This is a genomic window from Epibacterium ulvae, assembly GCF_018678075.1.
In the GTDB taxonomy this organism is placed as follows: Bacteria; Pseudomonadota; Alphaproteobacteria; order Rhodobacterales; family Rhodobacteraceae; genus Epibacterium; species Epibacterium ulvae_A.
Window position 1 is genome coordinate 57,672 of record NZ_JAHHIR010000005.1, and the last position, 57,457, is coordinate 115,128.

At 58.0% G+C, this 57,457-nt stretch carries 53 protein-coding genes and 1 pseudogene (2 of these 54 only partly in view); 28 read left to right on the forward strand and 26 right to left on the reverse strand.

The features are described from left to right. The 4 genes from gpt to trpE all read left to right on the forward strand — a co-directional run. On the forward strand, positions 1-206 hold the final stretch of the coding sequence (gpt, locus tag KMP13_RS00720) for a xanthine phosphoribosyltransferase (protein ID WP_215263523.1). It extends 298 nt beyond the left edge of the window; 206 of the gene's 504 nt are visible here — the last part of the coding sequence; the start codon falls outside the window, past its left edge; the stop codon is at positions 204-206. A gap of 97 nt (positions 207-303) precedes the next feature. Further along, a complete protein-coding gene (locus KMP13_RS00725; RefSeq protein ID WP_215263524.1) occupies positions 304-1,488 on the forward strand; it encodes an aminotransferase in 1,185 nt (394 codons plus the stop codon). A gap of 169 nt (positions 1,489-1,657) precedes the next feature. Then, positions 1,658-3,487, forward strand: a complete 1,830-nt coding sequence (locus KMP13_RS00730; protein WP_215263525.1) for a peptidylprolyl isomerase — start codon at positions 1,658-1,660, stop codon at positions 3,485-3,487. 17 nt (positions 3,488-3,504) lie between these two features. Further along, positions 3,505-5,016 carry an anthranilate synthase component I gene (gene trpE, locus KMP13_RS00735; RefSeq protein ID WP_215263526.1) on the forward strand — a complete coding sequence of 504 codons (1,512 nt, stop codon included), beginning with the start codon at positions 3,505-3,507 and terminating at the stop codon, positions 5,014-5,016. Positions 5,017-5,108: 92 nt separating this feature from the next. Here the strand turns inward: trpE and yghX are convergent, their stop codons facing one another. From yghX to KMP13_RS00750, 3 genes are all read right to left on the reverse strand, one after another. After that, on the reverse strand, positions 5,109-6,011 hold the full coding sequence (gene yghX / locus KMP13_RS00740) for a YghX family hydrolase (protein ID WP_215263527.1): 903 nt from the start codon (positions 6,009-6,011) through the stop codon (positions 5,109-5,111). 156 nt (positions 6,012-6,167) lie between these two features. Next, positions 6,168-8,045 (reverse strand): PhoX family protein, encoded by a 1,878-nt coding sequence (locus tag KMP13_RS00745; RefSeq protein WP_215263528.1) that lies wholly within the window; start codon positions 8,043-8,045, stop codon positions 6,168-6,170. A 178-nt stretch (positions 8,046-8,223) separates the two neighbouring features. After that, positions 8,224-9,840, reverse strand: coding sequence for a divergent polysaccharide deacetylase family protein (locus KMP13_RS00750; protein WP_215263529.1), 1,617 nt, complete (start codon positions 9,838-9,840; stop codon positions 8,224-8,226). Positions 9,841-10,034: 194 nt separating this feature from the next. Here KMP13_RS00750 and KMP13_RS00755 point away from each other — a divergent pair, with 194 nt between their 5' ends. The 7 genes from KMP13_RS00755 to lexA all read left to right on the forward strand — a co-directional run bounded on the left by KMP13_RS00755 (position 10,035) and on the right by lexA (position 15,644). Further along, positions 10,035-10,616, forward strand: a complete 582-nt coding sequence (locus KMP13_RS00755) for an anthranilate synthase component II (protein ID WP_215263530.1) — start codon at positions 10,035-10,037, stop codon at positions 10,614-10,616. Next, a complete protein-coding gene (gene trpD, locus KMP13_RS00760) occupies positions 10,613-11,626 on the forward strand; it encodes an anthranilate phosphoribosyltransferase (protein WP_215263531.1) in 1,014 nt (337 codons plus the stop codon). Before KMP13_RS00755 ends, trpD begins: the two co-directional genes overlap by 4 nt. Before the next feature lie 62 nt (positions 11,627-11,688). Further along, entirely contained in the window at positions 11,689-12,339 is a 651-nt protein-coding gene (locus tag KMP13_RS00765) for a uracil-DNA glycosylase (RefSeq protein WP_215263532.1), read from the forward strand. Positions 12,340-12,354: 15 nt separating this feature from the next. After that, positions 12,355-13,164, forward strand: a complete 810-nt coding sequence (gene trpC / locus KMP13_RS00770) for an indole-3-glycerol phosphate synthase TrpC (protein ID WP_215263533.1) — start codon at positions 12,355-12,357, stop codon at positions 13,162-13,164. A 4-nt stretch (positions 13,165-13,168) separates the two neighbouring features. Then, positions 13,169-13,639 (forward strand): cyclic pyranopterin monophosphate synthase MoaC, encoded by a 471-nt coding sequence (gene moaC / locus KMP13_RS00775; protein WP_215263534.1) that lies wholly within the window; start codon positions 13,169-13,171, stop codon positions 13,637-13,639. Beyond that, positions 13,640-14,806 carry a molybdopterin molybdotransferase MoeA gene (locus tag KMP13_RS00780; protein WP_215263535.1) on the forward strand — a complete coding sequence of 389 codons (1,167 nt, stop codon included), beginning with the start codon at positions 13,640-13,642 and terminating at the stop codon, positions 14,804-14,806. It begins immediately after the preceding gene. Positions 14,807-14,948: 142 nt separating this feature from the next. Further along, positions 14,949-15,644 carry a transcriptional repressor LexA gene (gene lexA, locus KMP13_RS00785; RefSeq protein ID WP_215263536.1) on the forward strand — a complete coding sequence of 232 codons (696 nt, stop codon included), beginning with the start codon at positions 14,949-14,951 and terminating at the stop codon, positions 15,642-15,644. Positions 15,645-15,666: 22 nt separating this feature from the next. On the opposite strand, the gene KMP13_RS00790 is transcribed toward lexA, so the two are convergent. After that, on the reverse strand, positions 15,667-17,733 hold the full coding sequence (locus tag KMP13_RS00790) for a ComEC/Rec2 family competence protein (protein ID WP_215263537.1): 2,067 nt from the start codon (positions 17,731-17,733) through the stop codon (positions 15,667-15,669). Between the two features lie 91 nt (positions 17,734-17,824). On the opposite strand from KMP13_RS00790, the gene gltX reads away from it, so the two are divergent. Together gltX and gltA are read left to right on the forward strand one after the other, a co-directional pair. Further along, positions 17,825-19,225, forward strand: a complete 1,401-nt coding sequence (gene gltX, locus KMP13_RS00795; RefSeq protein WP_215263538.1) for a glutamate--tRNA ligase — start codon at positions 17,825-17,827, stop codon at positions 19,223-19,225. 131 nt (positions 19,226-19,356) lie between these two features. Further along, entirely contained in the window at positions 19,357-20,652 is a 1,296-nt protein-coding gene (gene gltA / locus KMP13_RS00800; protein WP_215263539.1) for a citrate synthase, read from the forward strand. A 115-nt stretch (positions 20,653-20,767) separates the two neighbouring features. Here gltA and KMP13_RS00805 read toward each other — a convergent pair whose 3' ends face one another. The 12 genes from KMP13_RS00805 to KMP13_RS00860 all read right to left on the reverse strand — a co-directional run bounded on the left by KMP13_RS00805 (position 20,768) and on the right by KMP13_RS00860 (position 34,653). Then, positions 20,768-21,940 (reverse strand): DegT/DnrJ/EryC1/StrS family aminotransferase, encoded by a 1,173-nt coding sequence (locus KMP13_RS00805; RefSeq protein WP_215263540.1) that lies wholly within the window; start codon positions 21,938-21,940, stop codon positions 20,768-20,770. A 142-nt stretch (positions 21,941-22,082) separates the two neighbouring features. Then, positions 22,083-22,859 carry an enoyl-CoA hydratase-related protein gene (locus tag KMP13_RS00810; RefSeq protein ID WP_215263541.1) on the reverse strand — a complete coding sequence of 259 codons (777 nt, stop codon included), beginning with the start codon at positions 22,857-22,859 and terminating at the stop codon, positions 22,083-22,085. 82 nt (positions 22,860-22,941) lie between these two features. Then, positions 22,942-23,499 (reverse strand): DUF2087 domain-containing protein, encoded by a 558-nt coding sequence (locus KMP13_RS00815; RefSeq protein WP_215263542.1) that lies wholly within the window; start codon positions 23,497-23,499, stop codon positions 22,942-22,944. Between the two features lie 191 nt (positions 23,500-23,690). Beyond that, on the reverse strand, positions 23,691-24,170 hold the full coding sequence (locus KMP13_RS00820; protein ID WP_215263543.1) for a cytochrome c-type biogenesis protein: 480 nt from the start codon (positions 24,168-24,170) through the stop codon (positions 23,691-23,693). Then, complete coding sequence (locus tag KMP13_RS00825) at positions 24,167-26,140, reverse strand: heme lyase CcmF/NrfE family subunit (RefSeq protein WP_215263544.1); 1,974 nt, start codon at positions 26,138-26,140, stop codon at positions 24,167-24,169. Before KMP13_RS00825 ends, KMP13_RS00820 begins: the two co-directional genes overlap by 4 nt. A 110-nt stretch (positions 26,141-26,250) precedes the next feature. Beyond that, positions 26,251-26,802, reverse strand: a complete 552-nt coding sequence (locus KMP13_RS00830; protein WP_215263545.1) for a holin family protein — start codon at positions 26,800-26,802, stop codon at positions 26,251-26,253. Next, on the reverse strand, positions 26,793-27,404 hold the full coding sequence (locus tag KMP13_RS00835; RefSeq protein WP_215263546.1) for a holin-associated N-acetylmuramidase: 612 nt from the start codon (positions 27,402-27,404) through the stop codon (positions 26,793-26,795). The genes KMP13_RS00830 and KMP13_RS00835 overlap by 10 nt, the downstream gene beginning before the upstream one ends. A gap of 317 nt (positions 27,405-27,721) precedes the next feature. Beyond that, positions 27,722-28,165, reverse strand: coding sequence for a cytochrome c maturation protein CcmE (ccmE, locus tag KMP13_RS00840; RefSeq protein ID WP_215263547.1), 444 nt, complete (start codon positions 28,163-28,165; stop codon positions 27,722-27,724). A gap of 56 nt (positions 28,166-28,221) precedes the next feature. Continuing rightward, positions 28,222-29,250, reverse strand: coding sequence for an N-acetyl-gamma-glutamyl-phosphate reductase (gene argC / locus KMP13_RS00845; RefSeq protein ID WP_215263548.1), 1,029 nt, complete (start codon positions 29,248-29,250; stop codon positions 28,222-28,224). 75 nt (positions 29,251-29,325) lie between these two features. Continuing rightward, entirely contained in the window at positions 29,326-30,135 is an 810-nt protein-coding gene (gene murI / locus KMP13_RS00850; protein WP_215263549.1) for a glutamate racemase, read from the reverse strand. A gap of 53 nt (positions 30,136-30,188) precedes the next feature. Continuing rightward, the gene (locus KMP13_RS00855; protein WP_215263691.1) at positions 30,189-31,073 is read right to left on the reverse strand and encodes a lysophospholipid acyltransferase family protein; all 885 of its coding nucleotides are present in this window, start codon (positions 31,071-31,073) and stop codon (positions 30,189-30,191) included. 142 nt (positions 31,074-31,215) lie between these two features. Then, a complete protein-coding gene (locus KMP13_RS00860; RefSeq protein WP_215263550.1) occupies positions 31,216-34,653 on the reverse strand; it encodes an indolepyruvate ferredoxin oxidoreductase family protein in 3,438 nt (1,145 codons plus the stop codon). A 171-nt stretch (positions 34,654-34,824) separates the two neighbouring features. On the opposite strand from KMP13_RS00860, the gene KMP13_RS00865 reads away from it, so the two are divergent. From KMP13_RS00865 to grxD, 6 genes are all read left to right on the forward strand, one after another. Further along, on the forward strand, positions 34,825-35,730 hold the full coding sequence (locus KMP13_RS00865) for a LysR family transcriptional regulator (protein WP_215263551.1): 906 nt from the start codon (positions 34,825-34,827) through the stop codon (positions 35,728-35,730). A 499-nt stretch (positions 35,731-36,229) separates the two neighbouring features. Further along, on the forward strand, positions 36,230-38,389 hold the full coding sequence (gene purL, locus KMP13_RS00870) for a phosphoribosylformylglycinamidine synthase subunit PurL (RefSeq protein WP_215263552.1): 2,160 nt from the start codon (positions 36,230-36,232) through the stop codon (positions 38,387-38,389). A 10-nt stretch (positions 38,390-38,399) separates the two neighbouring features. Then, positions 38,400-38,927, forward strand: a complete 528-nt coding sequence (locus tag KMP13_RS00875; protein WP_251363616.1) for a hypothetical protein — start codon at positions 38,400-38,402, stop codon at positions 38,925-38,927. Positions 38,928-38,995: 68 nt separating this feature from the next. Further along, positions 38,996-39,232, forward strand: coding sequence for a BolA/IbaG family iron-sulfur metabolism protein (locus KMP13_RS00880; protein ID WP_215263553.1), 237 nt, complete (start codon positions 38,996-38,998; stop codon positions 39,230-39,232). A 9-nt stretch (positions 39,233-39,241) separates the two neighbouring features. Continuing rightward, positions 39,242-39,526 (forward strand): hypothetical protein, encoded by a 285-nt coding sequence (locus tag KMP13_RS00885; RefSeq protein WP_215263554.1) that lies wholly within the window; start codon positions 39,242-39,244, stop codon positions 39,524-39,526. A gap of 221 nt (positions 39,527-39,747) precedes the next feature. Beyond that, a complete protein-coding gene (gene grxD, locus KMP13_RS00890) occupies positions 39,748-40,116 on the forward strand; it encodes a Grx4 family monothiol glutaredoxin (RefSeq protein ID WP_215263555.1) in 369 nt (122 codons plus the stop codon). Positions 40,117-40,200: 84 nt separating this feature from the next. Here grxD and KMP13_RS00895 read toward each other — a convergent pair whose 3' ends face one another. The 3 genes from KMP13_RS00895 to KMP13_RS00905 form a co-directional block, all read right to left on the reverse strand. Then, on the reverse strand, positions 40,201-41,118 hold the full coding sequence (locus KMP13_RS00895; protein ID WP_215263556.1) for a calcium-binding protein: 918 nt from the start codon (positions 41,116-41,118) through the stop codon (positions 40,201-40,203). Between the two features lie 350 nt (positions 41,119-41,468). Continuing rightward, entirely contained in the window at positions 41,469-41,885 is a 417-nt protein-coding gene (locus KMP13_RS00900) for a cell division protein ZapA (protein ID WP_215263557.1), read from the reverse strand. Beyond that, positions 41,885-42,874, reverse strand: a complete 990-nt coding sequence (locus tag KMP13_RS00905; RefSeq protein WP_215263558.1) for a colicin transporter — start codon at positions 42,872-42,874, stop codon at positions 41,885-41,887. Before KMP13_RS00905 ends, KMP13_RS00900 begins: the two co-directional genes overlap by 1 nt. Positions 42,875-43,181: 307 nt before the next feature. Between KMP13_RS00905 and tkt the strand changes: the two genes are divergently transcribed. The 3 genes from tkt to KMP13_RS00920 all read left to right on the forward strand — a co-directional run bounded on the left by tkt (position 43,182) and on the right by KMP13_RS00920 (position 46,175). Further along, positions 43,182-45,203 (forward strand): transketolase, encoded by a 2,022-nt coding sequence (gene tkt / locus KMP13_RS00910; RefSeq protein WP_215263559.1) that lies wholly within the window; start codon positions 43,182-43,184, stop codon positions 45,201-45,203. A gap of 125 nt (positions 45,204-45,328) precedes the next feature. Next, complete coding sequence (locus KMP13_RS00915; protein ID WP_215263560.1) at positions 45,329-45,952, forward strand: hypothetical protein; 624 nt, start codon at positions 45,329-45,331, stop codon at positions 45,950-45,952. A gap of 73 nt (positions 45,953-46,025) precedes the next feature. Then, complete coding sequence (locus KMP13_RS00920; RefSeq protein WP_215263561.1) at positions 46,026-46,175, forward strand: hypothetical protein; 150 nt, start codon at positions 46,026-46,028, stop codon at positions 46,173-46,175. A 109-nt stretch (positions 46,176-46,284) separates the two neighbouring features. Here the strand turns inward: KMP13_RS00920 and KMP13_RS00925 are convergent, their stop codons facing one another. Further along, positions 46,285-47,667, reverse strand: coding sequence for a DUF3179 domain-containing (seleno)protein (locus KMP13_RS00925; RefSeq protein WP_215263562.1), 1,383 nt, complete (start codon positions 47,665-47,667; stop codon positions 46,285-46,287). Positions 47,668-47,934: 267 nt separating this feature from the next. Between KMP13_RS00925 and KMP13_RS21040 the strand changes: the two genes are divergently transcribed. Both KMP13_RS21040 and bfr read left to right on the forward strand, forming a co-directional pair. After that, entirely contained in the window at positions 47,935-48,063 is a 129-nt protein-coding gene (locus KMP13_RS21040; RefSeq protein ID WP_435370322.1) for a hypothetical protein, read from the forward strand. A gap of 87 nt (positions 48,064-48,150) precedes the next feature. Beyond that, positions 48,151-48,644, forward strand: a pseudogene (gene bfr / locus KMP13_RS00935) (bacterioferritin). Between the two features lie 239 nt (positions 48,645-48,883). Here bfr and KMP13_RS00940 read toward each other — a convergent pair. Next, on the reverse strand, positions 48,884-49,840 hold the full coding sequence (locus KMP13_RS00940) for a DUF808 domain-containing protein (RefSeq protein ID WP_215263563.1): 957 nt from the start codon (positions 49,838-49,840) through the stop codon (positions 48,884-48,886). 249 nt (positions 49,841-50,089) lie between these two features. Between KMP13_RS00940 and gap the strand changes: the two genes are divergently transcribed. Both gap and KMP13_RS00950 read left to right on the forward strand, forming a co-directional pair. Beyond that, complete coding sequence (gene gap, locus KMP13_RS00945; RefSeq protein ID WP_215263564.1) at positions 50,090-51,091, forward strand: type I glyceraldehyde-3-phosphate dehydrogenase; 1,002 nt, start codon at positions 50,090-50,092, stop codon at positions 51,089-51,091. Between the two features lie 88 nt (positions 51,092-51,179). After that, the gene (locus KMP13_RS00950) at positions 51,180-51,323 is read left to right on the forward strand and encodes a hypothetical protein (protein ID WP_215263565.1); all 144 of its coding nucleotides are present in this window, start codon (positions 51,180-51,182) and stop codon (positions 51,321-51,323) included. Positions 51,324-51,393: 70 nt separating this feature from the next. Here KMP13_RS00950 and coaD read toward each other — a convergent pair whose 3' ends face one another. The 3 genes from coaD to KMP13_RS00965 form a co-directional block, all read right to left on the reverse strand. Further along, positions 51,394-51,888: a pantetheine-phosphate adenylyltransferase gene (gene coaD, locus KMP13_RS00955; RefSeq protein WP_215263566.1), complete on the reverse strand. Its 495-nt coding sequence runs from the start codon at positions 51,886-51,888 to the stop codon at positions 51,394-51,396. 176 nt (positions 51,889-52,064) lie between these two features. Beyond that, on the reverse strand, positions 52,065-52,499 hold the full coding sequence (locus tag KMP13_RS00960) for a CBS domain-containing protein (protein WP_215263567.1): 435 nt from the start codon (positions 52,497-52,499) through the stop codon (positions 52,065-52,067). Between the two features lie 56 nt (positions 52,500-52,555). Further along, a complete protein-coding gene (locus KMP13_RS00965; RefSeq protein WP_215263568.1) occupies positions 52,556-53,452 on the reverse strand; it encodes a LysR family transcriptional regulator in 897 nt (298 codons plus the stop codon). 184 nt (positions 53,453-53,636) lie between these two features. On the opposite strand from KMP13_RS00965, the gene KMP13_RS00970 reads away from it, so the two are divergent. Next, the gene (locus KMP13_RS00970) at positions 53,637-55,136 is read left to right on the forward strand and encodes a CoA-acylating methylmalonate-semialdehyde dehydrogenase (protein WP_215263569.1); all 1,500 of its coding nucleotides are present in this window, start codon (positions 53,637-53,639) and stop codon (positions 55,134-55,136) included. A gap of 74 nt (positions 55,137-55,210) precedes the next feature. Here KMP13_RS00970 and KMP13_RS00975 read toward each other — a convergent pair whose 3' ends face one another. Further along, positions 55,211-56,110 (reverse strand): hypothetical protein, encoded by a 900-nt coding sequence (locus KMP13_RS00975; RefSeq protein ID WP_215263570.1) that lies wholly within the window; start codon positions 56,108-56,110, stop codon positions 55,211-55,213. Between the two features lie 190 nt (positions 56,111-56,300). On the opposite strand from KMP13_RS00975, the gene KMP13_RS00980 reads away from it, so the two are divergent. Further along, positions 56,301-56,903: a L,D-transpeptidase gene (locus KMP13_RS00980; RefSeq protein ID WP_215263571.1), complete on the forward strand. Its 603-nt coding sequence runs from the start codon at positions 56,301-56,303 to the stop codon at positions 56,901-56,903. A gap of 89 nt (positions 56,904-56,992) precedes the next feature. On the opposite strand, the gene KMP13_RS00985 is transcribed toward KMP13_RS00980, so the two are convergent. Further along, on the reverse strand, positions 56,993-57,457 hold the final stretch of the coding sequence (locus KMP13_RS00985) for a UDP-N-acetylglucosamine-peptide N-acetylglucosaminyltransferase (RefSeq protein WP_215263572.1). The gene runs 834 nt beyond the window's last position; the window shows 465 of its 1,299 coding nt (coding positions 835-1,299); its start codon lies off the right edge, out of view; the stop codon is at positions 56,993-56,995.

The following is a 57,457-nucleotide window of genomic DNA, read 5'->3' on the forward strand; positions in this document are numbered from 1 at the left end:
TCATCGACGATCTGGTCGACAGCGGCAAAACGCTGGAACTGGTGCGCGAGATGTATCCAAAAGCGCATTTCGCAACCGTCTACGCCAAACCCAAAGGCCGCCCACAGGTGGATACGTTCATCACCGAGGTGAGCCAGGACACATGGATCTTCTTCCCCTGGGACATGGCGCTGCAATATGTGGAGCCCTATCGCGGCACAGATTGAGACCCGGTCTGAAATCGCAAGGCGCTCCTGTTTGGGGGCGCTTTTTTTATTTGCGTGACTTTTGAAACGCGCCATCTTTTTGACGGAGACCTCTGACATGGCAACGCCGCGCACCCAACGCACTTTTTCTTCACCCATTGTCGAATCGCGTCGCTGGCTCGAAGGCGTCACTTTCTCGGCAGAGCGGCCTTTGCTGAACCTCAGCCAGGCCGCACCAGCCGATATCCCACCCGAAGCGCTGCGTCAGGTCATGGCGGAGGCCGCGTTACATGACACCAGCGCACATTTGTATGGGGCGGTTTTGGGCCGCGATGCGCTGCGCGTGGCTCTCGCAACCCAAATCAGCAACCGTTACGACGGGTCGGTTTTACCGGCTCACGTGGGCATCACGTCAGGTGCCAATCAAGCCTTCGCTGCCACCATCGCCAGCCTCTGCGATGAAGGGGACGAAGTCATTCTGCCGACGCCCTGGTACTTCAACCACAAGATGGCGCTCGATTTAGCCGGTGTCAGCGCCGTGCCGCTGCCAGTGGGCGCGGGCATGTTGCCAGACGTAGTTGATGCCGAACAGCGGATCACATCGAAAACCCGCGCCATGGTTTTGATCACGCCCAACAACCCCTGCGGTGTGGAGTATCCCGAGGGGTTGGTAGAGACCTTCTTTGATCTGGCCAAGCGACACAACTTGGCGCTGATCCTGGATGAGACCTACCGCGACTTTGATCTACGTGAAGGCGCGCCCCATAAATTGTTTCAAAAAACTGAATGGGACCAAAATCTTATCCACCTCTATTCCTTTTCCAAAGCCTATCGTCTGACAGGCCACCGGGTTGGCGCGATTGTAACTGGGGCGCTTAAATTGTTCGAAATCGAAAAGTTCCTGGACACTCATACGATCTGCCCCAGTCAAATCGGTCAGATCGCCGCGACCTGGGGGATCGAGAACCTGTCAGACTGGCTGGCGGGCGAACGGGCCGAAATCCTGTCGCGCCGCGCCGCCATAGAAAACGGTTTTTCGGTCCTGGCAGAGCGCGGATGGAAACTGTTGGGCAGTGGCGCCTATTTTGCTTATGTGGAACATCCTTTCCCGCAAACGGCGGATGATTTGGCGAAACAGCTGATCCATGACTGCGGTGTCTTGATGCTGCCGGGCACAATGTTCACGCCATCGGATGATCCAAGCGGCGCGCGCCAGTTCCGGATTGCATTTGCCAATGTCGACGCGTCAGGAATTGCGGAGCTGTTTGATCGCCTCGCCGCTTGGACGCCCGAGGGGCCGTAATTTCGGTGATCTGACTTAACAGTTTCCATCGCGAAGCCTCGCGCGACCTTGCTCCCTCGACTGTGGCAGCGTATTCAGGTCCGCGAACGATAGATGTGCGATCAAACCCCGCGTGATGCGCCGGGGCAAAATCGCACAAAACAGGACTTTGGCCATCAGGGCGGCAGGCATGAAAAAACTCTCAAAAACTTTTGTTTGGATCCTAATGGGGATGCTGATCCTGGGCCTTATGGGCTTTGGCGCGGTCAGCTTCACCGGATCTGGCACCGCAGTGGCAACCGTTGGCGACGAAGAAGTCACGGTCAACCAATACGCGCGCGCCCTTCAACAGGAACAACGCGCCCTGCAGGCTCAGACCGGTCAGTCTTTTACCGTGTCGCAGATGATCGAATTTGGCCTGGATCGTGCGGTTTTGAACCGTCTGGTCTCGGTCGCGGCGATCAACAATGAGGTCAAACGCATCGGCGTTTCTACCGGTGACGACAACCTGCTGCGCGAGATTTCAGAGATCGACGCCTTCCAAGGGATCGACGGTTCTTTTGACCGTGAGTCCTATGCCTTTGCGCTGCAAAACGCAGGTCTGAGCGAACGTGAGTTTGAGGCCGACATCCGTCTGGAAACCGCCCGCACCCTGGTTCAGGGTGCCGTGATCTCGGGTGTGAAAATGCCGCCTTTGATGCAGAAAACTCTGCTGGATTACGTAGGCTCTCGTCGCAGCTTCTCTTATGTTGTGCTGTCACCGGATGATGTGATCTTGCCCCAGGTCGCGCCATCAGACGCAGAGCTGCGCGAATTCTACGACGACAACATTGCCGACTTCACCCTGCCCGAGACCAAAGTGATTTCCTATGTGCAGCTCAGCCCCGAGATGGTGATCAACGATATCGAAATTGACGAAGCCACGATTGAAGCGCTCTTTAACGACCGCGCCGAGATCTATCAGCTGCCTGAACGTCGTCTGGTGGAGCGTCTGGTCTTTGTCGACCAATCCGCAGCTGAGACCGCCAAGGCACAGCTGGATCTGGGCGGCACCGTGTTTGAAGCTCTGGTTGCTGATCGCGGTCTGGCACTGGCCGATATCGATATGGGTGACGTCACACGCGAAGATCTGGGCGACGCCGCCGAGGGTGTTTTTGCGGCTGCTTCAGGCTCTGTTGTTGGGCCTTTGCCCTCAAACCTGGGTCCGGCGCTTTATCGGATCAACGGTGTTTTGGACGCGCGCACCACAGCATTGGATGATGTCCGCGACGAGCTGCGCCGCGAATTGGCAGGCGACCGCGCCCGCCGTCTGATCGAGACCCGCAGCGAAGACATCGAAGACCTGCTGGCCGGTGGTGTCACATTGGAAGAGCTGTCCGCCAGCGATGGTCTGGCGCTTGGTCAGATCGATTGGACCCCGCAAAGCGACGCAGACATCGCCGCCTATGATGGGTTCCGCGCCCGCGCCGCAGCGGTGACATTGGAAGATTTCCCAACCGTGGACTTCCTCGCCGATGGCAGCCTTTATGCGTTGCGCCTGGATGAGGTTCTTGAACCCCGCCCGCAGCCATTTGACGAAGCGCAGGACGCAATCCTGGCCGCTTGGAATGCGGACCGAATTGCCACGGCTGTTGCCGCCCAGGCCGAGGATCTGAAATCCAAAACTGAAGCAGCCGGTTCCTTCCCCGAATCCGCAACCGTCGCGGTCGAAGAAGGCCTGACCCGCACCGCCTATCTTGATCTCACACCCGCGAACATGATGAATGAGATCTTTGAAATGGCCGTCGGTGATTTGCGCGTGGTCGATGGAGCCGAGAACACCGTGGTTGTGCGCTTGGACGAAACGCTTGCACCGGCACAAACCGATGATCTGACAACGCTTGCCAATGCGATCGCTCAGCAGCTGGATCAGTCGCTGGCGCAGGCAATGTTTGACGCCTATGCAACCGAGTTGCTGCAACAGGCTGATCCGCAAGTGAACCCGCAGACCTTGGCGGCCGTTCAGGCCAACTTCAATTAACTAAGGGCAAATTCCACATGGCTCTGACACCCGAATACAATGATTTCGCCGCAGCATATGAGCGCGGCGAAAATCAAGTGGTCTATACCCGGTTGGCTGCGGATCTGGACACGCCGGTCTCTTTGATGCTGAAACTGACAGGTGCGCAAAGAGACGCGTTTATGTTGGAATCGGTGACTGGCGGCGAAGTGCGCGGCCGGTATTCCATCATCGGCATGAAACCCGATCTGGTCTGGCGCTCCCGTGGCACCCATTCCGAGCTGAACCGCAATGCGCGGTTTGACGAAGACGCCTTTGTCGCGCAGGACGGTAACCCGCTGGACAATCTGCGCGCTCTGTTGGCTGAGATCAAAATCGACCTGCCAGATGATCTGCCCCAGGCGGCGGCGGGTCTGTTTGGCTATCTCGGCTATGACATGGTGCGCCATGTTGAGGTCCTGCCCAATGTGAACCCTGACCCATTGGGCCTGCCGGATGCGATAATGATGCGCCCCTCGGTGATTGCAGTTCTGGACGGCGTCAAAGGAGAGGTCACCGTGGTCTCACCTGTGTGGAGCAGTGGTGAGCAATCGGCCAAAGCCGCCTATGCGCAGGCCTCGGAACGGGTGATGGATGCGGTGCGCGATCTGGAACGCGCCATGCCCGAAGCCACGCGCGATCTGGGCGATAGCCGCGACGTAGGTGAGCCTGTGTCGAATTTCACCAAATCCGGCTATATAGAAGCGGTGGAAAAGGCCAAGGAATACATCCGCGCAGGCGACATCTTTCAAGTGGTTCCGGCACAGCGTTGGACACATGATTTCCCGCTGCCGCCCTTTGCGCTGTATCGCTCCCTGCGTCGCACGAACCCGTCGCCGTTTATGTTCTATTTCAACTTTGGTGGCTTCCAGGTTGTGGGCGCAAGCCCCGAGATCCTAGTGCGGGTTTTTGGCAATGAGGTCACCATTCGCCCCATTGCAGGCACCCGCCCCCGTGGCGCGACGCCGGAAGAAGACAAGGCGAACGAGTTGGATCTGCTCGCCGATAAGAAAGAGCTGGCAGAACACCTGATGCTGCTGGATCTGGGCCGCAATGACGTGGGTCGCGTGGCCAAAATCGGCACGGTTAAACCCACCGAAGAGTTTATCATCGAACGCTACAGCCATGTGATGCATATCGTGTCCAACGTGGTCGGAGAGCTGGACGCAGACAAAGACGCGCTGGATGCGTTCTTTGCCGGTATGCCCGCAGGCACTGTGTCCGGTGCACCCAAGGTGCGCGCGATGGAGATCATCGACGAGTTGGAGCCAGAAAAGCGCGGTGTCTATGGCGGTGGTGTGGGCTATTTCTCGGCCGGCGGTGATATGGATATGTGTATCGCCCTGCGTACCGCGATCGTGAAGGATCAAAAGCTCTATATTCAGGCCGGCGGCGGTGTTGTTAATGACAGCGATCCTGAGGCTGAATTTATGGAAACCGTGCATAAATCCAACGCCATCCGTCGTGCGGCGGCAGATGCGGCGCGGTTCATTCGCAACGGTAATTCATGAGGCTGAGGTCAGATGCCTCCGGCGGAAGTATTTTTGAAAAGATGAAGGGGTGCGGATCATCGCGCCCCTTTTTCTGTGTCTTTAACCGGTGATCAGGTCAGGTTTTCTTCGAAGAATTCCAAGGTGCGTTCCCAGGCCAACGTTGCGGCTTCCTCGTCGTAGCGCGGCGTGGTGTCATTGTGGAACCCGTGGTTCACATCCGGGTAGAAATGGACGGTGAAGGCTTTTTGATGTTCGCGCAGCGCGGCGGAATAGGCTTCCCAGCCTTCGTTCACACGTTGGTCGAGCCCTGCGTATTGGATCATCAATGGCGCTTGGATCGCGGGCACATCTTCTGCTGCCGGCTGGCGGCCGTAAAATGGGACGGATGCGGCGAGATCGGGATAGGCCACGGCCAGTGCGTTGCAGACACCACCGCCGTAGCAGAAGCCAACTGCGCCGACCTTGCCGGTGGAGCCTTCGTGATCGCGCAGATGTTCAAAGGCTGCAAAAAAGTCTTCCATCAGCTTGGCACGATCCATGCTGCGCTGCATGGTGCGGCCTTCGTCGTCGGTGCCGGGATAGCCACCCAAGGGGGACAGCCCATCGGGGCCAAGTGCGAGGTAACCTGCTTTGGCGGCGCGGCGTACGACGTCTTGGATATAGGGGTTCAGGCCACGGTTTTCATGCACAACCAGAACCGCGGGCAGTCTACCGGTGGCGCCAGCTGGTTTGGCCATCAGACCGCGAATGGTGCCGTGCCCTTCGGGGCTTTCATATTCGACCCATTCGGTTTCAATCGATGGATCGTCTTCGGCCACTTGTGCGGCCCAGGCATAGTTTGGCTGCAGCTGTTCGAACAGCATCGCGCCGGTGACACCTGCCGCCGCATAGCGCCCGGCTTGGGTCATAAATTCGCGTTTGTTGATCTTGCCGTGCACATAGCCATCAAAGATCTCAAGGATCCTTTGGTCAAAGTCACTGGCTTTTTTGCGTTTGTTGGTCTCGGTGTTCATGTCAAACCCTCCTGTCAATGAAGTCCATGATGACTCCAATTTTGATTTGAAAAAACCGTAGCATGCAATTGTAACTTGTGTTCACACTTCTTTGTGGCAACAAAAAACGGCACGCCGTTTGGGGCGTGCCGCTGGTTATTTAATGTTTTGAGCGGCTTAACCGATCAGAGCGCCGTCTTCACGCTTGACCACGATCACTGCGGAACGGGCCAGTTTGCCGTCGCCGTCCGGGAAAGGTGCAGCTGGGTGCTGAACGCCCACAAACAGCGAGCGGCGGTCGGATGACCAGCAGATGCCGGTAACTTCGGCGCCGTAAGGCACGGTCATGAAGCGTACGATTTCGCCGGTAACAGGGTCGCCAACCAGCATCTGGTTGTTGCCCTGGCCTTCGAAGTCGCCTTCGTTCTTGAAGTTACCATCGGTCTGGATCCACAAGAGGCCTGCTGTATCAAACGCCATACCGTCGGGCGAGTTGAACATGTTGCCCGGGTGGACGTTTGCGGAACCCGCATATTCGTCACCGTGCACGTTCGGGTTGCCTGCCATGACATAGAGGTCCCAATCAAACGTGTCGGCCGCGTGGTTTTCTTCCACAGGCGTCCAGCGTACGATCTGGCCATAGTTGTTGGCTTCGCGTGGGTTCACAGCGTTAACCGAGGTGTCATCGCCACCTGCGTTTGGCTTGACGCCACGGTTGCGGTTGTTGGTCAGCGCGCAATAGGCTTCGACCGCGATTGGGTTGGTTGCAACCCATTCCGGACGGTCCATGGTGGTGCCGCCAACGGCAGAGGCCGCCATACGAGTGTGGATGCAGATCTCAACCGCGTCCATGCCGGTGGTTTCTGGTGTCAGTGGCAACCAACGACCTTTGCTGTCACCGTGGAACTTGGCAACATAAAGCGTGCCTTCGTTCAGCAGGTGCTCGGTGTCGCCACCGGGTTGGTATACACCGTTGGACACGTAGCGATACAGGAACTCGCCACGTTCATCATCGCCAAGATACACAACGATACGGCCGTCTTTTGCGATCACAACAGCGGCGTTTTCGTGCTTGAAACGACCCAGAGCGGTGCGCTTAACAGGCTTGCTTTCGGGATCGGCTGGGTCGATCTCCACGATGTAGCCAAAACGGTTTGGCTCGTTCGGGGTTTTCGCGTGGTCGTAGCGCGGGTCGAACTTTTCGTAAGAATAGCGGCTCTCGGCCTTGATGCCATAACGCGAGAATGCGGCAGGCAGCTCGGCGGTTTCGTCGGTGGAACCGAAGTAGCCGTTAAAGTTCTCTTCGCAGGTCAGGTATGTGCCCCAAGGGGTTTTACCTGAACCACAGTTGTTCATGGTGCCCAGAACTTCGATACCGGCTGGATCTGCTTCGGTCTTCAGCAGGTCGTGACCTGCCGCAGGACCGGCAATGCGCATCGGGGTGTTCTGGTGGATGCGGCGGTTGTAGGGGCTGTCCTGGACAATTTTCCAACCGTCACCGGCCTCTTCAACTTCGATGACCGAAACGCCCTGCAGGTTCTGCAGCTTGCGTACTTCTTCGGCAGACGTCGGAACGCCGTCTTCGTTTTTTGGAAGGTTGATCTTGGGGTTTACGTATTCGTGGTTCACAGCGATCAGCTGCCTGTCGCCCACTTCATACAGTTCCATACCGTCGGTGTTTTCACCAAAGATACGGTCAGACGCGATATCACCACCGGTTTCGTGGTTGAATTCTGGCGCGTCGGAGAACAGCGGATCACCCCAGCGAGCCAGGATATCCCAGGTGTAACCTTCTGGAACATGTACGGTGGCGTCGGTTGCGATCTCAATCGGCTTGAACGCAAAGCGGCTTGAGGTTGCGGCTTCGGCAGTCGACGACAGCAGAGCACCGGTGCCCATAACAGCCGCACCTGAGCCAAAGGCCACCAGGCCGCCCAGGAAACCACGACGCGACAGCGCGTCTTCTACAACTTGGTCAAACTCGTTTTGGTCAGGACGCGGGTCGTTCAATTCGTCCCACTCGTCCCACGACAGATCTACACGTTTATCGGCCATTTCATTCCCCTGGCTAATGTGAACTGGGTGTGGCCCCTCTATCGTTCACATACGTAACTTTTATGACGAATTCGGCGTCAGAGTTTTAGGGGGTTTTCCTGCGCCATTGTCGGTTTTGGCGACGTAATCGCAGGTTAAGTTTATCTGTTAGTGGTTTGATTTTAATAATTAAAACGCACTAGCCTCCTTGGAGGCCCGTCCGTAGGCTGGCCGAGACTGGCGCCAATTGCACGCGGCTGGCCCGGTCTTGCAGCCCCCACAACAATAGTGCCGAAATCGTGTCCGGTTGTAAGCGACCCAACATAATCACTGCACCTTCTTGACCGGCACGGAACGCGGCCTGATCCAGGAACCTTCGGATGGCGCGTGGGTCCTGACCTGCACCGTCAAAGTCACGAAACACCAGACCCGAAGGGATGCCATCGCGCAGTGCCAGTTTTTGCACCGTGTTCAGACCCTTGGCCTGGGTTACCAGTCCCAATCCGCCCGATGCGGACAGCGCGGCCACTTGATCAGCGAGCGGGCGATTGCCCTGAAAACCGGTGTCGACCCCTTCCAAAATGCCCAAGGCCTGCGGCAGTTTTGGCGTCCAGACCTCCATCGCGGCCTCGGCTTCACGCGGACCTGCGTCACGGGGCAGATCGACCAGCATCAAAACCTCAAACCCGGCGGCGCGGCGCGCTTGTGCCTTGGCGGTGGCCTGCGGATCATCAGCACGGATGGCAAAGGTCAGCGGATAAGGGAACTCTTCCAACGCATCGGCACCAACGCTGCCAGCGTCATCAATCAGGACGATCGACATCAAGGGGCGATCGTCGAGAGCAATGAATTCCTCGGCGTTGCGCACAAAGGCCGGCAGATCCGATTGCGGTGCTTGCGCCGATCCGCCCTCTTCGGACCCTTGGGTGCCAAGCTGCACGCCCGGTGTTCCAACACCTGGCCGATTCTCATCCTCTGATGCTTCGGCTTGTGGGTCTTCCTGACCTTCGTCGCTGGGCAAATCACGCGGCACGACGGGTGCGGCAACCTGCGGCAAAGTTAGCCCCGGCAGGCCATCCCCCAGCTGCGGCGCCTCGATCTGGGGCACGTTCAACGCAATTTGCGGCGCTGCGGTTTTTTGTTCGCCTTCGGGCTCCGCGGGTGTTTCGACCTGAACCGTCTCTGTTTCAGTCGCAGCCGGTGCGGTGTCCGCAGCGATTTCGAGTGGGAGATCGGCTGGAAGATCGGCTGGAAGATCGGGTTGGGCCGGTTTCGGTGCCGCTGGTGCTACAACTATCGCCTCCTCAACAGCCACCTCAGCCGGCGTCTCTTCGACGACAATCACCTCGGGCTCATCGACCGGCAATGGCGCAGACGTCGTCTCGATCACGGGCGCACTATCCCCCGCCGGCGCATCGGGTGCCGGAAGCGACAGTGAAGGCACTCCATTCCCGGCGTCCGGGGTCTGGTTCACGTCCGGAACTGAACTCGCGGCAAAGTCGATGTCAGACAGCGTGCTGGTGGCATCTTCGACCACGGGTTTGGCGGCAGGGGTGCTGAGGCCGGGCGCGATTGAACTGATATCATCCAAAGCGACGGGGCTGTCTGGTACTGCAGGCGAGGCCTCAACCAGGTCAGCATCGGGCGCAATACTTTCAGCCGGCACAGGGGTTGCAACCTCTGGCGCGTCTGAAACCAGCGGATCCTCGCTGGACACTTCAATGGTCTGTGGCAACGGAACCGCCAATGAGGCCAGCGCCGCCCCAAGTCCCGAGACCAATGCGCCAATCGCGACGCCTCCCAAAAATCCCCGCATACCTGTCTCGCCTCTCGTCTCTGCGGCCAAGGTATGCGCGTATGATAACGCCGTTTTCCGGCATTTACACTGTCTATACGGCTTTGGCGGGCTCAACTGCCCTTGACGCTGCCGCGCATCCCTGAACATCTATGTTGCGACGACTATACTGCGGCGGGGCCCTGTCCCGCCAGCCAAAAACGAGGCCGCGAACCATGCTGCTGCTAATCGACAACTATGACTCCTTTACCTACAACCTTGTCCACTATTTGGGTGAGCTGGGCGCTGATGTTCAGGTGCACCGCAATGATGCGCTGAATGTTCAGGAAGCCATGGCGCTGAACCCTGCCGCGATCCTTTTGTCACCGGGGCCACGTGATCCAGATCAGGCCGGGATTTGCCTTGCTTTGACCGAAGCCGCAGCCGAAACCCGCACCCCGTTGATGGGCGTATGCCTGGGTCACCAGACCATAGGCCAGTCCTTTGGCGGCAGTGTGACCCGCTGTCACGAGATAGTGCACGGCAAGATTGGCACGATGAACCACACGGGCAAAGGTTTGTTTGCCGGCCTGCCATCCCCGTTTGAAGCGACCCGGTATCATTCGCTGGTCGTCGACCGTGAGACGCTGCCCGAGTGTCTGGAAGTGACCGCAGAGCTGGAAGATGGCACCATCATGGGCCTGCAACACAAAGAGCTGCCCATTCACGGCGTACAGTTTCACCCGGAATCGATTGCCTCAGAGCACGGCCACGCGCTGCTCAAGAATTTCCTGACCGAGATGACGGTGTCGGCATGAGTGACGCGCTCAAACCGCTGATCGGTGCCGCCGCCGACCGCTCCCTGACCCGTGTCGAAGCCGAGGAAGCCTTTGGCATCCTGTTTGACGGAGCCGCCACGCCCAGCCAGATCGGCGGGTTGTTGATGGCCCTGCGCACCCGCGGTGAGACGGTGGAAGAATACGCTGCCGCTGCCGCCGTGATGCGCGCCAAATGCAACGCGGTCTCTGCCCCGGATGGTGCGATGGATATCGTTGGCACCGGCGGAGACGGTAAAAACACATTGAATATCTCTACAGCGACCGCTTTTGTGGCGGCGGGCGCTGGCGTTGTTGTCGCCAAACATGGCAACCGCAATCTGTCGTCGAAATCCGGCACCGCTGATCTGCAATCTCAGATGGGAATCAATGTGATGGCGGGCGCTCCTGTGATGGAACGCGCGATTAACGAGATCGGAATTGGCTTTCTTATGGCACCGGTTCACCACCCCGCCGTCGCGCATGTGATGCCAACGCGGCAAGAGCTGGGGACCCGGACCATCTTTAATATCCTTGGCCCATTAACCAACCCAGGCGGCGTGACCCGGCAGCTGACCGGCGCGTTCAGCCGCGATCTGATCCGGCCTATGGCTGATACACTGCAAGCGCTTGGCGCCGAAAAAGCATGGCTGGTGCATGGTTCCGATGGCACGGACGAGCTTACCATTACCGGCACCTCTTGGGTGTCTGGTCTTGAGGGCGGCGCGGTTCGCGATTTTGAGATTCACCCCGAAGAGGCCGGCCTGCCCGTACATCCGTTTGAGGCGATCATCGGCGGCACCCCCGAAGAGAACGCGGTTGCCTTCCGCGCGCTTCTGGCGGGTGAGGCATCCGCCTATCGCGATGCCGTTTTGCTCAACACAGCCGCCGCGCTTGTGGTCGCAGATCACGTGAGCAACCTTAAAGAAGGTGTTGAAAAAGCACGCGAAAGCATCGACAGCGGCGCAGCCAAGGCCAAGGTCGAAGCACTCGCGGCCCTCACCTCTGCCTGATCCTGACCTCCGGGTTTTGCCGCCCGGAGCCACAGGGTGCCCATAAAGGTTTGGCTTTTCACATGTCCACACACAGCATTCCCGCGCCTTGGGCGCATCTGCCGTTTTTCACACAAGACTGGCCCGGTATCGAGGCCGCGCTTGCGGAAGAGACACGCCAGATCTTGCCGCCGAACGCCGACAGATTTGCCGCCCTTGACCTGACGCCACCGGATCAGACGCGCGTTGTGATCCTGGGCCAAGACCCCTATCCAACCCCCGGTCATGCCCATGGGCTGTCGTTCTCGGTCGAACCCGATGTGCGGCCCTTGCCCCGTTCCCTTGGTAATATTTACAAAGAGTTAGAGAGCGATCTTGAGATCACCCGCCCCAATGGCGACCTGCGTGGATGGGCAAAACAGGGCGTGCTGCTGCTCAATACCGCGCTTTCTGTTCCCGCGGGTGAGGCTGATGGTCACAAGCGGTTGGGCTGGGCCCAGTTGGTGCATCAGATCTTGGGCCAATGCTCCACGCGCCCTACTGCTTTCATTCTCTGGGGTAACACCGCACAAAAGCTCGAAAAATTCATCCAGAGCGGTGATCACCTGATCCTAAAGTCCGCCCACCCTTCGCCTCTATCTGCGCGACGTGGGTTTTTCGGCTCCCGCCCCTTTTCAAATGTGAACGACTGGCTTACCCAACAGGGGCATTCGCCCATCGATTGGAGCCAATAACCGAAAGGCCGCGCCATGACTGAAAACGTGCTCGACAAGATCAAAGCCTATAAGCTCGAAGAAGTCGCCGCCGACAAAGCGGCCAAACCGCTGGCTGAGGTTGAGGCAGAGGCCAAAGCCGCCGATCCCGTGCGTGGATTTGCCGATCAGCTGATCACCGCCAGCCGCGAAGGCTACGGTTTGATTGCTGAGGTCAAAAAAGCGAGCCCCTCCAAGGGTCTGATCCGTGCCGATTTCGATCCCGTCGCCATCGCCCAAGCCTATGAGGCCGGCGGCGCGACCTGCCTGTCGGTGCTGACTGACACCCCCAGTTTCCAAGGCGCCAAAGAGTTCCTGGTGAATGCCCGCGCCGCCTGCGCCCTGCCCGCGCTGCGCAAGGACTTCATGTATGACACCTACCAAGTGGCCGAGGCGCGTGCCCTGAATGCGGATTGTATCCTGATCATTCTCGCGTCTGTGTCTGACGCCCAAGCCGCCGAGCTGGAAGCCTGCGCTTTTGAATGGGGCATGGATGTGCTGCTTGAGGTTCACAACGCCGAAGAGTTGGAGCGCGCCTGCGATCTGAAATCCCCCTTGATGGGGATCAACAACCGCAACCTCAAAACCTTTGAGACGACGCTGGACACCACCCGGATCCTGTCCAAACAAGTGCCCGCAGACCGCACCATTGTGAGTGAAAGCGGCTTGTTCAGCCCCGACGATCTGGCCGATATGTCGCGTTATGGTTCCCGCAGCTTCCTGATCGGTGAAAGCCTGATGCGTCAGGATGACGTTGCCAAAGCCACCCATGATCTGCTGGCCAACCCAGCCCAGCCGGGAGCCTAACGCCATGAGCCTCACGCATTTTGACCAAAAGGGCGACGCTCATATGGTGGATGTCTCGGACAAAGCCGTGACCTCCCGTATCGCCACCGCAACCGGCCATGTGACCATGGCGCAAGAAACCTTCGATCTGATCTCAGACGGGCGCGCGAAAAAAGGTGACGTTCTGGGTGTAGCCCGTCTGGCCGGTATCATGGGGGCCAAGAAAACCCCCGATCTGATCCCTTTGTGCCACCCGCTGCCAGTGACCAAAGTCGCCGTAGAACTCACCCTCGATCCCGACCTGCCCGGTGTGCAGATCGAGGCCACGGTCAAGACCACTGGCCAAACCGGGGTCGAAATGGAAGCGCTCACCGCCGTCTCCACCGCCGCGCTGACGGTCTATGACATGTGCAAGGCCACCGACAAAGAGATGGAAATCGGCGGCATACGTGTAACGCTAAAAGATGGTGGCAAATCAGGCCGGTACGAGGCATAGATGATCTCAGTTCGCACCGCTCTCGACCATTTGCTTGATCTCGTCTCGCCGCTGGCTGTTGAACATGTTCCCCTGGCCGAGGCCTTTGGCCGAGTGCTGGCCAAAGACGTTGCTGCCCGCCGTGAACAGCCGCCCTTTGCCGCCTCGACGATGGATGGCTATGCGGTGAACAAGGCTGAAGTAGAACTGCACGCCATGTTCAAAGTAATCGGAGAATCTGCGGCAGGTCATCGGTTCGACGGCCGTGTGGGTCCCGGTCAGGCGGTGCGCATCTTTACCGGCGCGCCGGTGCCAGACGGCGCAAGTTTTGTGGTCATCCAGGAAGACGTCGACCGCAAAGGTAACCTGATCACCATCCTCGACCAACCCGGCGGGGACAACATTCGCCCCGCCGGCGGTGATTTCAAAATCGGCGACATCATCGCCGCGCCCAAACGGCTGTCCTCGGCCGATATCGCGCTGCTGGCCTCGATGAACGTCCCGCAGGTGCCCGTGCGGCGCAAACCGGATATCGCGCTGATCTCCACCGGGGATGAACTGGTCATGCCGGGAGAGACGCCGGGGCCGGGCCAGATCATTGCCTCCAATACATTTGGGCTCAAAGCGCTGCTTGAGGATTGTGGCGCTTCGGTCCGTATTCTGCCCATTGCCCGCGATCAGAAACCAGCCCTTGAGGCGGCGTTTAACTTCGCCAAAGGAGCAGATCTGGTGGTGACCATCGGCGGCGCCTCGGTTGGTGATCACGATCTGGTGGCGCAAGTCGCGCAGGATTTGGGGATGGAACAATCCTTCTACAAAGTTGCAATGCGCCCCGGCAAACCGTTGATGGGTGGCCGTATGGGTACCGCTGCGATGATTGGTCTGCCCGGCAATCCGGTCTCGGCCATGGTCTGTGGTCATGTGTTCCTGAAACCTGTTGTGGAACGCATGCTCGGTCTGCCGGATGGAACCACATTCAAGACAGCGCCCCTGCGCGAACCCCTCAGCAAAAACGGGCCGCGTGAACATTACATGCGTGCGGTTTTGACCCCTGATGGGATTGCCGCCTGTGAAAACCAGGACAGCGCGCTGTTGTCGGTTCTGGCCGAAGCCAACGTTTTGCTTTTGCGCCCCCCCCATGATCCTGCGCGCGACACTGGCGCCACGGTCACCTATCTGACCCTCTAATCCAAACGCCCGTCTGTTAACCCTTTGCAACGCCGTCCTGTCTCTCGGGGCGGCGTTATTTTATCCACAGCTTCGCGGTTGACACAAAACGAGAACATGCGTAGAACAAACCACGACAGGTGATCAACAAAGCGAGGCGCAGATGCTGACAAAAAAGCAGTTGGATTTGTTGGAGTTCATTCACAAACGTCTGCAACGCGATGGCGTTCCACCCAGCTTTGATGAGATGAAAGTCGCGTTGGATCTGCGGTCCAAATCCGGCATCCACCGTTTGATCACTGCCCTCGAAGAACGCGGATTTATTCGCCGTCTTGCCCACCGTGCCCGCGCGATTGAGATTATCAAACTGCCCGAAAGCATGGGCGGCGATATCTCGGTCACCACGCCGCAGGTGATTGACGGCGGCAAGGGGAATGAGCCGGAAAAACCCAGCATTGACAAGATGATGTCCGGCGCGATTGAAGTGCCTGTTATGGGCCGTATCGCGGCTGGCGTACCGATCGCGGCCATCAGCGAAGTCTCCCATCAGGTTGCTGTGCCCACCGCGATGTTGTCGGCAAGCGGTCAGCATTTCGCCTTGGAAGTTAAAGGCGATTCGATGATGAATGCAGGCATCAATGACGGTGATGTGGTTGTCATCCGCGAGACCTCGCATGCGGACAACGGTGACATCGTGGTTGCTCTGGTCGAAGATCAGGAAGCCACGCTGAAACGGTTTTACCGCACCGGCGACCAGATCGCGCTTGAGGCTGAGAACCCCGCCTATCCAACCCAGAAATACCCCTCTCATATGGTGCGTATTCAGGGTCGCCTTGTTGGGTTGATCCGCAGCTACTGAAGCGCCCGCGCGCCCTTAGACATTAACCATCTTGTTCCGCGATGTCCGGCGCTGTTGCGCGGGGCACGCGCTTTCCGGCCAGCGGGTCCGGTGCTGTGTGCCATTTGCTTGGGCTCCACAGACGCAGGCCCGAGACGGCGCGGTTGGTTGTGATTTCCCCACTTTGTGCAACAGACAGGCTGCCGGTCAGGCGCAGCATGTCGGGATCGATCACCAGGCAGTCCATGTCTCGCCCCTTGTCGGGCAAGGGTTGGTTGCTCACAACAATCACATGGGCACCGCAGCCCGCAAATCCCTCGGCGGCGCGTTTGCCGCGCAACGCGCCAAAGCGCCGCGCCGCCGCATCGCTCCATCGGGCGGCAGCGGCGGCTTGCGAGGCCGGCGTGCCGTCGTTTTCCAACCAGACCTTGGCGATAAAACCGCTACCTTTATCGCGCGACAAGGCCCGTCCAGCCTCGGTGCGCAGTCCGATCAAGCCTCCGTCCTCGCTCACCAACAGATACGGGCGGTCATTGGCTCTCCACGCAACGACTGCACAGATGAAGCATATAAGACCCACGGATCGCACCCAGCCTTGCAGCAGGCAAAGACACAGACCGCCAATACTGATCAGCGCCAGCACCCAAGCTTGCGGCTGTGCAACAAAGCTTTGCGGATTTGGCAGATCTGCCACAAAATGCGCAACCCACAGGATCCATTCCAGCCCCTGCACCATCGCCCAAAGCGCCAGACCTTCGACGCCAAAGGGCAGCAGAACCACGGCCAGCACCGCCGCAGGCATCACCAACCCGCCCATCACCGGCACCGCCAACGTATTGGCCAATAGCCCATAATGGGACATCGTGTTGAAATGCGCCGCCCCAAAGGGGGCCGTGGCCAGCCCCGCGATACCCGAAGACAGCAACAACATCAGCACTGGGCGCAGGAGTGAGGGCCCCGTGTTCCAATGCTGCCCGCGCAGGTAGCCAAAGACAGCAACCAAGGCCGTGGTCGCCGCAAAGCTCATCTGAAACCCAGGTCCCAGCAGGCTTTCGGGACGATGCACGAGAACAACCAACGCCGCTAAGGCCACCGCGCGCAAGGTCAGCGCCCGACGTCCCAACAAAACCGCGCCAAGGACAACGGCGACCATGACAAAGGCACGCTCGGTCGCGACATTGCCGCCCGACACCGCCAAATAGGCCGCACCAGCCAGCAAGGCACCAGCCGCTGCCAGTTTTTTGGCCCGCAGGTCCCGACCCAGAGCCAATCCGCCGACAACCAAGGTCATGCGCAGCGCGGTAAACACCACGCCGGTCAAAAGCCCCATGTGAAGTCCGGAAATCGCCAAAAGATGCGCCAGATTGCTGACACGCAGCACATGCACCGTTTCCGCGTCCAACCCGCTGCGATCACCGGTCAGGACTGCGGCGGCGACCGCGCCCCCTGCCCCCAGTAGCCTGTTGTGCAGTGCTTGGGTGATCTGTGCGCGGTGTCGCGCCACCCAAAGCTCTGATCCGGGCATATCCGACAGCAAAACTGGCACCCGCGTATATCCCACCGCGCCAATGCCAAGAAACCAAAGATGACGACGGAAATCGAAACCGCCGGGTTCCACCGGCCCGCCCGTGAGAGACAGATGCGCCGTGGTCATAACCCGCGCGCCAATGGGCGGCGCTGTTGCCAGATCACGTGCGGTGATCCGCACCCGGCGTGGTGTGCGCTCTTGCGCCATGCGCGACAGGTGAACCTGGTCCAAGGTCAGGCGCAACGCGTCGCTTTGAGAGCGGTCAATTGCCACCAGCCGGCCTTCAACCGGGCCGTAGTAGCGAAACTCGATAACCGGGGCCGCAACCAGATGGGCGCGCAGGTTGGCGCATAGAAATCCTGCCGCGATCAAAAGAACCGCACAACCCCACAGGCGCGACACACGGCACAAGACGGCACCAGAAATTGCGCTGCACAGAACGACAGCCCAGACCACAACACCCGGCTCCACCGGCCATTTGAAATAAAGCGCAACGCCCAGTCCAAAGCAGACGGCCGACCAGGGAAACAGATGCCCCTGCTGTGCATTCCAGCTGTGTTGAAGTGCCCTTGTTATCCGCATGCTTGCTCCTGACCGAGCGTGTGGGTAGACAGGCAGAAATCTCAGGCTGAAAACTTGGCCTCATATGGTTTCCGAAAGGTTAATTACCGACATGTCCCAACCGGTCGTCACCCGCTTTGCCCCTTCGCCCACCGGCTTTTTGCACATCGGTGGTGCACGAACCGCGCTTTTCAACTGGCTCTATGCCCGTGGCCGCGGCGGGAAATTCCTGCTGCGGATCGAAGACACCGACCGTGAACGCTCTACCCCCGAAGCAACCGCTGCGATCCTGCAGGGCATGGATTGGCTGGGTCTGGACTATGATGGCGATGTGATCAGCCAGTTTGAACGTGCTGGCCGCCACGCCGAAGTGGCCCTAAAGCTGCTGGCCGAGGGCAAAGCCTATAAATGTTTCGCCACGCAGGATGAGATCGCGGCGTTCCGTGAACAGTCCAAAGCCGAAGGCAAATCAACTCTCTACCGCTCGCCCTGGCGTGACTCGGATCCGGACACGCACCCCGATGCGCCCTTTGTGGTGCGGATTAAAGCGCCCAAAGAGGGCGAGACCGTGATCCAGGATGAGGTTCAGGGCAATGTCACCATCAAGAACCAGCAGCTGGATGATATGATTCTGCTGCGTTCAGACGGCACGCCGGTCTATATGCTGGCCGTTGTGGTGGATGACCATGATATGGGCGTGACCCATGTGATCCGAGGTGACGACCATCTGAACAATGCAGCGCGCCAAATGATGATCTATACTGCAATGGGCTGGCCGCTGCCGGTCTATGCCCATATCCCGCTGATCCACGGCGCCGATGGCAAGAAGCTGTCGAAACGTCATGGGGCCTTGGGCGCGCAGGAATACCAGGCGATGGGCTATCCAGCCGCCGGAATGCGCAACTATTTGGCACGCCTGGGCTGGTCTCACGGCGATGATGAATTTTTTACGGACGCACAGGCCAAGGACTGGTTTAATTTCGACGGAATCGGGAAAAGCCCGGCCCGTTTTGACACCAAGAAACTGGAAAACCTGTGTGGCCAGCATATCGCAGAAATCGAAGATGCCGCATTGCGGCACGAGATCGTCGCGTATCTCGACGCGACCAAAGAGCCGGCTTTGACTGAAGCGCAGTCAGAAAATTTGGAAAAAGCAATGTTCTGTCTGAAGGATCGGGCAAAGACTTTCCCCGAACTCCTTGAAAAGGCGCAGTTTGCACTGGCATCACGCCCTATAGAACCTGATGCAAAAGCCCAAAAAGCGCTGAGAAATGTATCCGATGGTATACTGGGCGAATTGACGCCGCATCTGCAAAGTGCTAGCTGGTCGCGAGACGAATTGGAGGCTTCATTGAACGCCTTCGCCGAAGCGCATGATACCAAGTTCGGCAAGCTCGCAGCGCCGCTGCGTGCTGCGCTGGCAGGACGTGCGGTCACTCCTTCGGTTTTCGACATGATGATGGTTCTGGGTCGTGATGAAACCCTGGCCCGGATTCAAGACGCCGCGGGATAAATTCGCCTTTAACGCGAGAGTAAGCCCGCTCCTATAACACATCGCCTGCGCGGGTGGCGCGCAGGTGTTGCCCCGCATGGAATGCAGAGTATTAAGCTTTCTCACCATGCCTGTAACAGGAAGGGACATCTATGACCGACACTCAGAAAACCGCTAAGCTTACCTTGAATGATCAGGAGTATGAGCTTCCCATTTTCTCGCCGACGGCAGGCCCCGATGTTCTCGACATCCGCAAGCTTTATGCCCAGGCCGGTGTCTTTACCTATGACCCGGGTTTTACCTCGACCGCGTCATGCGACAGCACCATTACCTTCATTGACGGTGGCAAAGGTGAACTGCTGCACCGCGGGTACCCGATCGACCAGTTGGCGGCAAAATCCCATTACCTCGAAGTTTGCTACCTGCTGCTTTATGGTGAACTGCCGACCTCCACACAGCTGGAAGATTTTGAAAGCCGTGTGACAAACCACACGATGGTGCATGAACAAATGCACAACTTCTTCCGTGGTTTCCGCCGCGACGCACACCCAATGGCAACCCTGGTTGGTGTTGTTGGCGCGATGTCTGCGTTCTACCACGATTCCACCGATATCTCGGATCCGTGGCAGCGCGAAGTTGCGGCGATCCGTCTGATCGCGAAACTGCCTACCATTGCAGCGATGGCCTATAAATACTCCATCGGTCAGCCGTTTGTGTATCCACGCAACGACCTGGATTACGCGGCGAACTTCTTGCACATGTGTTTCTCGGTTCCGGCCGAAGACTACCAGGTGAACCCGATCCTGAGCCGTGCAATGGACCGGATCTTCACCCTGCATGCGGACCACGAACAGAACGCATCGACCTCGACCGTGCGTCTGGCGTCGTCCTCAGGTGCAAACCCGTTTGCCTGTATCGCTGCTGGCATTGCCTGCCTCTGGGGTCCGGCGCACGGTGGTGCAAACCAGGCGTGTCTGGAAATGCTCAAGGAAATCGGCACTGTTGACCGCATTCCTGAATACATCGCAAAGGCAAAGGACAAGAACGATCCGTTCCGTCTGATGGGCTTTGGTCACCGTGTTTACAAAAACACCGACCCGCGTGCGAAAGTTCTGAAGCAATCTGCCGACGAAGTTCTGGAACTGCTGGGCGTCGAAGACAACCCGCTGCTGCAAGTTGCAAAAGAGCTGGAACAGACCGCTCTGAACGACCCCTACTTTGTTGAGAAGAAGCTGTTCCCGAACGTGGACTTCTACTCGGGCATCATTCTCGAAGCGATGGGTTTCCCAACGTCGATGTTCACCCCGATCTTTGCGCTGTCGCGCACCGTGGGTTGGATCTCGCAGTGGAAAGAGATGATTTCGGATCCAACAATGAAAATCGGTCGTCCCCGTCAGCTTTATACGGGTGCCAACGCACGCGATTACATCGACATCGAAAACCGCTAAGCCTGGGCGGCCCTTATTTGGGGGCCACCTGCGCCACCGCGTGGCTTTCTAAAACCAAAGAACCCGCCCACAGCAGACGCTGGGGCGGGTTTTCCTTTTGGGTGCAGCTCCCCGATCAGCCGGGATCAGCGATCCGGTGCAACACGTCCGCGATCCGGACCATCTCCATTTCGGTCAGTCCCGAATGCAACGGCAGTGACAGGCCCATGTCATGGACACGGCCCGCCACCGGCATGGACGTCTTACCCATCTGCGCATACCAAAACGGCAAACGGGCGATATTGGGCGCAATCAACGCGCGGCTGTCCACGCGGGCATGACGCAGATAGTCAACCACTTCATCCCGGTTGCGCACCAACGTGCCAAAGGCATTGCAGGATGTCACTGCGGCGGCGCTGGTCTGCGTGAACATCTCCCCCAAGGCGGTCGTCAGGATCTCACGGTTGCGCATGCGCCGCTCTACTGCCGCGGCCAAGCGGGGAATTTGACGACGTCCCAAAAATGCATTGACCTCAGACCCGTTCAGCCCAAATCCTGCATGCAGAAAACCGGATTGCGCACCAAAATTCACATGCCCCAGACGCTGGCGCAGCTGGTTGCGCCGATCGGGTCCCAGTTCGGCTGCATTGCCATAGGCCCGCAGCGACAGCATCAACTGGTGCAGGTCATCGTCATTGGTCACGATCAACCCGCCCTCGATGGTCGACAGTTGATACCCCTCCCGCAGGGAAAAACTGGCGGCGGTGCCAAAAGTGCCCAGTTTCTGTTCGGCCATGGCAGAGCCCATAGCCTCGCGCGCGTCCTCCAGCAGGATCACATCATAGCGCGCGCACAGCTCAACTACCCGCGCCATATCGCACGGCACGCCAAGGGTATGGGGCAGAACCAAAAGCGCCGGGCTGTCAGCCTCCATCGCGCGTTCAAGCTGGTCGAGATCGATGTTGAGGGTCTGGGCGTCGCAGTCACACAAGGAGACCTGAAACCCAAGCTGCAGCAAGGGGGCCACGGTGGTAGGTCGGCTGAGCGCGGGCACAATTGCGCGCATATTGCGCAGCCGTCCGCCCTCCTTCAGGGCATAGGCCATCACCAGATTGGCCGAGGCGCCGGAATTGACCATGATCGCGTGACGCACGCCTAACCACGCGGCAATCTCACGCTCGAACGCGTCGGTCTGCGCGCCGCGCGCCAGTGACCCGCCGGTCGCAATCCAATCCGCAAGCGCGGCCCGATCACCGGTGGTCAAAACCGTGTCTGAAAGCTTTATTTCCTTACTGCGAAGAACATACATCGAGGCTACCACTTTGAAAAATCATCGGCACCATTACGCCACAAAATCCGAGCATCGCTGCCAGCAATAAAGGCGCGAATTTGCATCAAATTTGACAGGCTGGTATATCCGTTACGGGTAGTCGACGCACCTTAATTTTCTGTTAGCGACCTTCGAATTTTGCGGGGCGTTTTTCAAGGAAAGCAGACACGCCTTCGATGAAATCCCGGCTTTTGCCCAACTCGCCCTGCAACTGCGCTTCGAGGTTCAGCTGGGACTTCAAATCATTGCCAAAGCTGGCCCGCATGGCGTCCCGGACTGCTCGAAAGGCACAGGTGGGCCCCGCAGCAAGGCTTGCACCACGGTTTCGCCAATGGGCGTCAAATTCGTCCGCTGGCACCGCCTCATAGATCATGCCCATATCGCTCGCCGCGCGCGCCGAGATGCGATCGGCGAAAAGCGCGGCGCCCATCGCCTTGGCCAGACCAATTTGACGTGGCAAGAACCACGTCCCCCCGGCGTCTGGCATCAAGCCAATGCGGCTAAAGGCCTGGCTGAAAAACGCCGCCTCAGAAGCCATGACAACATCACAGGCCAGCGCCAGATTGGCCCCCGCCCCGGCCGCAGCCCCATTGACAGCCGCCAGTGTCGGCAACGGGCAATTCACCAGGGCTTCCAACATGGGATAGTACTCGTCACGCAAAACCCGCTCTAGATTAAGCTTGGTCGTATTGCGCGCATCCCCGAGGTCCTGGCCAGAACAGAACGCTGTTCCAGCCCCGGTGAGGACAACCGCACGCGCGCCCTCCAGCCGGTGGCCCAAGACATGGGTGATCTCAGCCCGCATTGCCGCGTTCATTGCGTTCATTTTGTCAGGCCGGTTCATCGTGATGACCGCCAATCCGTCCTGACAGGTGAATGTGATCTCAACATAGTCCATAGCGGCGGTCCCTCATTAAACACTATGCGCCAGACTGCCCGATGCGGGCCGGCGCGAAAAGCCCCGACCCGGCGTCGGAATGTCAGCCGACGCGCCGTTCTTTGATCGCCGCCAACAGCGCCCGTGCCTCGGGCGGCATGGGCTGCTCCAGACGTTGGTAGTTGCTGCCGTCGCGGTCACGGCGCATCAGCTGCATCTCGATCAGGGACCGCCGGATCTGTGCGGCGTCGCGAAACACCGTCATCTCATCGATCACGGCGCTGACCTGGCGCTCGCTGAACCGCTCTCGCGCGGGGATCGCCGCCCAGACCACCCAAAGGCATAGCTCACGCACGCCGCGTTTCAACGGCCAGCGCGCCCATTGCCCGGCCTCGTCGAAATACCGTGCCGCGCGATCTACCTGTTTGCGGTTGGCCTGTGGCACCGGCGTGTTGCGGGCGCGCAGATGTTGATAGTTACGATAACCCGCAGCGCGCGCCACATGGGTCAGCATTTCAACATGGCTGGGGGGCGTGTCCAGCTGTTTGCGCAGGGTTTTGGTAAATTGGGACAGATCGTCGATGGTCAGCTGAATGACGTTGCGGCCAGTCTCTCGGCCAGGCTCGTGCCCGATATCAGGGCGCGTTTGTTCCTTGGACATGGGTTTTCTCCTCGCGATACCGCGCCTGCTGGTGCAGGTTGGATGTCCGCCCGTGTCCGTGGGTATCGCCTGAGCAAAGTCCAAAGACAGGATCAGGATATACTAACATAAGATCGCAGGTTTAGCGCGGGGCGGAGCCTGGGTGAACTGCGGACCGCCGCCACCCTAACAACGCCCGCACGCCTATGCAATCACTCTTCCAGGATGGCTTTCAGCCGGGCCTGTTCTTCTGTTGACAAGGCATCCTCGGACTTGGTCGTAGCGCGCGCACGTCCGCGCACAAAGCCACCGCCGACAATCAGACCAATCAGCAGCATGGCCGGACCTGCCGCCCAAAGCAGCCAATTGGCGCCGCCGGTGGTCGGCCGCAGCAGGACAAATTCGCCAAAACGGTTGACGATAAAATCCATCGCCTCGTCATCGGTGTCACCCGCCGTCAGACGTTCGCGCAGCAGGATCCGCAGATCACGCGCCAGATCAGCGTTGGATTCGTCGATGCTCTCGTTACGGCAGACCAGACAGCGCAACCCCTTGGACAAGTCACGGGCGCGCGCTTCCAGGGCTGGATCATCCAGGATCTCATCCGGTTCAACCGCCCAGGCCGGTGCTGTGGCAAAGGGCGACAGCGCGATGATAAGGGACAGACAGAGGGCCGAGAACAAGGTCTTCATTCCGCAGGCACCCCTTGGACATTGGACTTGCGCGCACCTGCGGCGACGCGGAAACGCCGGTCCGACAGGCTGAGGAAGCCGCCAAAAGCCATCAACAGACACCCGCCCCAGATCCAATTGGCCAGCGGTTTGATATAGGTTCGCACCGTCCAGCCGCCGTTGTTTTGCGGATCGCCAATCACCACGTAAAGATCGCGTAGGAATTTGTAGTCAATCGCAGCTTCGGTCGTGGGCATGCGCGCCACCGGATAGTCGCGTTTTTCTGGATAGAGCGTGGTCACCGGTTTGCCGTCTCGCGTCACGTCAATCGTGGCGCGGGTCGCGAAATAGTTCGGCCCCCGCTCACGACCCACATCGCGCAGAACCATCGTATAAGCTCCAACCTCAAAGGGTTCATCAATCTGGGCGACACGGATGTCTTCCGCCTCCCAAGCCGTCAGACCGGCAATGGCAAAGATGGTGACACCAAGGCCCGAATGCGCAACCGCCTTGCCCCAATCCGCACGCGGCAGACGCAGGATCCGTTTCAGGCGATCGGTGACAGACGACTTGCCACTGCGCATCCACAGATCGGCAAAGGCGCCAAAGACCATCCAAGTGCCCAGAAACAGCCCAACAGGACCAAGGGCAGAGCGCCCGGTTTGCAGCGTAAAAGCCAGGACCATCATGGCCACGGCCAAGGCAAAGACATAGCGCAGCTGCCAACAGGCCCGCCGCAACTTGCCTCGTTTCCACGGCAGCATGGCTCCGATGGGCATCGCAATACCCAGACCCACCATGAAGGGGGTGAAGGCCATATTGAAAAACGGCGGTCCGACAGAGAGTTTGCGGTCAAAGGCCATCTCAGCCACCACCGGCCAAAGGGTGCCAAAGAAAACCACAAAACAGCTGACCGCCAACAGGATATTGTTGACCACCAGACCGGTCTCACGGCTGACAAGGCCAAAGACACCCTTGGCCTCCATCGCTTGGGCACGGGTGGCAAACAGCGTGAGGGCTCCGCCGGTAAACAGTGCGATGATGATCAGGATAAAGACACCGCGTTCCGGGTCATTTGCAAATGCATGGACCGAGGTCAAAAGCCCGGAGCGCACGATAAACGTCCCGATCAAGGAGAACCCAAAGGCCAGGATCGCCAGCAGAATGGTCCAGCTTTTCAGCGCCTCGCGTTTTTCCACCACGATGGCCGAGTGCAGCAATGCGGCAGACAACAGCCACGGCATGAAGGAGGCGTTTTCGACCGGATCCCAGAACCAGAACCCGCCCCAACCCAGCTCGTAATAGGCCCACCAGGAGCCAAGCGCGATACCGATGGTCAGGAAAACCCAGGCCGCCAGGGTCCACGGGCGCACCCAACGCCCCCATGCCGCATCTACGCGCCCCTCGATCAACGCGCCCACCGCGAAAGAGAACGCCATCGACAATCCGACATAGCCCAAATAGAGGAACGGCGGGTGGAAGGCCAAGCCGGGGTCTTGTAACAGCGGGTTCAGGTCTTGTCCGTCCATTGGCGGCACGGCCAGCCGCAGGAACGGGTTGGATGTAAACAGGATAAAGCTATAGAACGCGACGCCAATCGCAGCTTGAACGGACAGAACCCGCGCTTTCAACGTGGGCGGCAACCCGCCGCCAAACACCGCAGCGGTGGCACCAAACAGGGCGACGATCAACACCCACAACAGCATCGACCCTTCGTGATTGCCCCAGGTGCCAGCGATCTTATACAGCATCGGCTTGGCCGAGTGGCTGTTTAACGTCACCAGCCGCAGCGAGAAGTCCGAGGTGATAAACGCCCACATCAACGCCCCAAAGGAGAAGGCGACAAAGAAGAATTGCGCCTGCGCCGCCGGTTCCGCCACGGACATCCATCCGGGCCAGCGTTTGTGAGCACCAATGAGGGGGATCACCGTCTGGGCGATGGCAATCAGGAAGGCGAGGATAAGGGCGAAATGGCCGAGCTCTGTAATCATGGGGATTTTATACGCACCTCGGGGCCATAGGCCAATGGTTCAATCGCTCCCGCGCCTGCGCAGTTGGTCGCAGACACGGGGACGTGAGGCAGCTGCTGGATCTGGTGGCATTAGCCGCGTTGCGCGGCCTTCCATTGGGCCAGCGCCGGGTTCGTTTCTGCGCGCGTCACCTGTGTTAGGTCTTTGATTGTGACCTCGGAATAGGTGTCCAAGGCCTTGAGATTGGACAGAACCTGCGGTACGCGCGCCAATGTTTCGGCCAGATTGCGTTGAAAGTCCTGCCCCTTGGCCTGATGGCGCGCCCCAAAGTAGAAGGTCACGATCACACCAAGCAGCCACCACAGTGGCTCGGGCACCAGCGCAATGCCTTGCATGCGGGCTGCAAACCAAACCGGATCGATCATGGCGGATGATAACAACCCCAACGTCCCCAGGGCAAGCAAGGGCCGTGGCAGCCGGTTCAGACCATCAACGACACGGTCAAACACGCCAACCTTGGGCTGGGCGAATTCCGCCGCCATCTGCGACAACGCGGACAGTTGGACCTCTTGACTGCGGTTGGCGGCGGCTTCGGCATTTTCTCGAAAGACCTCTGCCGTTTCGCGCAGGACATTGCTCTGTGTGCCAAACAGGATCGGCAACACCGTTTGTATTACCCCCATGACGCCACCCGTTGTGCAAATTCCTCGGCACTCAAGTGATAGGCGGGTGAGATGAAGTCCTCGGCCCGTTTGATCCAACCGCCCTTGGTCCCGGCGCGGGTGCGGGCGTATTTTCGACTTTTGGGGCGTCGGTCTGCAATTGCGAGGTAGTAGTTGCGTCGCGCAATCCCGTAGGCGTCGCGCAAGGCTTGCGCATCTACATGAGCCGCCGCATGTGCTGCTTTTGCGGTTTGCTGGCCAATGTGGCCGTCGACGGCGATCTCAAACCCCATATTGCGCAACAGGCGCTGAAGGATCAAAACCGCATTGCGCCCCGCGTTGACCTGCATGTCAAAGACACTGTCCTGCAAAACCTCGGGCAAGAGATCAAGATGGGGCTTCTTGTAATAGTGATCGACAAAGATCTTGGTCGCGTCACCCTGTTCGAGCGCTTTGACATCGCTCACATCCACATCTCCGTCACGATCGATGTCACGGTTCAGGGAGTGCAACGTGTTCAAAGTCACCCCATGTTTGGTGGCGCCGCCCGGATCGTCGGGGTCGTTCACAAATCTCCCCTCGCGGGCGACAATTTCTTTGGCGATGTCATAGATATGGCGCATGGCTCTGCTCCGGTTGAATGGATTGCGACCATCCTGGCAGAGCGCGCTTAACAGGCAGAAAGCGAGGCGCGCGCCGGGTGCGCAACACCCATTTGGTTGCGCACGCGAACACGATTATCCAATTCCCAAAAGGGATGCACTCCCGCGCCCGCGGGATCCTCCGCCCTTCGGGCCGTGATCCCTTGCGGCCTTGGGCCGCGCGCCGCGCTTTGCGCGGCGCCACCCCAAACGCAAAACGCCACCCTTTGGGCGGCGGGTTTGGGGCGGGAGCACCTGCCTGATACTGGGTGTCACCTTTTTAGATAATAAACCCGGTCTTAACTTTCGGGTTCTTGATAGACGCCCTGCTCTTTCAGCGCGTCGACCACTTCCTTGGGCATATAGGTCTCATCATGTTTGGCCAGAATCTCAGAAGCCTCAAAGACACCATTCACATAACGCCCGGTGCCCACCATCCCCTGGTTCTCGCCAAAAAGGTCTGGCAACACGCCAGCAAACACCACTGGCACCGTTGCGCCGCCGTCGGTCACCGAAAACCGCACTTCGCCGCCTTCACCGCGCACCAATGTACCTTCTTCGACCAAACCACCCATCCGGAACACTTCGCTCGACTTTGGCGGCTCTTCCATCACCTGACTGGGCGCGCGGAAGAAGTTGATGCCATCGCGCATCGCATAGCCGATCAGCCCAGAGGCCAATATCAGCGCCGCCGTTGCGGCCACGAGAACTTGGATGCGTCGTTGTTTCTTCAGCGTCTTCATATACCTTGATCCAGGCGCGCCACCACGCGGCACGCCCGCCTCTCGGGGTTGTTCAATTACGGAAACAGCGGTGCCATCATCAGACCCGCTGTCTCTTCTTCACCTAACATGAGGTTTGCATTCTGCAAGGCTTGTCCACTGCTACCTTTTGTCAGGTTATCAAGGGCTGCTACCACAATGGCCCGCCCTTCAAGACGGTCTTGCGCAACCCCGATGTGGCAGAAGTTTGAACCACGCACATGGTGGGTCGACGGCGTTTCACCAAAGGGTAAAACCTCGATAAAAGGTTCTCTTTCATAGGCTTGTGCCAAGACCTCATGGATCGCGCTGGCCTCGCCTTTGACATAGGTCGTTGCCAGAATGCCGCGGTTGACCGGCAACAGATGTGGGGTGAATTGAACTGTGACGGGACGGCCTGCGAGCTTGCTGAACTCCTGGTCAAATTCGCCAAGGTGGCGGTGGGTACTGCCAATTGCATAGGCATGATAGCCCTCGGACAGCTCCGCATGCAGCAGATTTTCCTTGAGCGCGCGACCGGCACCGGAGACGGCGCATTTCAGATCGAGGATAATCTCATCCAGATCAATGACCCCGGCCGAGATCAGCGGCCGCAGGGCAAATTGGCCCGTGGCGGCATTACACCCCGTGCCGGCCACAAGGCGTGCCGATGCGATCTCATCTCTGTAAAATTCCGTGAGGCCATAGACCGCCTCTTTCTGCATCTCGATCGCGGAATGGGGATTGCCGTACCATTTCTCATATTCCGCAGGATCCTGCAGACGGAAGTCGGCCGACAGATCGACGATTTTCAGATCCCGCGGCAGGGCGCTAATGACTTCCTGGCTGGTTTTATGAGGCAGCGCACAAAAGCACAGATCGATCTGGGAAAAGTCGATTTCCGAGATCTTGCACAGGGTTGGCAGGGACAAGTGACGCAGATGCGGGAACACTTGGGCCATCTCCATGCCTGCTTTGCGTTCCGCAGCCAGCGCTGCGATTTTGATCGAAGGGTGCTGCGAAATCAGCCGCACCAGTTCTGCGCCGGTATAGCCGGAGGCGCCCAGAATAGCCACGTTATGTGTCATGTCGGTTCTCTGTTCAAAACTGTCATCCGCGATGGCGAGCCATCACTAGGTATCAAAGGAAGGGTCAAAGGGCAGTTACGCTGCCTGGAATGAGATTTCTCGTCGGAGAAACTGGGTCGCATGGACGCTGACGCGCGCCGGATCGCCGGTGGTGTAAAACCCACCCGTTCCGGCCCCGAACATATCAGAGTGGCGCGTCAGATAATCACCAAGGCTGTCTGCCACCAGATTGCCCTGGCTGTAGACCTTCACATTTGGGCCCAAGGCGTCCTGAAAGATCGCCTCCATCAGCGGATAATGGGTGCAGCCCAAAATCGCCGCCTCAGGTGTCGGCATCTTGCGCAGCAGCGCATCCACATGGCTGCGCACCAAGGCTTCGGCGAGGATCATGTCACCGTCTTCGATGGCATCGACCAGCCCGCCACAGGCCTGTGCTTCGACATCCACACCAATGGCCCGAAACGCCAGTTCCCGCTGAAAGGCGCGGCTGGCCACGGTGGCCGGCGTCGCAAACAGCGCCACGTGTTTCACCGTCACTTCGCGCGGTGGGGAATTGTCGCCCCATTGGCGTTCGGTCAGCGTCTCGATCAACGGCACAAAGACGCCAAGGACGCGTTTGCCCGGCGGCAGGCCCTCTTCTTGCAAGCGACGCAGGGCAGCGGCCGACGCCGTGTTGCAGGCAAGGATCACCAGATCGCAGCCTTTGGACCACATGTCCTCAACCGCGTTTTTGGTGAGCTGATACACATCTTCTGCGTCACGCACACCATAAGGTGCGCGCGCGTTGTCTCCATAATAGAGGAAATCCACGTCCGGCAGAGACTTCTGCGCGGCGTCCAGCACGGTGAGCCCGCCCAGACCAGAATCAAAGATGCCTACAGCCACTGTACCCTCTTGTACCCTCTCGACCCTGCACCCTGTGCTACGCTACGTCCCGTTCAGGCGCGCACCCGGTGCTTTTCCTCAAACTCAAACCCGTAATCCAAAGATTTCAACGGTGTTGGAGACAGCTCATACGTCGCTTTGCGCAAGAAATCCATCATTGCTTTTGTATCGCGCGACAGCGGGTCCAGGATGTCACGGTCGATCGGAGCACCAATCGAAATGCGCACCGGACGGTCGACACGCTTTTTGAATTCCTTGATCAACAGCCCCATGCGCAACGTCACATGGACGTGGCTGGCAAGCTGGAACAGGCGTGAGGTGGTGCCATCAAAGAACACCGGCACCACAACCGCATTGGATTTGGCGATCATCCGCGCGGTAAAGCCACGCCAACCGGGGTCCATGGGATGCGCAAACGGGGTTGCCGCCGTGCTGACCGTGCCGCCGGGGAAAATGCCAATGGCACCGCCCTGACCCAGATAGTCGAGTGCAGCTTTGCGGGTAGCAAGATTGGTGCGCATCGCCTCTTTTGAGGTGCCAAAATCCACCGGCAGAACCACCCGGTTCAGATCTTCGGCCTTGCGAAACACGTGATTGGCCAGCATGCGGAAATCACCGCGCGTGCTGGACAGAATATTGCCCATCATCATGCCATCGAGGATCCCGTAAGGGTGATTGGCAATCAAGACCAGCGGGCGATCACGGGGGATCATATCCAACGAGCCGCGCACAACATCCAGCGACAGCCCATAGCGTTCCGGCAGAACCGACCAGAAGTCCTGGCCGGCGGCCACGTCGTCCTCATATCCTTCAGCTCGTTTGATCAGTTTGAAACGCCCGGTGGAGTTTTCCATCAGGCGGATCAACGCACGGCCGGAACAGGTTTCGGCAGAGTGGGAGTAAGATATTTCGCGGGCGATCTGTCTGCGCGAAGGCATTTCGTAGAGTCTCATTCAACATCGTGGAAGCCCCAACAGCCAGTAACCATCGGGATTATCCGGGGGATATAGGGCAGTCCGATCGAACTGCCCAGCACTTATGACACTATGGTAACCAAAGGGAAGCAATAGGTGATATTCCTTACTCCGCCGCTTTGGCTGGTTGCCTATCGTTTAATCCATGGGTCAGCGCCGCCAGCAGTTCTTCGCGCCGTTTGGCTGCTGTGACTTCATTTGCCGTCTTCACCGGGCCAAATCCGCGAATTTGCAAGGGGAGTTCCGCCAAAGCCACCAGCGGATCCAGTCGCACAGACGCGGTGTCATCGCCGTCCAACACAAGCCATGTGGCCATGTCGCTTTCATATTGGCGGATCAACGCGCGCTCCATCTTGCGCTCAGCTGAATAGCCAAAAACATCAAACGGCGTGCCGCGCAGGCGTTTCATTCGCGCCAGAAGCGGCAGGAGTTTTTCCACCCACGGCCCAAAGGCGCGTTTTCTGGGGCGTCCATCCGGGTCGGTGCTCCCCAAGATAGGCGGCGCCAGGTGGTATTTCAGCTGTAACGCGCCTTCAAACTCCGCCTCGGCCTTGGCGCGGGTGTCCAGCAACAGGCGCGCGACCTCATATTCATCCTTATAGGCCAACAGCTTGTGATACCCCTTGGCGACCGCTTCCTTAAGGCGAGGGTTGCGGATCGGCTGCAGCAGTTTCAGATACCGTTTTGCCAGCCGCCCCCCTTGGTAGGCACGCAAGTGATCGGCGCGGAAGGCGATCTGCTCCTCCAGCGTTTTCGGCAATGCGGTTGCCTTGGGCGCGATCAGCGCTTGCGCCGCCTCGCTGTCAGTCACCGCCCAGCGACCGATGTCAAAGGCGCGTTTGTTGCGCTCCACCGCGGTGCCGTTCAACGTGATCGCCTGCATCAAGGCGTCGTGGCTGACCGGGATCAGACCCCGCTGCCAGGCCGCGCCAAAGATCATCATGTTGGAAAAGATCGAATCGCCCATGGTGATCCGCGCCAATTCGCTGGCATCAAACAGATCAGCCCGGTCCCGCAGCCGGGCAGTCAGTGCCAGTTGCAGCCGCTCTCCCGGAATGCGAAAACCGGTGTCGCGGGTGAAATCGCCGGTGATGATCTCATGACTGTTGACCACCGCACCGGTGCGCCCCTGTGCGGTCAGTCCCAAAGTCTTGGCCCCGGCGCTGACCACCAAATCACCGCCGATCAAGGCATCCGCCTCGCCGGTAGCCACACGAATGGCGCTGATATCCTCGGGTCGGTTGGCAAGCCTGCAATGGATATGCACCGCGCCCCCCTTCTGGGCGAGGCCGGCCATCTCCATCATCCCCGCGCCCTTGCCATCGATCTGTGCGGCCTGGGCCAGGATCGCGCCAATGGTCACAACGCCCGTGCCCCCCACCCCGGTGATCACCACATTATGGGTGCCGTTGATGGTCGGCAGCTTAGGCATCGGCAAATCCGGCAGATCCAGGTCCGTGGTCGCCGTTTTGCGAATTTGCGCGCCCTTGACCGTCACAAAGGACGGGCAGAACCCATTTACGCAAGAATAATCCTTGTTGCAGGACGATTGATCTATTGCCCGCTTGCGGCCCAGCTCGGTTTCGACCGGCACGATGGACACGCAGTTGGACTGCACCCCGCAATCGCCACAGCCTTCGCAGATGTCGGTATTGATGAACGCGCGCTGATCCGGATCAGGGAACGTCCCCTTTTTGCGACGGCGACGTTTTTCGGCAGCGCAGGTCTGCACATAAAGGATGACCGACACGCCCTCGACCTCAGTAAAGTCGCGCTGGACCTGCATCATCTGATCGCGGGCGTGAAAACTGACCCCTTTGGGAAACAGGCTCAGATCCAGATCTTCCTTGTCGTCATAAACCACGGCGAGCTTTTGCACCCCCATGGCGCGCAGTTCATCAGCGATGCGATGGGCGGTCAGATCCCCCTCGGCCTCTTGCCCGCCGGTCATCGCCACCGCGTCATTATAGAGGATCTTGTAGGTGATCGTGGTGCCTTGGGCCAAAGCCGCGCGGATCGCCAGAATGCCCGAGTGGTTGTAGGTCCCATCGCCGAGGTTCTGAAACACATGTTTGGTGTTGGAAAACGGCGCTTCGCCGACCCAATTGGCCCCTTCGCCGCCCATTTGGGTCACGCCTTGGGTTTCGCGGTCCATCCATTGCACCATAAAATGACAGCCAATCCCGGCATAGGCGCGACTGCCTGCGGGGACGCGGGTGGAACTGTTGTGGGGGCAGCCCGAACAGAAATAGGGCAAACGATTGGCGATGTTTTCTGCGTTATCGGACCGTTTTGCGTCGGCCAATGCGGCGAGCCCCGCCTGTATCGCCTCGGTATCGCGGCCCTCTTCGACCAGAATACCGCCAAGCTTTTCGGCGATCATAATCGGGTCGAGGGCGAATTTGGTGGGGAAAAGCTCTTCGCGGTGCATGGTCCCGGCTCCGCCCTTGTACCAGCCATAAACACGGCGGCCGCGACGGTCGTCAAAGATCGCCTCTTTGATCTGGATCTCGATCAGCTTGCGCTTTTCTTCCACCACCACAATCAGGTCAAGTTCTTCGGCCCAGTCATTGAACCCTTTCATATCCATCGGGAACGTCTGTCCGACCTTGTATGTGGTGATACCAAGCCGTTCTGCCATCGCTTCGTCGATATTCAACAGCTTCAACGCATGCACCAGATCGAGCCAATTTTTACCAGCCGCCACCAATCCGATCTTGGCACCGGGTTTGCCCCAAACACGTTTGTCCATCTTGTTGGCATGGGAAAACGCCTCGGCTGCAAAGCGTTTGTAGTCGATGATCCGGTCTTCCTGGCGGAAACGGTCATCATCGAGGCGAATGTTCAGCCCATCCGCAGGCATGTCAAATTCAGGTGTCACCAGCCGCATCCGGTCGGGGTCGCCGTCGACCACGGATGTGACCTCGATCGTGTCTTTCATGGTTTTAAGCCCGACCCAAAGGCCGGAAAACCGCGACAAAGCATAACCATAGATGCCATAGTCCAGAATCTCCTGCACCCCGGCCGGGCTGACGACGGGCAAGTAGCAATCCAGCAAAGACCACTCAGACTGGTGCAACACAGTGCTGCTTTCGCCGGTGTGGTCGTCGCCCATGGCGACCAGAACGCCGCCATGTTTCGAGGACCCCGCCATATTGGCGTGCCGCAGCGCGTCGCCGGATCGATCCACGCCGGGGCCTTTGCCGTACCAAAGGCCAAAGACACCGTCGTATCTGCCTTCGCCGCGCACCTCGGCTTGTTGTGCGCCCCATAGGGCGGTGACGGCCAGATCCTCATTCAGCCCGTATTGGAATTGAACCTCGGCCTCCTTCAGCGGCCGTTCCGCGCGCGCCATCTGGATATCAACCGCGCCCAAGGGCGAGCCGCGATAGCCGGTCACTAGGCCGGCGGTATTTAACCCCGCTGCGCGGTCACGTGCCTTTTGCATCAGCATCAACCGCACCAATGCTTGGGTTCCATTTAGTAGAATTGGTGTTTGCGACAGATCGTATTTGTCGTTCAGCGAAATCCCTTGCTTGCCCATCAAGTCCTCCTCACCAGATTAGCTTGCCTTTGATTTGCTCACATTGGGTCATAATTACTGACCTGAATAGAGGTTTTTTCATCATGGAGCATTGAACGTCCCGTCACAAAATGGAAAACCGCGTGTCTTACGGTTATAATGACAATAAATGACAACACAGCGAGCATGGATATGGATTGGGATAAGCTACGGATATTTCACGCAGTTGCGGATGCAGGCAGCCTGACTCATGCCGGTGACAAGCTGAACCTGTCGCAATCTGCGGTCAGTCGGCAAATCCGCGCCTTGGAGGAGCGGTTGAACACCACATTGTTCCACCGCCACGCACGTGGATTGATCCTGACCGAACAGGGTGAACTGCTGTTTGACGCCACCCGCGCCATGAGCCAACGGCTGGAGGCCGCCTCGGCCCGGATCCGCGACAGCGAAGAAGAAGTCTTTGGCCAGCTGCGGGTCACCACCGCTTTTGGTTTTGGCACTCTGTGGTTGGCGCCGCGTCTGAACAAGCTTTATGAGGAATATCCAAACCTCAATATCGACCTAATGCTGGAAGAGCGGGTGCTGGACCTGCCCATGCGTGAGGCCGATGTCGCCATTCGCATGAAGGAACCCAGCCAGGCCGATCTGGTGCGCAAACGTCTGATGACGGTGCAGATGCGCCTTTATGCGTCAGAAACCTATCTCAAGAACCACGGAACCCCGCTCAAAGCGGAAGATATGAAAGACCACCGGCTGATCTGTCAGAACACCCAATCGGCGCAGGTCGGGGCGGCGGCTTTGATGGTCAAACGTCTGATGGCCCATTCGCCGCAGTCTGTGTTGAACGTGAACAACTATTTCGGCGTGCTGCAAGCGGTGGTGCATGACCTTGGTATTGGTGTTCTGCCCGACTATGTGACCGAAGATTTTCCGGCCATGGTCGAGGTTCTGCCCGAGGAAGAGACTCACGAAGTGCCCGTATACCTCGCCTACCCCGAGGAATTGCGCCATTCTCGCCGCGTTGCAGCGTTCCGTGATTTTGTGCAGAGCGAGATTATTGAACATCGCAAGCATATGAAAGAATTGGGCAAACTGTAGGAAACGCACGAGCCATGCAAAATTTGCATGGCAGATCTGCACATTTTAACGGTTAAATACCTTGAAGGTGCGGGAGAGACCCCCTAAATGAGACTCATGAAGGAGACGGCACTCGCCGACCTTCATACCTCCCTGTTGGACTTCGGCCGAGCTTAGTGCTCGGCCTTTTTTTTGGCAATTTCACGATTTGCCTTGTTGCCACATGTTTTGCGTCTAACAGGACAAAAGCCAAGCTTTGGTTTGCTTAAAAGTTACCAAATTATGAATACGCCCATAATTTGACCTAAAAACGCATTCCAAAGTCCACTTTGCGTGCGCAATATTCAAAAATCCGGAAAATTGCGATCTGGTCAATCCTCTGTTCAAACCTCCGAACAACCGGTGTTTTCAAATTTCGGTCGCCCAAACCATCGGTTTTCCACCTTTATACGCTTTGGGCTTTTCCAAAGGGTCTGCTTGTCTTAAAAGGCGCGCAAACGCGGCCATCGGGAAGAAACGTATGCAGGAACCAGCAATCACCCCTGAATTGATTGAAAGTCACGGGCTAAAACCGGACGAATACGATCTGATCCTTGGGATCATCGGGCGTGAGCCGACGTTCACTGAACTTGGTATTTTTTCTGCGATGTGGAACGAGCACTGTTCCTATAAGTCATCCAAGAAATGGCTGCGCGGCCTGCCCACCGAAGGCCCACAGGTTATCTGTGGCCCCGGTGAGAACGCAGGTATTGTAGATATTGGCGATGGCGATGCGGTGGTTTTCAAAATGGAAAGCCACAACCACCCGTCTTATATCGAACCCTATCAGGGTGCGGCGACCGGTGTTGGCGGCATTCTGCGTGATGTCTTTACCATGGGTGCGCGCCCCATCGCCTCGATGAACTCTCTGTCCTTTGGCGAACCCTCCCATCACAAGACCCGTCAGCTGGTCAACGGTGTGGTCGAGGGTGTTGGCGGCTATGGCAACTGTTTTGGTGTGCCTTGTGTTGGCGGCGAAGTGCGCTTCCACTCGGCCTATAACGGCAACTGCCTGGTCAACGCCTTTGCGGCGGGTCTGGCCAAGACCGACAGCATTTTCTACTCCGCCGCATCCGGCGTTGGCATGCCGGTTGTATACCTGGGCGCCAAAACCGGCCGTGACGGCGTGGGTGGGGCAACCATGGCCTCAGCGGAATTTGACGACACCATCGAAGAAAAACGCCCCACCGTTCAGGTCGGCGATCCCTTCACCGAAAAACGTCTGATGGAAGCCACGCTGGAGCTGATGCAGACCGGTGCCGTGATCTCGATCCAGGATATGGGGGCCGCTGGTCTGACCTGTTCCGCGGTTGAGATGGGCGACAAAGGTGGTCTGGGCGTTAAGCTGAACCTCGAAGACGTCCCACAGCGCGAAGAGAACATGACGGCCTATGAGATGATGCTGTCGGAATCTCAGGAACGTATGTTGATGGTTCTGAAGCCGGAACTGGAAGCCGAAGCCAAGGCGGTTTTTGTGAAATGGGATCTGGACTTTGCGATCGTGGGTGAAACCGTCGCCGAAGACCGTTTTCTGATTGTTCACAATGGTGAGGTCAAAGCAGACCTGCCGCTGTCAAAACTTTCCTCCTCGGCCCCTGAATATGACCGTCCATGGGTGCCAACCCCGGCTGCAGAGCCCGTGGGTGAGATTGCCGAAATTGATGCCATCGATGGTCTCAAGGCGCTGATCTCTGGACCGAACTATGCCGGCAAACAGTGGGTCTATGAACAATATGACACCACCGTCATGGGCGACACCCAACAACGCCCCGGTGCCTCCGCAGGTATCATCCGGGTGCATGGCACCGACAAGAAACTGGCGTTTACCTCGGATGTGACCCCGCGCTACGTCAAAGCGAACCCGGTTGAAGGTGGCAAACAAGCGGTTGCCGAAGCCTACCGCAACCTGACATCGGTTGGTGCCAAGGCGCTGGCGACCACCGACAACCTGAACTTTGGCAATCCCGAAAAGCCAGAGATCATGGGCCAGTTCGTGGGCGCATTGCAGGGCATCGGCGAAGCGGTTGCTTTCCTCGACATGCCCATCGTGTCCGGCAACGTATCGCTGTACAATGAAACCGACGGTCAGGGGATCCTGCCCACGCCAACCATCGGCGCCGTCGGCCTGATCGCGGCCGGCGAAGAGCCGATCATTGGGGAGGTCCGCGAAGGCCACATCGCGCTGGTTATTGGTGAGACCAACGGTCACCTCGGCCAATCTGCCCTGCTCGCAGAAGTGTTCAACCGCGAAGACGGCGACGCACCCGCTGTGGATCTGGAAGCCGAGAAGCGCAATGGTGAGTTCGTGCGCGCAAACCGCGATCTGATCAAAGCCTGCACCGATCTGGGGGATGGCGGTCTGGCGCTGGCGGCCTTTGAACTGGCCGAAAGCGCGGGCGTTGGCGTTGTGCTGGATGCCGGCGACATGGCGACCTTGTTCGGCGAAGATCAGGCGCGCTATCTTGTGGCCTGCAACTTTGATCAGGCCGAAGGACTGATGCTGGCGGCAAGCCAGGCGGGTGTGACCTTGACCTCGGTTGGAAAATTTGGCGGTGACAGCGTAAAGTTCGGTGGCTCTGAGGCACCACTTGCAGAACTGTCCGAGACGTTCCGCGCCAGCTTTGCCGCGGCTGTGGCCTAAGAAAATGCACATGGGTCAGCCCGACCTACCAGAGCTGACCCATGATTGCAGTCGCTGCGCGGCCTTGTGCTGCGTGGCCTACCCTTTTGACAAAGGGGCGGAATTCGCGCTCGACAAAGACACCGACGCGCCCTGCCCTAAACTGAACTCTGCACATGGCTGTTCGATCCACGATGGTCTTGTGCAACAGGGGTTCACCGGCTGCGTCGCCTATTCCTGTGCCGGTGCCGGCCAGCGTGTCACGCAGGAGCTGTTTGACGGCGAAAGCTGGCAAGATGATCCCGATCTGCTGCGCCATATGACCCACGCCTTGCGGGTTGTGCGCCCCATTCACGAGGCGTTGTTGATCCTGCAAGAGGCGCTGAACATTCCCATGCCGGATGACCTGCGCGCCAGGTGTCACGCCATGATGGCCGCACTGTGCCCACAAGACGCCACATCGATCTGGGACTTTGAAGAGCCCGAGGTTCAAGAGGCCCTGGCCGAGGTGCCCAACTTCATTCCTCTTCTCGCGCCTTACGTTGATATGCGGGCCTAATCCACTTGCAGTGGCACCGCCCCAGCCCTACATTTTAGACACACAAGTTAGAAGGACATTGACCCCAAATGCCCATGCAGGCCCACGAAATCGAAGCACTTTTGCGCGAAACCTTCCCAGACGCGGAAATCCAGGTCGGCGGCTCGGACGGCGTGCATATGTCCGCAATGGTTGTCGACGAAAGCTTTCGCGGCAAAAACCGTGTCCAGCAGCAACGCGCTGTTTATGCCGCGCTCAAAGGCAAGATGGATGGATCCGACGGCGAGCTGCACGCGCTGGCTCTGACCACCAAAGCGCCCGAGTAATAACCGGGTATGAGTGTCAAAACACTCATTGTCCTGTTGGGCATCACCGCAGTGATCGCGGCCATCGTCGCCATTGATCTGCGGCTCAGGGGCGGCAAACGCCGCCCTTTGTCACGCGCCCAACCACCCAAGATCGACCGGAGACCAGACCGTCACCACACAACGCCCGAACCACAACTGGGGTTAGAGGCAGTGGATCTGGACGCGGTTGACAAGGTCAACAAGAGACACGGCCGCCTGCAAGCCCGAAACTGGCTCAGACGGAGAGGTCATTCTGGCAATAGACGTCCCTGATGCGACCCGGCTGTGCCCGTGTGATCACTTATGGATGATGCCTTGGTTTCGGCCTTGGCAGGCATCGCAAAAATACTGCTACACTGGGCAATGAGAATAATGGACCTTGCGTATATCTGCAGGGTTCCCATATGTGAGTTTAGAAAACTTCTTAGATACGGACCACGCTTTTGGCGCGTTGAACAAAAACTGCGCCGCCGCGCCTGGAAACGGAGACGACCATGACCGACGTAAATTCCCGCATTGACGAAACCGTCAAAGACAACACCGTTGTGCTTTTCATGAAAGGCACCAAGGACATGCCACAATGTGGTTTCTCCTCGCGCGTGGCTGGCGTGTTGAACTACATCGGCGTCGAATACACCGATGTGAACGTTCTGGCCGACGATGAGATCCGCCAAGGCATCAAAGAATACTCTGAATGGCCCACCATCCCGCAGCTCTACATCAAAGGTGAGTTCGTGGGTGGCTGTGACATCATCACCGAGATGACCCTGTCTGGCGAGCTCGACACCGTGTTTGACAGCAACGAAGTTGTCTACAACAAAGAAGCCGCAGACAAGATCCGCGAAGCCAACAACAACGGCTAATCCCGAGTCCCTGCTGGACAAGAATTAAAAAAGGCCTGCCAAGATCGTTCTTGGCAGGCCTTTTTCTATTTTGAAACTATCGACTTAGCTGGTGAGCAGGATGAATGCGACATCATCAATCGTAAGCGTATCGCCTGCATCAATAACACGAGCCAGAACATCGCCGTCTTGCATAATCAACGCGTCGCCCGTGTCGGTGTCATTCAAGACCGAGAAGTCGTCCACGGTCAGCCCAGACTCTTCCAGAATGGAAACCGCCAGCGTGTCGTCCTCTGCGGTAAAGTCGGTCACCGTGATCGGGTCATTAACGGCGCCATCGGTATAGAGGATAAACGTGTCATCCCCATCGCCGCCACGACCTTGGTCCGCTTCATCAAGGATCAGCGTGTCATCCCCGACGCCGCCATTCAACGTGTCCGCGATGTCATCGCCAACGATAAACATCTCCGCAACCGCATCCGGGTCTCTTAGCGTTGCAAGGTCTTCGCTGTTCGGCTCGCTCTCCAACTCACCGCCATACAGGAAGTCATTGCCAGCGCCTCCCAAGATCGAGTCAGATCCAGAACCGCCAAATGCAATGTCATCGCCTTCGCCCGAGAAAATCGTGTCTGCACCAGCGCTCGCGATCAAATTGTCATCACCGGCATCGCCGGACAACGTGTCCTGACCGCCGGAGCCAAACAGGTCGTCATTGCCTTCGCCACCGCGTAGATCGTCATTGCCGCCTTGGCCAAACAATGTGTCATCGCCGGTGCCACCAAATACGGTGTCATCGCCCGCGCCGGCCCGAACTTCGTCATCACCGCCCAGTGCATCGATGACATCGTCTTCCGCGGCAAAGGACAAAAGATCCCCGCCCTCGGTCGCCGTATCGGTTTCAACCCGCAGTTCCGGTTCTTCGGTTGAGTTGCTTTCGTCTACTGTGTTGTTGTCGTCATCGTCATCAAGCGCGATAATTGCCCCACCCAGGACCAGAGTCGCCAATATAGCAATTCCAAACATCTTGAATTCCCAAATGCCATTAATGGTCTGTTAATTTGCTAATCGAAAGCCCTGACAATTTAAAGATGTTCTTACAAAAGGTGGTTAAACTGGATGCTACAGTGCAGCGAAGAATAACAATCTTGGGCCATTTTCTCGATTGTTTCGCAGGCTGCGACGGTCAAGTGCTTTCAAAGGTGCATCGGGATAGTCGGGCTATACTGTATACCTGCCCTGATTCCCGCCGAGCGGGAAAATTGGTGACCGCAGATCTACCGAAAATTTGCAGGTTCAATCTGTGAAGTGCCCTATTGAAACATGTGGCGGGTCCGATTGCACAACCCTCGGACCCACACAAGATGTCAAGCCCGTTAGGACGCGGCTTTTTCTTCGATTTCCTGCGCCAAACTTTCGGCGCGGGCGGCCAGTTCTGCCAGCGTTTCGCCAACTTGCGGCGGCACCACGGGGACTTCGATCCGCTCGGGTTCCGGGGCTGGGGCTGCACGCAATGCGGTCAGCTCGGCGTCTTTGGCCATGATCTCGGCGTCTTTTTCGGCCAACTTGGCCTCAACCGCGCCCAGGCGATCTTCAACGGCGGCGGTTTTATCGGCCAGCATCAGCCCGGCCATCAACAACATCCGCGCCTCGGGCATGCGGCCAATCTGATCGGCCAGAACCTGCGCTTCGTCGTCCAGCATTTTGGCGGCGGACTGCAGATAGCTTTCCTCACCCTCTTGGCAAGACACTTCGAACCCACGGCCACCGATATGAATTGTAACTTCGGGCATCACTCAGTCTCCCCCTGCGGCAAGGTCTGGTCGTTCATCAACAGTGGCTCCAAACGGGCAATCACCGCCGCCATCTCGGCGCGGTCGGTGGCATTTGCAGCCTTAAGCCCCTCAACCTCCGCCTGAAGCGCGGCATTGATCAGGGCGGGATCACCCACCCCTTCGGCGTTGGCTTCGCGCAAGGCGGTGTTGGATTGCACCAGTTGATCATTGGCGGTGCGCAGGCTTGTCAGTTCCTGATCCAGCTTGATCAGGGTCTCGTCATCCTCAACCGGGACGGGCTGCGGCACGGCTGCGGCGGCCTGGGCAGCTTCGGCCTGTGCTGCAGTGGCCTGTGCTGCAGTGGCCTGGGCAGCTTCGGCAGCGGTAAGAGCCTGCGCGGCTTCTGCTTTGGCAGCGGCAACTTGCGCGTCGGCAGCACTTGCAGCCTCGGTCGCGGCGGCAAGCTCGTCTTTCAGACGATTGCGCTCTGCTTCCAGCGCCGCAAAATCCACCTCTGAGATCACCGGCTCATCACTGGGCGCAGCCGCAACAAGGGCAGTCTCCAGCTCGGATTTGAGCCGCGCGACCTCGGTCTCCATCATCTCGCAATGTTCTTTGGAATTGGCAGCCTCGTTCTGGGCCCCTTCCAGAGCCCCTTTCAGCCGGTCCACTTCCATCCGCAGCGCGTCACGTTCGGCCGTATTGCCGACCTCATTGCGCAACAGTTGCACTTCAGCCTCAAGGGCTGCGATAGTTTCCGCGTCCCCTGCACTGCCCTGTGCGGCCTCGGCTTGGGTCTCCAGCTCGTCCAAACGGCCCCGCAACCCGCGCAGGCGTTCTTCCAACTGGGCGTTGGCGGTGCGCTCTTCCTCAAGCGCCTGTTCCAGCTCAACGTTTGGGGTAGCAGCCGCTGCGGCCGCTTGGCGCGCTTCCAGCACGCCGACACCGGATGTAATCCGATCCATCGCCGCCAGAACGCGTGCCTGCAATTCCTCTATCTGCTCCATGCCTGTCCCTATGCCTGTTTCCGTGACGCTTTTGGCAATTGTCCCTGCGCATGCACAGGTCCGGTGGTCACTGCTTTACAGCCTTCTGGTTAATCATATTTGCCACAGATGCCGCGAATCGCAAGTCCGAGATCCCACGCACGCGGCGGTATTCGCCCCAATGAGTAAATGAGCCACCCTGCCCTTTCAAGCGGTTGCAGGGCTAAGCTCAAGGAATAGCGGATTTGCACCCTCACGCGGCTTGCACTTTGTCGTATGACTGTTATGCAGCCTGTCATCCGCCCGATAAAGCCAAAGGAAAACTCCAGTGGATCTGACAGCCCTGCGCTCTGCAAACCCCGAGCATTGGTCCAAGGCCGCCGCCATTCGTGGCCTGACACTTGATGCGGTTGCGGCCGCCAATTCCGGCCACTCTGGCATGCCAATTGGTATGGCCGATGTTGCGACCGTGCTTTTCGAAAAGCATATGAAGTTTGACGTCACCGCGCCGAAATGGCCCGACCGCGACCGGTTTATCCTGTCCGCTGGTCACGGTTCGATGTTGATCTACTCCCTGCTCTATCTGATGGGCGATGCGCAGGTCACGCTGGATCAAGTGAAGAAATTCCGCCAGCTGGGTCAGTTGACCGCAGGCCATCCGGAAAACTTCCTGCTGGACGCGGTTGAAGTGACCACAGGCCCCTTGGGTCAGGGGATTTCCAACGCCGTAGGTTTTGCCATGGCCGAAGAAATGCAGCGCGCCCAATACGGCAAGAAGATCGTTGATCACCACACCTATGTGATTGCCGGCGACGGTTGCCTGATGGAAGGCATCAGCCAAGAGGCCATCGGCCTTGCGGGTCGTCACCAGTTGGGCAAACTGGTTGTGCTGTGGGATGACAACAACATCACCATCGACGGGTCTGTTGAACTGTCGGACCGCACCAATCAGGTTCAGCGTTTCAAAGCGTCGGGCTGGCACGTGCAGGAAATCGACGGCCACGATCCGGTTGCGATTGATGCCGCCATCACCGCCGCCAAGAAGGCAAACAAACCGTCCATGATCGCCTGCAAAACCCATATCGCATTGGGGCACGCGGCGCAGGATACCTCCAAAGGCCACGGCGCTCTGACCGACGCAGAGCAGCTGATCGCCGCTAAAGAGGCATATGGTTGCCCGCTGGAAGCCTTTGACGTTCCTGCCGATGTCAAATCTGCATGGGAAGCCATCGGCACCCGCGGCGGCGCAGATCGCGCCGCATGGGAAGCACGTTTCGCAGACGTGTCCAGCCAGAAACAGGACCGCTTCAACCGCGCCTATGCGCTGGAAGCTCCAAGAAAGCTGGCCTCTGTTGTGCGCGCCCTGAAAAAGCAGGTCTCGGAAGAACAGCCCAAGGTCGCAACCCGCAAAGCGTCTGAGATGGCGCTGGCTGTGATCAACCCGGTTCTGCCCGAAACTGTGGGCGGATCTGCGGATCTGACAGGCTCTAACAACACCAAAACCGGCGATCTCGGCGTGTTTGACACCGATAACCGCAAAGGGCGCTACGTCTATTGGGGCATCCGTGAACACGGTATGGCAGCTGCGATGAACGGTATGGTTCTGCACGGCGGCATGCGCCCCTATGGCGGCACCTTCTTCTGCTTCACCGACTATGCGCGCCCGGCCATGCGTCTGGCGGCCCTGTCGAAACTGCCGACCGTATTTGTGATGACCCACGATTCCATTGGCGTTGGCGAAGACGGCCCGACCCACCAGCCGGTGGAACATCTGGCGATCTGCCGCGCGACCCCGAACTCCTATACCTTCCGCCCTGCGGATGCTGTTGAGACCGCGGAAGCCTGGGAAATCGCGCTGTCCTCCAAAGACACGCCATCCGTTTTGGCGCTGACCCGTCAGGGCCTGCCCACCCTGCGCACCGAGCACAAGATGAACAACCTGACCGCCCAGGGCGGCTATGTTCTTGCCGACGCCGAAGGCAAACGCCAGGTCATCCTGATCGCCACCGGTTCCGAAGTCTCGCTGGCAATGGACGCCAAGGCGAAGTTGGAGGCCGAAGGCATCGGCACCCGCGTGGTTTCCATGCCTTGTATGGAGCTGTTCCTGGCACAAGACGAAGCTTATCGCCGCAAGGTCCTGCCTGCGGGTGCAGTCCGCGTCGGCATCGAAGCTGCCGTGCGTGACGGCGGCTGGGATCGTCTGTTGATGGGTGAGCGCGGCCAAGAGAAGAAGGCCGATTTTGTCGGTATGACCTCCTTTGGTGCCTCCGCTCCGGCCGGTGAATTGTTCGAGAAATTCGGCATCACCGTCAACGCAACAGTTGCCAAGGCAAAAGCCCTGCTTGCTTAACCACCGTTCACCATGAAGTTGAAAAGAGGGGCTCTGTAGCCCCTCTTTTTTATTGTCATTTTTAAGGTTTAAGCTTTTTTAGGCGTTCACTGTCAAGGTCTCCAAACAACCCTTGGGAGATCAGAATGATCACAGGAAACGTTCAGTATTTGGGCCAAACCCCGCCATCGCCAACCACGTTGCGCGAGCCCCAACAGAGCAATTCGAACTTCGCGGATACATATAACGCCACCAACGCAAGTCTCGACCGGATGATCGCGCAGTGGAGCGAAGACACGCCTTATGACGATATGGTGGCCGATGCCCGGACCCTTATGACGGGCGATGTTGAGCAAGACACAGAGATCCTTGCCACGGCATTGGGTCGTGTAAAAACACCCAATCAGTTGAACGTCTTTGTCGATGCGATGATCGCAGGCCCAATCTCTGATCAGTCACAATTATTGTCCAAGATTGTCGAAGGCGCGCGCAAAGGCAATACAGCCCTTTATGTCGAGCTTGAGCGTCTGGAAGCCGCGAAGCGGACATTGCAGTCAGAAGCACAGGCCAGCACCGATCCAAAAATGACCAAAGCCCGGGACACAATGATCGAAGAGATCGATCGCGAAATCGAACGGGTTAAAGAAATGATCCGCACGCAAGTCGAACAAAGCTTTGTTGAGGATATTGACTATACCGGCTGGCGCGACCCCAAATCGATTGCTGTCTCGGCGGCCATATCGCAACAGATGTCTCGTTTTGCTCAATAGGCTCTTCGCGGCAAACCACTCTGTTCTACGGTCTACATACCTTGATCTTTCGTGAGGCTCAGGTTTTGTACCATTGTCAATCGAGCATCGGCATCGCACGGGTCTGCCAGTTGGGCTGGGCCTTGCGGCCGGGGCAAAGATTTGGATGACATTGTCGGAACTGGTGTCAGAAGCGCTGGAAAACGCCTCCAGCCCAATGATCGCAAGTGCCGTGACCATGTAGATCGCAGGCATGCTCTTGTTCGAATTGATGCTGCCGGCGATCTAGTCGCCACCAAACCGCAATCGTGAAAGAGCGCCTTCTTTACGAGGCGCTCTTCTGCATTGATGTCTTACCCCTGCCACAGCTCTGTTTCAGGATGGAACTGCGACCAAGCGAACCAAAAGGCCTGGTGGCTGCCGAGGTCTGCGCCATCGGTAGACACCGCTTTGACTCCGCCGCCGTCCAATGTCAGGCGGATGTTTTCAAAAGCGATTTCTTGTCCGCGTTGCAGTGCGGCGATGGCTTTGGAGCGTTGGAAAGCAATCGGCTTGCCAGAGGCGGCGACAATGCCAATCACATCCTCATGCACCGGCAGACGCGGGTCCACGTCGCCAACCGGGAAGATCGGCCCGTTGGCGTCACGGCCATTGCGGAAGTCAAAATCACGCCCCAGCGCCAGATCTTCGATCAGGACCGTGGTATTGGGATGCGCTTTTTTCCAATCACCCCAGGTGGTTGTCACCACGCCGGCCTGTGTCAGCGCAACGCCTTTGCGCGCCAAAGGACCGGTGACAGCAGTGCCGAGGAACGTGTCAAAGACGGAATAGCTGTTCACGTCATACATCACCTTGTTCGACCGGATCAAAAGACCCGAGGTGCGCAGGATCGGACGTTTGATGCCACCGCCCAGTTCATCGGTGAAATAAGCCTGCGCCGCGCCGCACAAGGTGCAATAGGGAATGCCCAGATCCCGCCCGCCGAGGGTGTCGTTCACCATCTCGCGCACTTCCATGATCTGACGTGGATAGGCGCGCGCCTCCCCGTTGACCTCGACCCCGAACACAACGTCGCTGTCCTCGAGCCACGTTGCCTCGGCCGCGGTCTCAACCTCGGGATTGTCGGCGGCGGGAATGCAGTTGCAGGCCTCATCCGTGGTGTCAAAGGGGCGATTATCGATCAAAACCCCGCCCCAGGAGACGTGACGCCAGTCGATCTCGCCTTTGACAAAGATCTTGTCCCAACCTGGTACGACCGAGGTAAAGATACCGCGTTTGGCCTTCAGGTAGCCGGGAGGTTCAGGGATGTCCCAGGCAATCAGGTGGTCGGTGACAATGCCCCAGCTGTTCACACGCGGCGGGTCGATGTCCAACAGGCTGGCGGCGGTTTCCGTCAAGATCGCCGACAATTGCCCATTGGAGACAAAGCGCATCAGATCGCTGATGATCCAGGCCACGCGGGGGTCCTTGGACTCGGTGATGGCAATCATGGCGTTGATCTGATCCGGGCCCCAAGTGGAGCTGGCCACGCTGTCAACCAGCGCCACTTGGACCGCCTTTTTCAGATCACGGGGGAAGGCACCGGTCGGCACCGCGGGGGGAGTGCCATATTCGGCAATGACATAGTCCGGCAGAGCTGTGGATTGCGCCTCGGCCATGGGGGCGGCAATGAGTGATAGGCCCACAAGGGAGCCAAGAAAGAGCGAGCGGGAAACAGAGCGTCGTACAATCGACATAGTGTGACCTTTCGGGCGCGTCATGCGTCAAATAAAACAGGCCAAGGCCCGGCCCGTTTGTTCGCCGAGATCCCTGTCGCGCACAGGTCTTCGAAGCTAAACGAGCGCCTTTAAAATCTATGGAAATCCATCACGTAGGAAATCACGTTTCCTTCAGGGGTAAGTGAGGCCAAAAACTTGTGTGGTCTATTTCCGACTTCTTCAGTGTGAATAGACAAGCCGTTTATTTCCGACAATAACAGTCGGACGTTATCCCGGACCACATCGATGATCGTTTGCAGCTGCCAGAAAATCTCATCCACCGATATCTATGACGCCATCGACTGGATGCGCGCCTCCGATGCCGCCACGATCATCACGCCCTTGGAAAATCCCCAGAATGCGGCTGTTGTATGAAATTATTCGTGTCAACCATGCGCAAAAGTGACAAGCTGGAAGTGCCCGCAATACTGCGCAGCACGAAGGAAGCTGTGTCACACGGGAATGGCCACTAAGAAGGGCGACAAGAAAGTCATCGATTGCCTCAACAAGGCGCTGCGGGTGGAGCTAACCGCGGTCAACCAATTCTGACTGCACTACCGACTGCAGTCCGATTGGGGATATGGAAACCTTGCGAAAAAGATGCGTGAGGAATCTATTGAGGAGGAGCAACATGCGGACAAGCTGATCGACCGGATCATCTTTTTGGAAGGTCATCCAAACCTGCAGACCCTGGATCCGCTGCGCATCGGTGAAAACGTGCGCGAGACGCTGACCTGCGATCGGGAGGCAGAGATGGAAGCGGTGAACTCGATGTCGAAGCACGCAAGTACTGCGCTGATGCGGGCGACTACGCCTCGTTGCATTTGTATAAGGAGCCGATCCTGGACGAAGAAGGCCACATTGACTTTCTGGAAACCCAGATCGAGCTGCACGAAGGCATTGGCGCCAAAAACTACGGCGCACTGAACGCTGAATCTGCGGATCAGGCTGAATAAACGCCCCGACGATCAGGAGCTAATCGCATCAAAAGCCGCCTTTGGTTTGGGCGGCTTGTTTTTTTTCGAAGAGACCGTCCGCGTCCCTTCTAGGGATGCGTTATAAGTATTTGTAAAAAGATGAAAGACGCCTTGTGGTAAACACGCCTGTTGCCGATCAGGCGTGCCTGCGGTTAGGCTTTCACCTTTTTCTTAAATACTTAAAATCCAGACATAGGCCAAACCGAACACGGGCGCACTTAATGCGCGCCCTCTTTCTTGCCCCCAACCAACGGTATCAGGACCTTGGTCACCAGCGGAACCAGTGCCAGGCCAATCAGGAAGCCGAGGATCCCGTCGACAACCGCTTTTACGATCCATTCGGTTGCCGCGTCGCCATGGCCAACCGCATGCGCCCAGTTGTGAATGATCTCTTCCGGCATATGCCAGCCCATCTGATGCGCCGAATGCACGATAATCGACCCGCCAACCCACAGCATTGCGGCCGTTCCTACAATGGTCAAAAACTTCAGGAACCAGGGCATGATAAAGACGATGCCACACCCCAGCGCGCGCAGAGCATTGATTGGGCTGACCCGCGCCATCCACATGCCAAGATCGTCCATCTTTACGATAATCGCCACCACGCCGTACACTGCGATGGTGATCACGATCCCCACCACTGCCAATGTCACCGCCTGAAGCCACAACACGTCGGATTCAATGGTCGCCAGCGCAATGGTCATAATCTCGGCCGACAGAATAAAGTCGGTCTTGATCGCACCTTTGACGCGCTGCTCTTCCAGCTGCGCCTTGTCGCCCACATCATGGCTGCCGTTCGGCCCGCCTGAATGGTCATCATGGGGCATCAGCACATGCACGATCTTCTCGGCACCCTCAAAACTCAAGTAACAGCCGCCCAGGATCAACAGGGGTGCGACCAGCCAGGGCGCATAGAGCGACATCAGCAGGGCGACCGGCAACAGAAACACCAACTTGTTGATCAGCGAGCCGCGCGCGATGCGCCAGATCATCGGCAATTCGCGCGCCGGGGCAAATCCGGTGACGTATTTGGGGGTGACAGCGGCGTCATCGATCACAATGCCTGCGGCCTTTGATCCGGCCTTGGCCGTTTGTGTTGCGATGTCATCCACCGATGCGGCTGCGACCTTTGCTATGGCTGCAACATCATCCAAAAGCGCCAATAACCCGCTCATACCGTATTTCCTTCTTGTCTCTGGGACAGGTGAGTCTGCTGTGCACCCTAGCGAATATGGACCCGCAAACAAGCGTTAGCGCAACCGAAAATTTCCCCGTGCTTTATGTTATCGCAACCGCAAAATTCTGTTAACGCCAACGGTCATGTTTTGCGCTAACAGTTTGTCATTTATACACTTTTTTCCTTTGGCAAGTGCCGAGAGACCGCTATAGCGTGACTATCTGACGCTCGCTTGGAGAGATGCATTATGACCATTAAAGTTGGTATTAACGGATTTGGCCGCATCGGCCGCTGCACCCTGTCCCATATTGCGGGCTCAGGTCGCGACGACATCGAAGTCATCAAGGTCAACGCAACCGGCCCGCTAGAGACCGCCGCGCATCTGATCAAATACGACAGTGTACACGGCCGCTTCCCGGGTGAGGTTACGCTCGGCGAGAACACCATGAACATGGGCCGCGGCGACATGCAGATGTTCTCCACCTACGATATGGACACGCTGGATTGGGAGGGCTGCGATGTGGTCCTGGAGTGCACGGGCCAGTTCAACGATGGTGAGAAGGCCAACAAGCACATCGAACGGGGTGCTAAACGGGTGCTGCTGTCGGCACCGGGCAAGAACGTCGACCGCACCGTGGTCTTTGGCGTTAACGACCATCAAATGACCGCAGATGAGGTGATGATCTCCAACGGGTCCTGCACCACCAATTGCTTGGCCCCGCTGGCCAAGGTTCTAGACCAGACCGTGGGCATCGAAAGCGGCATCATGACCACGATCCATTCCTACACCGGCGACCAGCCAACCCTGGACCGTCGCCACAGCGATCTCTACCGCGCCCGTGGTGCGGCGATGGCGATGATCCCGACCTCGACCGGGGCCGCCAAAGCTTTGGGAGAGGTTCTGCCTGCGATGAAGGGCAAGCTGGACGGGTCCGCCATTCGTGTGCCAACGCCAAATGTGTCAGCCGTAGATCTGACCTTCCAGGCCGGCCAAGATGTCACCGCCGACCAGATCAATTCGATCATGCAAGAGGCCGCAATGGGCCAGATGAAGGGTGTTTTGGGCTATGAACCCGCCCCTCTGGTCTCGGTCGATTTCAATCACAGCCCCGAAAGCTCGATCTTTGCACCGGACCAAACCCGCGTTGTTGGCGGTCGTACAGTGCGGGTTCTAGCCTGGTATGACAACGAATGGGGATTTTCCTGCCGGATGGCCGATGTGGCCGTTGCGATGGGCAACCTAGGCTAATCGCCCTCTAACGCACCCAATGGGTTGAGATTTCCCGCCCGGTCAGGCATATCTGGCCGGGCATTTTGTTATTATCGGCCACCTTCATATGACACACAAGATTGCCGTTTGGCTGGGAAGCTTCATCCTGATTGCGGCAATTGCCGACGTCGTCCTGTTTGGCGATGAACATATGATATTCTTGGCCAAGAAATTCTTTGAGCTGACCCATTGGATGGCGTTCTGGCGCTAAACCCGGCCTCAGCCCCATAAAAAAGGCGACCACATGGGGCCGGCCTTCCCCATACCCTATCACAACGACCTTAGCCGTTTAGGCGCGCAACTAGCATATCGCGCACCTGTGGGGTGACAAATTTGGACACATCTCCGCCAAGGCGCGCGATTTCCTTGACGAGTTTCGAAGCGATCGCCTGATGTTTGGCTTCTGCCATCAAGAACACGGTTTCCACCGAGCTGTCGAGCGCGCGGTTCATGCCAACCATCTGGAACTCATACTCAAAATCCGCAACCGCACGTAGGCCACGCACAATCAGCTGGGCCCCCACATCGCGCGCGCAATCAATCAGCAGATTCTCAAACGGATGGGCGACAATCTCGGTGCCAGTCTGATCGCTCAAAATGGCGCATTCAGCTTCGATCATGGCAACGCGTTCTTCGAGTGTGAACAGCGGACCCTTGTCTCGGTTGATGGCAACGCCAATCACCAGCTTGTCGACCATCGCGCTGGCGCGTCGGATGATGTCGATATGGCCCAAGGTGATCGGATCAAATGTTCCGGGATATAACGCGACCCGCATGATGCCCTCCTCCTGGCATTCTGTTGCGGTCACGCAATCATATTTCGTGGCGGATTTGCAAGGCAAAACAGAAGGAAACCCGTCAAAAATGATAGATTTATGTCAGGCAGGCGCCGCAGTCCAAATCAACCGGCGGCGCCCTTTGCCCTATCGCATAAATCCCCGCAAAGAGAGTACTACATGCCGCGGATCATACCTTCCAAGGCGTCTTTTTCCATTTCCAGCTCGCTCAGCTGGGCTTTGACCACATCGCCCAGCGTCACAATCCCTTTGAGCTTGCCGTCCACCACAACTGGCATGTGGCGGAACCGTCCTTCGGTCATTTTGCGCAGAACATCCTCGGCATTATCCTGCGGGCTGCAGGTTACTAGCTTTTGGGTCATATATTCGCGCACGGGCTCGCTCAGACATCCGGCCCCGCTGACGGCGAGTTCACGCACGATATCACGCTCGGACAGGATGCCTTCGGCGGTGTCACCCGTGGATGAGACGATAACGGTACCGATCCTGTACTTTGCTAGAATCTCAGCTGCTTGAGAAACGGTTGCATCCGGCGACACGGTAAACACGCTGGCATTGGCTTTGGACTTCAAAATCAATTGGACTAGCATTACGCCTCCTACTCGTAATTTTATTTCACAATCACAAACGTTTCCGCAACACTAAGTCAAGTCAAGGCTTCCAAGGTTTCGATTTCTTCACGGATGCCTTTGGACAGTTCTTGCGCAAACCTGTTCAATCGGTCACTGCGTTGATCGCCCTGATGACGTACCAGATAGAAACTGCGGGTCAGGCTGACCTCATCGGTCAGAATTTTCCGCAACATCCGATGCGCCGGAAGAGTGAAATCATGGGCGACGCACAGTGCAGTGCCTTCCGCGGCCATCTTGATCTGGACCGCAACAGAGTTTGAGGCCATCTGGACCCGCTCCACCCCCAATTCGCTGAGGTAGTCGAGCTCCCGGTCAAAAATCATATCCGGGATATAGCCGATCATCTTGTGCTTTTTGATATCTTCCAGTGTCTCGATCGGGCCATGGTCGCGCAAGTAGTGACGTGACGCCACGAGATGTAATTTATAGTCGCAAATCTTCTGAACCAGCAGCTGACCGGCGGTTGGCGCGCTGACAGTAACGGCCATATCCGCCTCACGCCGGGTGAGATTGATCACCCGTGGCAGCGCCACGATCTGGATATCAAGGTCGGGGTTTTTCGCGGAAATGCGCGCAACCACCTGTGGCAACACGTAATTTGCACTACCGTCGGGCGCACCAATGCGGATCTGGCCTGACAATGTATCACTGGGACCGCTCAACGCTTCGCGCCCGGCCCGCATCGCTTGCTCGGCAGATTCCGCATGCGCCAGCAGACGATCGCCCGCAGCACTGAGTGCGTAACCTTGAGGCGATTTTACGAAGAGCGAGGTGCCAAGCGCCGATTCAAACCGCGACACACGGCGTCCCACCGTGGCGGGATCCATCTTTAACACCCGCCCTGCCCCCGACAGGCTGGCCTCGCGCGCGACTGCGAGGAAGACTTTCATATCGTCCCATTGTGGTTCCATTGCGCCTTTTCCCTTCTGGAAACCCGGAAAACCCTATTTTCTCCGTCACGTGACCGTATCGGCGACATGGTTAACCGGGGGTAAACTCATTGCGTTTTTGCAAGGTCCGTTTGAAATCTTTCCTCTGTCACAACGTTTTTTGCAATCCTATGATTGACCCAAGAACGCATTTTGGAGGATTCCCATGCAGGACCTGACCCATTACATCGACGGCGAACACGTTCCCGGAACGTCGGGCCGTTTTGCAGAAGCGCGCAATCCCGCGACCGGCGAAGTGATTTACAAGGTGCCGCTGGCCAGCCCGTCTGAGCTGGACGCAGCCGTGGAACGCGCAGCCATCGCGCAAAAAGAATGGGCCAAGGTCAACCCGCAGCGCCGGGCCCGCGTGTTCATGAAGTTCGGCGCGCTGATCAACGAACATATGGAAGAGCTGGCAGAGATCCTGTCGCGCGAACATGGCAAGACCATCCCCGACGCCAAAGGCGACATCCAGCGTGGCCTGGAAGTGGTCGAGGTCTGCATGGGCCTGCCCTCCCACCTCAAAGGCGACTATACCGTTGATGCCGGCACCGGGATCGACCTTTATTCCATGCGCCAGCCTTTGGGCGTTGTTGCGGGTATCACCCCGTTCAACTTCCCGGCCATGATCCCCTTGTGGAAAATGTCCCCGGCTGTGGCCTGCGGCAATGCGATCATCCTGAAACCCTCTGAGCGCACGCCCAAGACCTCGATGCGTCTGGCAGAACTGTTTGTTGAGGCCGGCCTGCCCGCAGGTGTGGTTCAGGTCGTGCATGGCGACAAAGAATGCGTTGACGCGATCCTTGACAATGAGACGGTTCAGGCGGTTGGCTTTGTCGGCTCGACCCCGATTGCGCAATATATCTATGGCCGTGCGGCAACCAACGGCAAACGCGCGCAATGTTTCGGCGGTGCCAAAAACCACATGATCATCATGCCCGACGCCGATATCGACAAGGCGGCAGACGCGCTGATCGGTGCCGGTTTCGGCGCGGCGGGCGAACGCTGCATGGCGATCTCGGTCGCGGTTCCGGTCGGCCAGGACACGGCTGACAAACTGGTGGACACGCTGGTGCCACGTATCGAAAGCCTGAAGGTTGCGCCCTATACCGGTGGCGACGATGTGGATTTTGGCCCGGTGATCACCGCCCAAGCCAAGGATCGCATAGAAGGTCTGATCTCCTCTGGTGTGGAACAAGGTGCCAAAATCCTGACCGACGGTCGCGGTCTGTCGATCCAAGGCTACGAGGACGGCTATTTCGTCGGCCCAACCCTGTTTGATGATGTGACCCCGGATATGGACATCTACAAAGAAGAGGTCTTTGGCCCGGTTCTGTCCATGGTGCGCCAGGACAATTACGAAGACGCGCTTCAGCTGATCCAGGACAACGCCTATGGCAACGGCACCGCGATCTATACCGCCGATGGCGATGTGGCGCGTGACTTTGTGGCCCGGGTTGAGGTCGGCATGGTTGGCGTGAACTTCCCGATCCCCGTACCGCTGTCCTACTATTCCTTTGGCGGTTGGAAAAAATCCGGCTTTGGCGATCTGGACCAATACGGTCCCGACGCGTTCAAGTTCTACACCAAGAGCAAGAAAGTTTCGGCCCGCTGGTTCTCAGGCATCAAAGACGGCGCGGCGCTGAACTTCAAAGCGATCGATTAAGACGCTCGAAATGACCGAAAAAGCCCCGGCAGTGACCGGGGCTTTTTTATGTGCGAAACAGGCCTCGCGCAGGATTAGGCAACCAGTTTTGCAGGCTCTGATGGTTTGGGCGTGTCCAGAATATCGGCGGCGCTTGCCGCTTTGATCAGGGGGGACAACATCTGGTGGAAATTGCGGTCTTTCCAGAACAGGTTGTGCGACAAGGGCGACATGCCGGTGATCCAGGGCCGTGTATTGATCCAGCTTTCTTGCAGTTCACCGCGATCCGCCATTGCTTGGTAATGCGGTGATGACGGTGCCAGCGACATGCCTAGGAAATCGTCACGGTCGTTGAAATTCAGCCACCAAGGTTTGCCAAGGTCGCGCATCTCTACCCGTTTGCCCGGATATTGGATCGGATGGATCTGATCGCGCGGTTCGTTGAAAGTAAAGACCGGGATATTGCAGCCAAAGGTGACAAAATGGGTCAATGTCTCAAACCGTTGAAAGCTGCTGTTGGGGGCCACAACCGGTTTATTGGCAAATTGGTCATAGATGTAGTTGGACATGATATGGCCACCCAGTGAATGGGCAAAGACCAACAGGGGCGTGTCGCCGCCGCCCAGCCGTTCCAGATCCTCCAGGGTTTCGCCAATCCGACTATGCACCGCCTGATACGTGCGGCTCCCCATATCCCCCGAACCACGCCGATAGGCCGCCGCATCCGCCAGACGGTTCATGGCAAAGCCACGCATCCACGGCCAGCGCGCGCCTTCGTTGTCCACCAGATGATCCAGGTAGTCATCCTGGCGTTTTTGCAGGATGTCGGACCAAAATATCTCCCGCCAGATGACGTTGTCAAAAAACGCATCCCCCATGACCTGCCGCAGGCCAAAATACATCTGATGAGAAAAAACATACTCATGTGGCGCCGGGCGCTCGGCCCCCTGGCTGCCCATTCCATGGATCACAGCAATTGCGATTTTCTGGCTCATAAATATGCCTCCCGTATTAAACGCATAAACAACACTCAAGCTTCTCTATAAAGGTAAGTATCGGCAAAGATCTGCACAAGGATACATAAAAGTGAAGCTGCCTGCCCTTGGCTTTTTCCTGCCGATGGACTTTAGATGCGCATAGATAATCATCCGCAATGCATCCCAACGATCAAGCAGAGTGAACAAGATGAGTAAGAGCACTTATACCCGCCGCGCCACCCTGTTGGGTCTGGGCGCCAGCCTAGCAACCCCATCGGTCTTGCGTGCACAGTCGACGGACGCATTCCCGCAGAATGAACCCGCCATTCGCGACCAGATCCCGGTGAACCGCAATATCTCGGCCTTTGCGCAGCAGCGTTGGCAGGACCATTTCGAAGAGCTTGGCGTAGGCTGCATCCTGGCGGATATCGATTCACGTGCGCTGCATTATTGGGCGGGCGATGGAGAAACCTATCGCCTGTTCCCCTCCTCGGTTCCCTTGACCGAAGATCTGACCAAACGCGGCTACACCGAAGTTGTGCGCAAACGCGAAAATCCAAGCTGGACCCCAACGGCGTCGATGCGCGAACGCGACCCCTCGCTGCCGATCCGCATGGATGGCGGCGAAACCGGCAACCCGCTGGGCACCCGCGCTATGTATCTGACCTGGCCGGCCTATTTGATCCACGGCACCCACGACACCCGCAAGATTGGCCGTCAAAGCTCGTCTGGCTGTATCGGTCTTTACAATCAGCACGTTGAAGAGCTGTTCAACCTGGTTAAAGTCGGCACGCAGGTCCGTCTGCTCTGACCCAAGGGTTTTAATGCCCAGACAGCACAAAGCCCCCGCCGTCTACCAAAGACGCGGGGGCTTTTTCGTCGCGGCCAGCGTGACCTTAATCAAGGCATCAGGTGATCCGGTTTCAACCCTTTTTCACAACGCAACAAAGCGCGCTCCAGCTGGTTTTCCCAATTGCGGGTGAACCTTTTGGTGTCAAACATCGGTGCAGTCTCGCGCTTTTGTGCGATTTTTGCCCGGATCGCCGATAGTTTTTCGGGGTTTTGCGCCAGATCGAGGATCAGCGCCTCGTAGTCTTCGGGCGTCTTTGTCACCAGTTCCGGCATTTCCATCGCATGTAGGATGCTGCTTGCGACCCGCGCCGCAAACTGCTGCCCCTCCAGTGTTACCAACGGCAACCCTGCCCACAGCGCATGCGAGGCGGTGGTATGCGCACATACGGCAAACGTGTCGAGGAACAAATCGGCGGCTTGGATCCGGGCCAGATGGTCTTCCTGTTCGACGCTGTCTGCGAAGATGAGCCGATCCGGATCCATCCCGCGCGCCTGGGCTTCGCTCCGCAAATT

Excerpts from the sequence above, each read along its gene's own strand:
- KMP13_RS00835 (WP_215263546.1), bottom strand. The coding sequence starts at position 27,404 with ATGCGCCATATCTATGACATCGCCAAAGAAATTGTCGCCCGCGAGGGG.
- KMP13_RS00980 (WP_215263571.1), top strand. The coding sequence starts at position 56,301 with ATGAGTAAGAGCACTTATACCCGCCGCGCCACCCTGTTGGGTCTGGGC.
- KMP13_RS00815 (WP_215263542.1), bottom strand. The coding sequence starts at position 23,499 with ATGTCCAAGGAACAAACGCGCCCTGATATCGGGCACGAGCCTGGCCGA.
- KMP13_RS00780 (WP_215263535.1), top strand. The coding sequence starts at position 13,640 with ATGATCTCAGTTCGCACCGCTCTCGACCATTTGCTTGATCTCGTCTCG.
- KMP13_RS00745 (WP_215263528.1), bottom strand. The coding sequence starts at position 8,045 with ATGGCCGATAAACGTGTAGATCTGTCGTGGGACGAGTGGGACGAATTG.
- coaD (WP_215263566.1), bottom strand. The coding sequence starts at position 51,888 with ATGCGGGTCGCGTTATATCCCGGAACATTTGATCCGATCACCTTGGGC.
- lexA (WP_215263536.1), top strand. The coding sequence starts at position 14,949 with ATGCTGACAAAAAAGCAGTTGGATTTGTTGGAGTTCATTCACAAACGT.
- KMP13_RS21040 (WP_435370322.1), top strand. The coding sequence starts at position 47,935 with ATGATCGTTTGCAGCTGCCAGAAAATCTCATCCACCGATATCTATGAC.
- KMP13_RS00755 (WP_215263530.1), top strand. The coding sequence starts at position 10,035 with ATGCTGCTGCTAATCGACAACTATGACTCCTTTACCTACAACCTTGTC.
- KMP13_RS00790 (WP_215263537.1), bottom strand. The coding sequence starts at position 17,733 with ATGCGGATAACAAGGGCACTTCAACACAGCTGGAATGCACAGCAGGGG.
- KMP13_RS00860 (WP_215263550.1), bottom strand. The coding sequence starts at position 34,653 with ATGGGCAAGCAAGGGATTTCGCTGAACGACAAATACGATCTGTCGCAA.
- KMP13_RS00830 (WP_215263545.1), bottom strand. The coding sequence starts at position 26,802 with ATGGGGGTAATACAAACGGTGTTGCCGATCCTGTTTGGCACACAGAGC.
- KMP13_RS00750 (WP_215263529.1), bottom strand. The coding sequence starts at position 9,840 with ATGCGGGGATTTTTGGGAGGCGTCGCGATTGGCGCATTGGTCTCGGGA.
- KMP13_RS00810 (WP_215263541.1), bottom strand. The coding sequence starts at position 22,859 with ATGGACTATGTTGAGATCACATTCACCTGTCAGGACGGATTGGCGGTC.
- KMP13_RS00880 (WP_215263553.1), top strand. The coding sequence starts at position 38,996 with ATGCCCATGCAGGCCCACGAAATCGAAGCACTTTTGCGCGAAACCTTC.
- KMP13_RS00925 (WP_215263562.1), bottom strand. The coding sequence starts at position 47,667 with ATGTCGATTGTACGACGCTCTGTTTCCCGCTCGCTCTTTCTTGGCTCC.
- KMP13_RS00905 (WP_215263558.1), bottom strand. The coding sequence starts at position 42,874 with ATGGAGCAGATAGAGGAATTGCAGGCACGCGTTCTGGCGGCGATGGAT.
- gap (WP_215263564.1), top strand. The coding sequence starts at position 50,090 with ATGACCATTAAAGTTGGTATTAACGGATTTGGCCGCATCGGCCGCTGC.
- KMP13_RS00765 (WP_215263532.1), top strand. The coding sequence starts at position 11,689 with ATGTCCACACACAGCATTCCCGCGCCTTGGGCGCATCTGCCGTTTTTC.
- KMP13_RS00725 (WP_215263524.1), top strand. The coding sequence starts at position 304 with ATGGCAACGCCGCGCACCCAACGCACTTTTTCTTCACCCATTGTCGAA.
- ccmE (WP_215263547.1), bottom strand. The coding sequence starts at position 28,165 with ATGAAGACGCTGAAGAAACAACGACGCATCCAAGTTCTCGTGGCCGCA.
- KMP13_RS00825 (WP_215263544.1), bottom strand. The coding sequence starts at position 26,140 with ATGATTACAGAGCTCGGCCATTTCGCCCTTATCCTCGCCTTCCTGATT.
- KMP13_RS00820 (WP_215263543.1), bottom strand. The coding sequence starts at position 24,170 with ATGAAGACCTTGTTCTCGGCCCTCTGTCTGTCCCTTATCATCGCGCTG.
- KMP13_RS00975 (WP_215263570.1), bottom strand. The coding sequence starts at position 56,110 with ATGAGCCAGAAAATCGCAATTGCTGTGATCCATGGAATGGGCAGCCAG.
- purL (WP_215263552.1), top strand. The coding sequence starts at position 36,230 with ATGCAGGAACCAGCAATCACCCCTGAATTGATTGAAAGTCACGGGCTA.
- moaC (WP_215263534.1), top strand. The coding sequence starts at position 13,169 with ATGAGCCTCACGCATTTTGACCAAAAGGGCGACGCTCATATGGTGGAT.
- trpD (WP_215263531.1), top strand. The coding sequence starts at position 10,613 with ATGAGTGACGCGCTCAAACCGCTGATCGGTGCCGCCGCCGACCGCTCC.
- gltX (WP_215263538.1), top strand. The coding sequence starts at position 17,825 with ATGTCCCAACCGGTCGTCACCCGCTTTGCCCCTTCGCCCACCGGCTTT.
- KMP13_RS00940 (WP_215263563.1), bottom strand. The coding sequence starts at position 49,840 with ATGAGCGGGTTATTGGCGCTTTTGGATGATGTTGCAGCCATAGCAAAG.
- KMP13_RS00900 (WP_215263557.1), bottom strand. The coding sequence starts at position 41,885 with ATGCCCGAAGTTACAATTCATATCGGTGGCCGTGGGTTCGAAGTGTCT.
- trpC (WP_215263533.1), top strand. The coding sequence starts at position 12,355 with ATGACTGAAAACGTGCTCGACAAGATCAAAGCCTATAAGCTCGAAGAA.
- KMP13_RS00885 (WP_215263554.1), top strand. The coding sequence starts at position 39,242 with ATGAGTGTCAAAACACTCATTGTCCTGTTGGGCATCACCGCAGTGATC.
- grxD (WP_215263555.1), top strand. The coding sequence starts at position 39,748 with ATGACCGACGTAAATTCCCGCATTGACGAAACCGTCAAAGACAACACC.
- KMP13_RS00730 (WP_215263525.1), top strand. The coding sequence starts at position 1,658 with ATGAAAAAACTCTCAAAAACTTTTGTTTGGATCCTAATGGGGATGCTG.
- KMP13_RS00960 (WP_215263567.1), bottom strand. The coding sequence starts at position 52,499 with ATGCTAGTCCAATTGATTTTGAAGTCCAAAGCCAATGCCAGCGTGTTT.
- KMP13_RS00950 (WP_215263565.1), top strand. The coding sequence starts at position 51,180 with ATGACACACAAGATTGCCGTTTGGCTGGGAAGCTTCATCCTGATTGCG.
- KMP13_RS00865 (WP_215263551.1), top strand. The coding sequence starts at position 34,825 with ATGGATTGGGATAAGCTACGGATATTTCACGCAGTTGCGGATGCAGGC.
- gltA (WP_215263539.1), top strand. The coding sequence starts at position 19,357 with ATGACCGACACTCAGAAAACCGCTAAGCTTACCTTGAATGATCAGGAG.
- KMP13_RS00875 (WP_251363616.1), top strand. The coding sequence starts at position 38,400 with ATGGGTCAGCCCGACCTACCAGAGCTGACCCATGATTGCAGTCGCTGC.
- KMP13_RS00805 (WP_215263540.1), bottom strand. The coding sequence starts at position 21,940 with ATGTATGTTCTTCGCAGTAAGGAAATAAAGCTTTCAGACACGGTTTTG.
- KMP13_RS00970 (WP_215263569.1), top strand. The coding sequence starts at position 53,637 with ATGCAGGACCTGACCCATTACATCGACGGCGAACACGTTCCCGGAACG.
- KMP13_RS00895 (WP_215263556.1), bottom strand. The coding sequence starts at position 41,118 with ATGTTTGGAATTGCTATATTGGCGACTCTGGTCCTGGGTGGGGCAATT.
- KMP13_RS00965 (WP_215263568.1), bottom strand. The coding sequence starts at position 53,452 with ATGGAACCACAATGGGACGATATGAAAGTCTTCCTCGCAGTCGCGCGC.
- KMP13_RS00915 (WP_215263560.1), top strand. The coding sequence starts at position 45,329 with ATGATCACAGGAAACGTTCAGTATTTGGGCCAAACCCCGCCATCGCCA.
- KMP13_RS00855 (WP_215263691.1), bottom strand. The coding sequence starts at position 31,073 with ATGCCTTCGCGCAGACAGATCGCCCGCGAAATATCTTACTCCCACTCT.
- yghX (WP_215263527.1), bottom strand. The coding sequence starts at position 6,011 with ATGAACACCGAGACCAACAAACGCAAAAAAGCCAGTGACTTTGACCAA.
- argC (WP_215263548.1), bottom strand. The coding sequence starts at position 29,250 with ATGACACATAACGTGGCTATTCTGGGCGCCTCCGGCTATACCGGCGCA.
- trpE (WP_215263526.1), top strand. The coding sequence starts at position 3,505 with ATGGCTCTGACACCCGAATACAATGATTTCGCCGCAGCATATGAGCGC.